Annotated in this window: 46 protein-coding genes (2 of these 46 cut by a window edge); 12 read left to right on the plus strand and 34 right to left on the minus strand. The window is 60.4% G+C overall.

Annotated features, from left to right (window positions below; translation table 11 throughout):
• The 7 genes from ISN74_RS01470 to folE all read right to left on the minus strand — a co-directional run.
• Positions 1–664 carry the start of an NAD(P)/FAD-dependent oxidoreductase gene (locus tag ISN74_RS01470; RefSeq protein ID WP_188799444.1) on the minus strand. Its footprint begins 989 nt before the window's first position, so only the first 664 of its 1653 coding nucleotides appear in the window; the start codon lies at positions 662–664; its stop codon lies beyond the left edge, outside the window.
• A gap of 221 nt (positions 665–885) precedes the next feature.
• Positions 886–1539 (minus strand): DsbA family oxidoreductase, encoded by a 654-nt coding sequence (locus ISN74_RS01475; RefSeq protein WP_188796685.1) that lies wholly within the window; start codon positions 1537–1539, stop codon positions 886–888.
• A 188-nt stretch (positions 1540–1727) separates the two neighbouring features.
• A complete protein-coding gene (locus tag ISN74_RS01480) occupies positions 1728–4760 on the minus strand; it encodes a TonB-dependent receptor (RefSeq protein WP_188796687.1) in 3033 nt (1010 codons plus the stop codon).
• Between the two features lie 341 nt (positions 4761–5101).
• Positions 5102–5608, minus strand: coding sequence for a DUF1993 domain-containing protein (locus ISN74_RS01485; RefSeq protein WP_188796689.1), 507 nt, complete (start codon positions 5606–5608; stop codon positions 5102–5104).
• On the minus strand, positions 5605–6960 hold the full coding sequence (locus ISN74_RS01490) for a TCR/Tet family MFS transporter (protein ID WP_188796691.1): 1356 nt from the start codon (positions 6958–6960) through the stop codon (positions 5605–5607). The genes ISN74_RS01485 and ISN74_RS01490 overlap by 4 nt, the downstream gene beginning before the upstream one ends.
• A 236-nt stretch (positions 6961–7196) precedes the next feature.
• The gene (locus ISN74_RS01495) at positions 7197–7523 is read right to left on the minus strand and encodes an EF-hand domain-containing protein (protein WP_188796693.1); all 327 of its coding nucleotides are present in this window, start codon (positions 7521–7523) and stop codon (positions 7197–7199) included.
• A complete protein-coding gene (gene folE / locus ISN74_RS01500; RefSeq protein ID WP_188796695.1) occupies positions 7523–8125 on the minus strand; it encodes a GTP cyclohydrolase I FolE in 603 nt (200 codons plus the stop codon). Before folE ends, ISN74_RS01495 begins: the two co-directional genes overlap by 1 nt.
• Before the next feature lie 197 nt (positions 8126–8322).
• Between folE and ISN74_RS01505 the strand changes: the two genes are divergently transcribed.
• Positions 8323–9138 carry a shikimate 5-dehydrogenase gene (locus ISN74_RS01505; RefSeq protein WP_188796701.1) on the plus strand — a complete coding sequence of 272 codons (816 nt, stop codon included), beginning with the start codon at positions 8323–8325 and terminating at the stop codon, positions 9136–9138.
• Positions 9139–9228: 90 nt separating this feature from the next.
• Here ISN74_RS01505 and ISN74_RS01510 read toward each other — a convergent pair whose 3' ends face one another.
• The gene (locus tag ISN74_RS01510) at positions 9229–10653 is read right to left on the minus strand and encodes a DNA recombination protein RmuC (protein ID WP_188796703.1); all 1425 of its coding nucleotides are present in this window, start codon (positions 10651–10653) and stop codon (positions 9229–9231) included.
• An 82-nt stretch (positions 10654–10735) separates the two neighbouring features.
• Between ISN74_RS01510 and ISN74_RS01515 the strand changes: the two genes are divergently transcribed.
• Positions 10736–11389 carry a Pr6Pr family membrane protein gene (locus ISN74_RS01515; RefSeq protein ID WP_188796705.1) on the plus strand — a complete coding sequence of 218 codons (654 nt, stop codon included), beginning with the start codon at positions 10736–10738 and terminating at the stop codon, positions 11387–11389.
• A gap of 47 nt (positions 11390–11436) precedes the next feature.
• On the opposite strand, the gene ISN74_RS01520 is transcribed toward ISN74_RS01515, so the two are convergent.
• The 4 genes from ISN74_RS01520 to ISN74_RS01535 all read right to left on the minus strand — a co-directional run bounded on the left by ISN74_RS01520 (position 11437) and on the right by ISN74_RS01535 (position 14790).
• Positions 11437–12609, minus strand: coding sequence for a class I SAM-dependent rRNA methyltransferase (locus tag ISN74_RS01520; RefSeq protein ID WP_188796707.1), 1173 nt, complete (start codon positions 12607–12609; stop codon positions 11437–11439).
• Positions 12610–12755: 146 nt separating this feature from the next.
• A complete protein-coding gene (locus tag ISN74_RS01525; protein ID WP_188796709.1) occupies positions 12756–13193 on the minus strand; it encodes a hypothetical protein in 438 nt (145 codons plus the stop codon).
• 22 nt (positions 13194–13215) lie between these two features.
• On the minus strand, positions 13216–14163 hold the full coding sequence (locus ISN74_RS01530) for a serine/threonine protein kinase (protein ID WP_188796711.1): 948 nt from the start codon (positions 14161–14163) through the stop codon (positions 13216–13218).
• 186 nt (positions 14164–14349) lie between these two features.
• Positions 14350–14790, minus strand: a complete 441-nt coding sequence (locus ISN74_RS01535; RefSeq protein WP_188796713.1) for a hotdog fold thioesterase — start codon at positions 14788–14790, stop codon at positions 14350–14352.
• A 355-nt stretch (positions 14791–15145) separates the two neighbouring features.
• Here ISN74_RS01535 and ISN74_RS01540 point away from each other — a divergent pair, with 355 nt between their 5' ends.
• Positions 15146–16198: a 2Fe-2S iron-sulfur cluster-binding protein gene (locus tag ISN74_RS01540; protein WP_188799445.1), complete on the plus strand. Its 1053-nt coding sequence runs from the start codon at positions 15146–15148 to the stop codon at positions 16196–16198.
• Positions 16199–16242: 44 nt separating this feature from the next.
• Here the strand turns inward: ISN74_RS01540 and ISN74_RS01545 are convergent, their stop codons facing one another.
• The 3 genes from ISN74_RS01545 to ISN74_RS01555 all read right to left on the minus strand — a co-directional run bounded on the left by ISN74_RS01545 (position 16243) and on the right by ISN74_RS01555 (position 17735).
• Positions 16243–16686, minus strand: coding sequence for a rhodanese-like domain-containing protein (locus ISN74_RS01545; protein WP_188796715.1), 444 nt, complete (start codon positions 16684–16686; stop codon positions 16243–16245).
• Positions 16687–16809: 123 nt separating this feature from the next.
• A complete protein-coding gene (locus tag ISN74_RS01550) occupies positions 16810–17232 on the minus strand; it encodes a hypothetical protein (RefSeq protein ID WP_308420738.1) in 423 nt (140 codons plus the stop codon).
• Between the two features lie 20 nt (positions 17233–17252).
• Positions 17253–17735, minus strand: a complete 483-nt coding sequence (locus ISN74_RS01555; RefSeq protein WP_188796717.1) for a YiiD C-terminal domain-containing protein — start codon at positions 17733–17735, stop codon at positions 17253–17255.
• A gap of 78 nt (positions 17736–17813) precedes the next feature.
• On the opposite strand from ISN74_RS01555, the gene ISN74_RS01560 reads away from it, so the two are divergent.
• From ISN74_RS01560 to ISN74_RS01570, 3 genes are read left to right on the plus strand one after another with little or no spacing between them, the layout of a single operon-like run.
• On the plus strand, positions 17814–18635 hold the full coding sequence (locus ISN74_RS01560) for a uroporphyrinogen-III synthase (protein WP_188796720.1): 822 nt from the start codon (positions 17814–17816) through the stop codon (positions 18633–18635).
• 9 nt (positions 18636–18644) lie between these two features.
• Positions 18645–19757: a uroporphyrinogen-III C-methyltransferase gene (locus tag ISN74_RS01565; RefSeq protein ID WP_188796722.1), complete on the plus strand. Its 1113-nt coding sequence runs from the start codon at positions 18645–18647 to the stop codon at positions 19755–19757.
• The gene (locus ISN74_RS01570; RefSeq protein WP_188796724.1) at positions 19754–21013 is read left to right on the plus strand and encodes a heme biosynthesis HemY N-terminal domain-containing protein; all 1260 of its coding nucleotides are present in this window, start codon (positions 19754–19756) and stop codon (positions 21011–21013) included. Before ISN74_RS01565 ends, ISN74_RS01570 begins: the two co-directional genes overlap by 4 nt.
• A 230-nt stretch (positions 21014–21243) precedes the next feature.
• Here ISN74_RS01570 and ISN74_RS01575 read toward each other — a convergent pair whose 3' ends face one another.
• From ISN74_RS01575 to ISN74_RS01620, 10 genes are all read right to left on the minus strand, one after another.
• On the minus strand, positions 21244–21942 hold the full coding sequence (locus tag ISN74_RS01575; RefSeq protein ID WP_188796727.1) for a response regulator: 699 nt from the start codon (positions 21940–21942) through the stop codon (positions 21244–21246).
• The gene (locus tag ISN74_RS01580; RefSeq protein ID WP_188796729.1) at positions 21939–24596 is read right to left on the minus strand and encodes a sensor histidine kinase; all 2658 of its coding nucleotides are present in this window, start codon (positions 24594–24596) and stop codon (positions 21939–21941) included. The genes ISN74_RS01575 and ISN74_RS01580 overlap by 4 nt, the downstream gene beginning before the upstream one ends.
• Before the next feature lie 95 nt (positions 24597–24691).
• Entirely contained in the window at positions 24692–25270 is a 579-nt protein-coding gene (kdpC, locus tag ISN74_RS01585) for a potassium-transporting ATPase subunit KdpC (protein WP_188796732.1), read from the minus strand.
• 10 nt (positions 25271–25280) lie between these two features.
• Positions 25281–26759: an outer membrane beta-barrel protein gene (locus tag ISN74_RS01590; RefSeq protein WP_188796734.1), complete on the minus strand. Its 1479-nt coding sequence runs from the start codon at positions 26757–26759 to the stop codon at positions 25281–25283.
• 64 nt (positions 26760–26823) lie between these two features.
• Complete coding sequence (locus tag ISN74_RS01595; protein ID WP_188796736.1) at positions 26824–27027, minus strand: hypothetical protein; 204 nt, start codon at positions 27025–27027, stop codon at positions 26824–26826.
• Between the two features lie 15 nt (positions 27028–27042).
• The gene (kdpB, locus tag ISN74_RS01600) at positions 27043–29115 is read right to left on the minus strand and encodes a potassium-transporting ATPase subunit KdpB (RefSeq protein ID WP_188796738.1); all 2073 of its coding nucleotides are present in this window, start codon (positions 29113–29115) and stop codon (positions 27043–27045) included.
• A gap of 36 nt (positions 29116–29151) precedes the next feature.
• Complete coding sequence (gene kdpA / locus ISN74_RS01605; RefSeq protein ID WP_188796740.1) at positions 29152–30957, minus strand: potassium-transporting ATPase subunit KdpA; 1806 nt, start codon at positions 30955–30957, stop codon at positions 29152–29154.
• A complete protein-coding gene (gene kdpF, locus ISN74_RS01610) occupies positions 30954–31046 on the minus strand; it encodes a K(+)-transporting ATPase subunit F (RefSeq protein ID WP_115496368.1) in 93 nt (30 codons plus the stop codon). The genes kdpA and kdpF overlap by 4 nt, the downstream gene beginning before the upstream one ends.
• A gap of 346 nt (positions 31047–31392) precedes the next feature.
• A complete protein-coding gene (locus tag ISN74_RS01615; protein WP_188796742.1) occupies positions 31393–31737 on the minus strand; it encodes a hypothetical protein in 345 nt (114 codons plus the stop codon).
• Positions 31738–31820: 83 nt separating this feature from the next.
• Positions 31821–32741, minus strand: a complete 921-nt coding sequence (locus ISN74_RS01620; RefSeq protein WP_188796744.1) for a LysR family transcriptional regulator — start codon at positions 32739–32741, stop codon at positions 31821–31823.
• Between the two features lie 136 nt (positions 32742–32877).
• Here ISN74_RS01620 and ISN74_RS01625 point away from each other — a divergent pair, with 136 nt between their 5' ends.
• On the plus strand, positions 32878–34419 hold the full coding sequence (locus ISN74_RS01625; RefSeq protein ID WP_188796746.1) for an MFS transporter: 1542 nt from the start codon (positions 32878–32880) through the stop codon (positions 34417–34419).
• A 38-nt stretch (positions 34420–34457) separates the two neighbouring features.
• Here ISN74_RS01625 and ISN74_RS01630 read toward each other — a convergent pair whose 3' ends face one another.
• The 9 genes from ISN74_RS01630 to ISN74_RS01670 all read right to left on the minus strand — a co-directional run bounded on the left by ISN74_RS01630 (position 34458) and on the right by ISN74_RS01670 (position 46795).
• The gene (locus tag ISN74_RS01630; RefSeq protein ID WP_188796748.1) at positions 34458–36350 is read right to left on the minus strand and encodes a 3'-5' exonuclease; all 1893 of its coding nucleotides are present in this window, start codon (positions 36348–36350) and stop codon (positions 34458–34460) included.
• Positions 36351–36469: 119 nt separating this feature from the next.
• Positions 36470–37057: an FUSC family protein gene (locus tag ISN74_RS01635; protein WP_188796750.1), complete on the minus strand. Its 588-nt coding sequence runs from the start codon at positions 37055–37057 to the stop codon at positions 36470–36472.
• Positions 37058–37070: 13 nt separating this feature from the next.
• Positions 37071–39374 carry a DNA helicase II gene (locus ISN74_RS01640; RefSeq protein ID WP_188796752.1) on the minus strand — a complete coding sequence of 768 codons (2304 nt, stop codon included), beginning with the start codon at positions 39372–39374 and terminating at the stop codon, positions 37071–37073.
• 177 nt (positions 39375–39551) lie between these two features.
• Positions 39552–39770, minus strand: coding sequence for a hypothetical protein (locus tag ISN74_RS01645; RefSeq protein WP_188796754.1), 219 nt, complete (start codon positions 39768–39770; stop codon positions 39552–39554).
• Positions 39771–39929: 159 nt separating this feature from the next.
• Entirely contained in the window at positions 39930–41501 is a 1572-nt protein-coding gene (locus ISN74_RS01650) for a porin (RefSeq protein ID WP_188796756.1), read from the minus strand.
• A gap of 65 nt (positions 41502–41566) precedes the next feature.
• Entirely contained in the window at positions 41567–42136 is a 570-nt protein-coding gene (locus ISN74_RS01655; protein WP_188796758.1) for a molybdopterin-dependent oxidoreductase, read from the minus strand.
• Between the two features lie 95 nt (positions 42137–42231).
• On the minus strand, positions 42232–43026 hold the full coding sequence (locus ISN74_RS01660) for a TOBE domain-containing protein (protein WP_188796760.1): 795 nt from the start codon (positions 43024–43026) through the stop codon (positions 42232–42234).
• A 244-nt stretch (positions 43027–43270) separates the two neighbouring features.
• On the minus strand, positions 43271–44776 hold the full coding sequence (locus ISN74_RS01665; RefSeq protein ID WP_203546683.1) for a hydroxymethylglutaryl-CoA synthase family protein: 1506 nt from the start codon (positions 44774–44776) through the stop codon (positions 43271–43273).
• Between the two features lie 387 nt (positions 44777–45163).
• The gene (locus ISN74_RS01670) at positions 45164–46795 is read right to left on the minus strand and encodes an alpha-glucosidase family protein (protein WP_188796764.1); all 1632 of its coding nucleotides are present in this window, start codon (positions 46793–46795) and stop codon (positions 45164–45166) included.
• Between the two features lie 460 nt (positions 46796–47255).
• Here ISN74_RS01670 and ISN74_RS01675 point away from each other — a divergent pair, with 460 nt between their 5' ends.
• The 5 genes from ISN74_RS01675 to ISN74_RS01695 form a co-directional block, all read left to right on the plus strand.
• Positions 47256–50153: a TonB-dependent receptor gene (locus ISN74_RS01675; RefSeq protein WP_188796766.1), complete on the plus strand. Its 2898-nt coding sequence runs from the start codon at positions 47256–47258 to the stop codon at positions 50151–50153.
• Between the two features lie 224 nt (positions 50154–50377).
• Positions 50378–51949 (plus strand): alpha-amylase family glycosyl hydrolase, encoded by a 1572-nt coding sequence (locus tag ISN74_RS01680; RefSeq protein WP_229678933.1) that lies wholly within the window; start codon positions 50378–50380, stop codon positions 51947–51949.
• Between the two features lie 144 nt (positions 51950–52093).
• Positions 52094–54469, plus strand: coding sequence for a TIM-barrel domain-containing protein (locus ISN74_RS01685; protein ID WP_188796767.1), 2376 nt, complete (start codon positions 52094–52096; stop codon positions 54467–54469).
• A 193-nt stretch (positions 54470–54662) separates the two neighbouring features.
• Positions 54663–56837, plus strand: a complete 2175-nt coding sequence (locus ISN74_RS01690) for an MGH1-like glycoside hydrolase domain-containing protein (RefSeq protein ID WP_188796769.1) — start codon at positions 54663–54665, stop codon at positions 56835–56837.
• Positions 56834–57671, plus strand: the 5' portion of a protein-coding gene (locus ISN74_RS01695; protein ID WP_188796771.1) for an MFS transporter. The gene runs 635 nt beyond the window's last position; only the first 838 of its 1473 coding nucleotides appear in the window; its start codon is at positions 56834–56836; its stop codon lies beyond the right edge, outside the window. Before ISN74_RS01690 ends, ISN74_RS01695 begins: the two co-directional genes overlap by 4 nt.

The raw sequence follows: 57671 nt of genomic DNA on the forward strand, positions 1-57671 counted from the left end.
GCGACTCGATGGTACTGCGCATGTTCTCCACCATCGTCACCAGGCGAAAGGTGCCGATGTGCGGCTTGCTCACGTAGATGATTTCCTCCGGTGCGCCCGCCTTCACGAATTCGGTGAGTACCTTGCGGCCGTAGTGATGCGGGTCTGAGATCTGACTATAGAGCTTGCCGTCGGAAAACGTACCCGCACCGCCTTCGCCGAACTGCACGTTCGATTCCGGATGCAGATTGCGCTTGCGCCACAGATCCCAGGTGTCCTTGGTACGCTCGCGCACTGCCTTGCCGCGCTCCAGGATGATCGGCCGAAAACCCATCTGCGCCAGCAGCAGGCCAGCGAACAGCCCACACGGACCCAAGCCGATCACCACCGGACGATGCGCCAGCTTTTCGGGTGCTTGCGTGACAAAACGATAGTTAGTGTCCGGTGTGGGGCGCACATGCGGATCGTCCGCAAAGCGCTGCAGTAACTTCGCTTCATCGGCGACATCAACGTCCAGCGTATAAATCAGCTGGATCGCGCCACGTTTACGGGCATCGTGGCCACGCCGGAATACGCTGTAGCTGCGAATCGCCTGCGCGCCAACATGCAGCTTGGCGCGGATGGCCGCAGGCAGCGCTTGTTCGGCGTGGTCCAGGGGCAGCTTGATATCGGTGAGTCGCAGCATCCGGGGCAGGGCGGGGGAACGGTGGGCCATTGTCTCAAAGCTGGCCCGAAACCGCTGCAGCGGATCATTGTGGCGCGATATTGCGCCCGTCGCCCCGGTGCAGGCCGGGACCCAGCGGCTTGGCTTGGCTCATCTAGGCCAGGTGACTGGAGGGCAACAGGCTCAAAGTCACTGGGTCCCGGCCTGCGCCGGGACGACGGGCATGGGGTGCGTCTGGAGGCTCAAGCCTCCGCCGCGACCTTGCGCAAAATCTGCTCGAACGCCTCCGGCGGCTGCCCGCCCTGGATCAGATACTGGCCGTTGATGATCACCGAAGGCACCGCACGGATGCCCTGCGACTGATAGAAATGCTCCTGTTGGCGCACTTCCTCCGCGAACCGATCACTCGCGAGCACCTTGGCCGCCTCCACGCCATCCAGTCCGACCTCGCTGGCAACACGCGCCAGCACATCATGCGAGCTGACATTCTCGCCCTTGCCGAAATAAGCCTGCAGCAACGCTTCCTTCAGCGCCTGCTGCTTGCCTTCCTGTTCAGCCCAGTGCAACAGGCGATGTGCATCGAAGGTGTTGTAGATGCGGCTGCGCTTGTCCATGTTGAAGGTAAAGCCCAGCACCGCGCCACGCTGCCGGATGCCTTCCTGATTCTGGGCAATTTGTTCCGGCGTGCTGCCGTACTTGTGCGCCAGATGCTCGCCGATGTCCTCGCCCTCCGGGATCATGTCCGGGTTCAGCTCAAACGGCTGGAAGTGCAGATCGGCTGCGATTTCGCCGTCCAGCTTCTGCAATGCCTGTTCCAGCGATTTCAGGCCTATTGCGCACCAAGGGCAGACGACGTCGGAGACGAAGTCGATTTTTAGATGTTTCGTGTCAGCCATATTTGACCTTGGGTAGCTGTGTGCCTGCTATATAAGGTTCAGTCCGTTCTATGGCAACCCTAAGGCTGCGAAATGCGCGCCGCAGCAACAAAAAAAGGGGCCGGCAATGCCGGCCCCCAGACTGGGTAAAACCACAATCTTTTGCGCCGTTTAGCGCTAAAACGGTGGCTATCAGCTCAGCGCATGGATCAGAAATCGTACGTAGCCGAGAGGCGAACGTAGCGCGGGGCTTCCTGATACAACGGCATCCCATAGGTGTTGGAAACCGTATACGGAGCGGTTTCGTAGGTTGCGTCGAGTACTGTGGGGTTGCGTTCGTTCAGCACATTGAAAATATCGAGACTGAAAGCGAGCTTCTTGTCCGCAAACGGTGGTCGGTATGTCACGCCCAGATTGACCTGTTTCGTCCATGGCAACCGTCCCAGGCTACCGATCGGCGTTGGATTGCCAGCGCAGTAATGGTACGCAGAACCGTAGAGGACGGGATCAGATTCGTCGGTGCCGTAATAGCCCATGCACACTTTGGGTGCGCCAGATGCGATTTGCAGAGAACCGGAAATCATCCATTCTGGCGAGATTTGGTATGCGCCTCTGGCTTTCAGCACATGGGTACGATCGTTAGACAGAACCCCGTTGCTGTTGTCCATGAGCTGCCAGAAGTCCCAGTCCTGCGTCTTGGATACATCATCCTGGCCGGTGGTCGAAAGCACCTGACCTTCCGTGTTGCCATAACTACGCGAGAAGGTGTAGTCGATGCGACCTTGCCACTTGCCATCGAACGGATGCTCCAGGAATAGATCAAGCGCATAGTACTTACGCTTCGCACCATCAGTGAAACCCCAATCCTGGTTATTCATGGTGACTTTGGAGTAGCCATTGCCATCAGCATTGGCCAACAAGAACGTGTTGGTCTTACCGGGATTGAAGATCAAGCAACTGTTCGGAAATACGACGCTATCCGGATTGATGCCCGAGGCAACGATCTTTCTTGCCACCGCATCATCATCGCAGACATCGTCAATAGCGGTTTCCAGTCTGCGCACAGTGACTTTGGCGCCATACATCCATTTGCTGCCAAGCATCTTGGTAAAACCTAAGATGGCTTCGTCCTGGTATTGCGAGCGAAGATCGGTCGCGGTGACTGTTTTGGGGTCCGGTGTTTGTCCATATTCGCCATTGGAAGAAATTGGACCTGGTCCGATAGGGGTCAAACCAGTCGGGGCACCAGTGGCCGCATTAATACCCGTGTAGGTGAAATACTCATTGGTATAGGTTGAAGGACCGGCAGCGCGTTCGGCCACGCTATTGGGCAGCGCAAGGTAATAACGTCCCAGGTTGCCGAATACCTTGAACGTGGAGTCGCCCAGTACATCCCAGCTGAATCCAAGGCGTGGTGCCCATTGATTCGTGTTGTGCACGAATGCTTGATGGAGGTTGTTGTAGTTGGAGAATTGGTCATTGCGAAGACCAATGCTCAGCAACCAGCGGTCATTCACCTGCCAGCGATCTTCCAGGTATTGCGCGGTCTGATCCACCGACATGCTGGTTGTTGTGGTGTAGATGTACTTGCGCACGTAATAGCCGTCGCCTCCTGGCGCACCAACGCCAAAAGCAGGATTCAGCGGGGTATTTGGCTTGCTGGCTTTACCATAGATCCATGCATAGCCAGGGCCGAATACTTGTTGACCTTCGTCTGTCGATGAAGTGGCTATGTTGTCGATACCGGCAGAAAGCGTGTGATCGCCCAATTTGTATTCAAGATCCAGGCGCAGGCCGTGGCTGCTGCTTCCGGCATTCGGCGACTTTACATAGGGGGTGGTGATGCCGTTGGTGATGGGGTTGCCTCCAGTAATGCTCGGATCCTGACTCAGCACGCCGCTGAGATAAGGCAGCGTTGGGTCGGCACCCGGAATCTGGCTGTAATCCATGACCTTGGTCTTGCCGTAGGTGGCCGAAAAGGTCAGGTCATCGGTGATGTAACTGGTGTACTTGCCGATGTAGATATCAGAACCCGTTTTGGTCGATGTGTCATAACCAAACAGCGGGCCTTGCGAGCGTGTGTCGTAATCGTACGCGTACAAACTGCCGCTGTAGGATTCTTTACTCGATATATTGGTGAATTCGAGAATATTGCTGTCATTGATGTTCCAGTCCAGCTTGAGGTAGTGCTTAGGAAGGCTGTAACTGTAATGGTCATTGTAGGGTTGAGATGAAGAAGATGAAGATGTCGACAAACCGTCTCTTTTCTCAGCTTCGGCCGATGCGAAAAGGAAAAGTTTGTCTTTGATCAGCGGGCCGCCGAGATAGAAGCTGTATACCGTGTGCGTGGCCGTGTTGTCTTTACGCGAACGGTACTGAGAGCCGGCAAGCTCGGGGTTCTGATAACCGTAGCCTGCGGGAAGTGCCGCATTGGGGTAGTAGACGTTCTTGGGGTTGGATGCGAGGAAGCTGGGCTCCCACAAGACTTGCGCGCCAAAATGCCACTGATTGGTGCCACGCTTGCCGACCTGGTTGATAACGCCGCCGTCCGAGCGACCGTATTTGGCGCTGTAGCCGCCGGTGAAAACTTCCTGTTGATCAATCGAGCCGTAGGGCAGGCTGATGCCGCCCATGCCGGAAAGCGGGTCTGTCGTGTTGAAGCCATTAATGTAATAGGCATTTTCAGTGACTGATGCGCCACCAAACGAAACAAGTGCATTGCCGGTCGGGCCGCTGAAGTAGCTGCTTCCGCCCACGACGCCCGGTGCAAGTAAGGCAATTGATTCTGCGGTGCGAGTGATCGGAAGCTGTGCAAGCTCTTTGGACGTGATAACTGTGCGCGAATCCACCGCTGTTACGTCAATGGGTGGGAGTGCGTTGGCAGAAACACTGACCACACCAAGCGACTTCGCATTCGAAGTAGAAGCGAATGACACATCCGTGTTCGCGTTCACAACGATATTTACGTTGTCGCGCTTATCAACGACAACCCCGTCTCGCTGAAGCGAGACGCTGTAGGCGCCAAGAGGTAGATTGGTGAAACTATAGCGCCCCGAGTTATCCGCGGTGGTTTTGCGAACCAAGCCGGTAGAGCTTGTTGCGGTGATTGTTACGCCTGGCTCCGCCTGACCGCCGATGCTGCCGGTTGTGGACTGCGCAAGCACTCCCGTGCTCCCTAATGCAGCAGCACATGCCAATGCCAGTAACTTGTAGCCGCGATGGCTATGGTTCCCTGTCTTCATACTGATTCTCTCTGGTCAATGTGATCTCGATGCGCATTACGTGGATGTTGGCAATGCAAATCCGCACGGACCGTTTATGCGGTCCGTGATAAGTGCGGATGGTGGCTCCACGCTCTGGCTACGACGTCGCGATTTATTCGCGCGCGTTCGTAGGGTTCACAATTAATACCTGTGAAGCGGGTGCGGCAATCAGATCAGCCTTAAAGTGACAAGGAGGCGTCTTACACAGTGCTTGGATGTATCGATAAGGTGCTATCGCATCGGACTATTACGAAGGATCGGTAGATAGAAAAACGGCGCGGACTGTGCCGCGCCGTTTGGAGTGAACAGGGTTCTGTTGCTCAGGATTTACCGATGAAATCCTGCTTGCCGATGTGCGCGCCCGACTCGCGCAGGATGTTGTACGCGGTGGTGCAGTGGAAGAATAGATTGGGGATGACGAAGTGCAGCAGGTACGCATGGCCTTCGAAACTCTGATCGCCATTGCGCGTTTTGATCGTTACCGTGCGGGTTTCGCTGCCGTCGATCTGTTCCGGCTTGAAGCTCTTGATGTAATCGATCGCGCGCTCGATACGGTTGTAGAGCTCGTCGAACGAGGTTTCGTTGTCCTCGAATTTCAGCGGATCGACGCCGGCGAGGCGCGCGGTGCCGTTTTTGGCCATATCGGTGGCGATCTGTACCTGCTTGACCAGCGGCAGCATGTCGGGGATCAGGCGGGTATGCAGCACGACCGAATCTTCCACGTTCTTGGCTTTGGCATGCGCTTCACCCAGCTTGAGCACGTGGTGCAGGTTCTGCAGCGCGCGCACGAATACGGGAATGGCGACTTGGTACATGGACATGCTCATCGGGGTGACTCCGGTTGATCATTGGTAACGGGTTCGTGGGCGATGATGTCGGCCACGGGGGAAAGTTCGCTGCCCAGCCTGGCGGCCGCGTTCTCCGCGGGTTGCGCAGCAGGCACGGCATGGAAGTGTTGTATGGCGTAATGGGCTAGTACGGTGGCGCCAGTCAGTAGTACTGCGGCCAGCACGAAGGCGATGCCAGGCAGGTGCATCGGAGCGTGATCGCTGATGAACAGCGCAAAGAGATTGGCGAACACCGCGGGGCCGAAAACACCTGCAAGGCTCGCCAGACTGGTCAGCGCGCCTTGCAGGCGGCCTTGCTCGTGCGGATCCACTTGCTGCGTCATCATCGCTTGCGCAGGCGGCCCTGCCAGTCCACCCAGGCACAGGAACGGAATGCCGAGCAGGAACACCCATGCAACCGATGACAGGCCAAAGAACAGATAACCGACCACGCACAACGGCAGCCCAACCATGATCATGCGCCGCTCGCCCAGCTTCGGCATCAGCTGGCGCACCAGGATCGCCTGCACCAGACCGCTGCAAAGGCCGACCAGGCCCAGCGTATAGCCGACGGTCTGCGGGCCCCACCCATAGCGGTAGTCGGTATAGAGCACGTAGGTGGAGTTGAGCGAGAACTGCGCCAGGTTGATCAGGAAAAACACCGCGGCCAGCGTGAACACCTGCGGATAACGGCGCAGCAGTACGAGCGCGCCGAACGGGTTGGCGTGACGCCAATCGAAGCGCTTGGTGCGGCGCTCCGGCGGCAGTGATTCCGGCAGCACGAAGAAGCCGTAGCAGAAGTTGATCAGCGACAGCACCGCCGCTACCCAGAACGGCAGGCGGATGCTGAAATGTCCAAGGAAGCCGCCCAGCGCGGGCCCGACGATGAAGCCCACGGCGAACGCAGCCCCCATCATGCCGAAGGCTGCGGCGCGCTTTTCCTTGGGCACGATGTCGGCGATATACGCGTTGGCCGTAGAAAAGCTGGCGGCGCAGATACCGGAAATCACGCGGCCGACAAACAGCAGCCACAGGGTTGGCGTCAACGCCATCACGATGAAATCCATGCCCAGGCCGAAGCTGGAAATCAGAATCACCGTCCGGCGTCCAAACCGGTCCGAGAGCGTGCCTTGCACCGGCGAAAAGACAAACTGCATCAGCATGTAGACCGTGCCGAACGCGCTGGTCCACACCGCAGCTTTCGCAATACTGCCTCCGATCAGGTCCACGATCAGGTGTGGCAATACCGGAATGATGATCCCGAATGCCAACATATCCAGCATGACCGTCACGAAGATGAAGGCGAACGCGGCTTTGTTGTGGGATGAAGCGGGGGGCAGGGCAGAATCCATGCAGTAGGCGCGAGGTGCGGACCGGAATGGGGGAAAGTGCAACGATAGCCGATGGCGGGCGGCTTGGCATGGGCGGCCGCAGCGCAAAAGGTCGCGCTATTTTTCCCGATGCGGAAACTTCAGCTTGGCTTTGTGAGTCGTGTCACTCAATCGTCATTGGCCCGCTTCAACGTTGTAAAGCGCCTTCGGCCTGCGTCAAGCTGACGAGCTATAGTGCATAGCACCAATACATTGCTTCATTGCGGCGGCTGCATCAATTCCTGTTCTGTCAGGTAACCGTGATGATGCCGATCCAGCTTGTGGAACTCCCTTCGCAGATTGTCCTGCCATTCCTGCAGCGTGATCGGTTTGCCATGCCCGCCGGGAAGTTCGTCCGGCTCCAGTACGCCGTCATGGTTGCGATCCAGGCGATAAAACCCCTGGCTCATGTACGTCACATATTCTGCTTCGCTCACACGTCCATCGCCATTGGTGTCCATGGCCTGGAACAATCCGGACGCCGTGCTCTGTGCAAGCACGGCGAAGGGAAGCCACAGCAGCATGGCGGCGAGGCGCATTCGCATCAGCGGCGGCCGCCGTGGATGCCGATGAAATCCAGAAATTCGGCGCGAGTGCGCGCATCGTCGCGGAATGCTCCCAGCATCTGGCTGGTGACCATGGATACGCCGCGCTTGTGCACGCCGCGCGTGGTCATGCACTCGTGGCTGGCGTCCACCACCACGGCGACACCGGCTGGATGCAGGTTTTCCTGGATGCAGCGGGCGATTTCCGCCGTCATCTTTTCCTGCACCTGAAAACGGCGTGCATACGCATCCACCACGCGGGCCAGCTTGCTGATGCCGACTACGCGATTGGTGGGCAGATAACCCACGTGAGCGCGGCCGATGATCGGCGCCATATGGTGTTCGCAATGACTCTCGAATTCGATATCACGCAGCACGACCATTTCGTCGTAGCCGGCGACTTCCTTGAACGTGCGGCGCAGATATTCGCCCGGATCGGTCTGGTAACCGCTGAACCAATCGCGATAGGCCTTCACCACGCGTCTCGGCGTATCGAGCAGGCCCTCGCGCTGCGGATCTTCGCCAGCCCAGCGCAACAAAATGCGCACGGCCTCTTCGGCTTGCTCGCTGGTGACGTCGGTGGGCTCGTGATGCTCGCTCATGCGGCTTCCTTGGTACGGTTTCAGACTGTTTATTGTAATGCTCGCGTCAAGCCTTTTACGGCTCAGGCCGTGCGGCGCGGCAGGTTTATCCCGTCCAGGCCGTTGCCCGGTGTCTTCAGCGTTCGAGGCACCGGGCCCGGCCGGCACCGGGGTGACGGTTATGATGGTGCCGTTCGATGCCCATACAAGCCTGCAAAATGACCCAATCCATCAATCGCGATACCCAGCTATGCATGTCTTTGTCCGGTCGCCCGGGCAATTTCGGCACGCGTTTTCAGAACTTTCTCTATGAAGCGCTGAACCTGAATTACGTCTACAAGGCGTTCACCACCAAGGATCTACCGGCGGCGATCGGCGGGATCCGAGCCTTGGGCATTCGCGGCTGCGCCATCTCGATGCCGTTCAAGGAGGCATGCATTCTGCTGGTCGACGCCATGGATAACTCCGCACAGGCCATCGCCTCGATCAATACCATCGTCAATGACGGCGGGCATCTGCGTGCCCATAACACGGATTACATCGCTATCCGCAAGTTGATCGAGCAGCATGGTTTGTCACCGGATATGCGGTTGGCGTTGCATGGCAGTGGCGGCATGGCGAAGGCGGTCGCTTGCGCATTTCGTGATGCGGGATTCCGACATGGACATGTCGTGGCGCGCAATGAAACGACAGGACGCAAGCTCGCCGAAGTCAGCGGTTTTGCCTGGGTTGCCGATATGTCCAGCGTGGATGCGGCGCTGCTGATCAACGTGACCCCGCTGGGCATGGAAGGGCCTGAGGCGGATCGCTTGGCCTTTGATCGCACTGACGTGGAGCGCGCGACGATCGTGTTTGATGTCGTGGCGCTGCCGCCGGAAACGCCGTTGATCAAGCTGGCGCGCACATTGGGCAAACCGGTGATTACGGGTGCGGAAGTGATCGTGTTGCAGGCGGTGGAGCAGTTTGTGCTCTACACCGGTGTGCGGCCGGATGATACGTTGATTGCGAAGGCGGCAGCGCACGCGCTGAGTTGAGTCTTGCGGTGATACGACTTATTGCCCCGACGTCGTCCCGGCGAAGGCCGGGACGACGTCGGGGTGGCGTTGGTGATGTTGTCAAACCCCTCACTCTTCTGGGGTTTCTTCCTCACTCGCTAAAGCATCGCCCAGCAACTGTTGCGTCTGTTCCCCGGGTAACGACTCGACATCGCGCAATTTGCGCTCGATCGCTCGCGTACGCACGGTGGTGGCATCGATATGCTTGCCGGCTTCGTCGAGCTTCTTGCGCACCATGCGCAGCACGTCGCCGAATTTGCCGAATTCGTTCTTCACCGCGCCAAGCAGTTGCCACACCTCGCTGCTACGTTGCTGGATGGCGAGCGTGCGAAAGCCCATTTGCAGGCTGTTGAGCAGGGCGGAGAGGGTTGTTGGGCCCGCGATGATCACGCGCTGCTCGCGCTGCAGGCTTTCAAACAGGCCGGGGCGGCGGATGATTTCGGCGTACAGCCCTTCGGTGGGCAGGAACAGGATCGCGAAATCGGTGGTGGCCGGCGGCGCGATGTATTTGGCGCGGATGGTCTTGGCTTCATCGCGGATATGGCGCTCAAGTGAAAGCGCTGCGCGTTCGACGGCTTCCATGTCGGCTTGCTGTTGCGCATCGAGCAGGCGTTCGTAGTCTTCGCTCGGGAATTTGGCGTCGATTGGCAGCCAGACGTGATGGTCGCGATCGCTGCCCGGCAGGCGGACGGCGAATTCCACGCGATCGTCGGAACCGGGCACGGTGGCCACATTGGAGGCGTATTGCTCGGGTGTCAGCATCTGTTCCAGCAATGCAGCCAGCTGCATTTCGCCGAGAATGCCGCGCGTCTTTACGTTGCTCAGCACACGCTTGAGGTCGCCGACACCGCTGGCCAACGATTGCATTTCACCCAGTCCGCGCTGCACCGCTTCCAGTCGCTCCGAAACCAGCTTGAAGGAGTGGCCCAGCCGCGTTTCCAAAGTGGATTGGAGTTTCTCGTCCACGGTGGCGCGCATCTGTTCCAGCTTCGCGGCGTTGTCCTGCTGCATCGCGCCGAGTCTGGTTTCCAGTGTGGCGCGCACTTCACCGAGCCGCTTTTCGTTGTCGGCAGTCAGCTCGGCCAGCCGTTGCTGCTGCTGTTCGCCGAATCGTGTCAGCGTTGCGGCGAGTTCCTCGCGGCCGCGACGGGCATCCTCGGTCAGACGTTGGGCGAGCGCCTGCATGCCGTTGTCGGTGCGCTCGGTCAACAGATCCAGGCGCTGGCCAAACAGGCTGATACGCTCCTGCTGCTGCGTCGCCACGGTGTCGAGTTGCTCCTGCACCAGGCTGCGAAATTGCTGCAGGGCCTGGCTCAATTCGCCGCGTCCGGCACGCTGCTCCTGGGCCAGGGCTTCACGCAGGTGGCGGTTGTCGTCTTTGAGCGCGTCGAGCCGTGTGTGCAAGCCGGCATCGCCGCGCCCGCGCAGCAGGGTGAGTACCTGGAGCGCCAGCAGAATGACGGTCAGGGCCAGCAGGATATCGAGCAGGGGCATGGTTTGTTCCGAAGGTATACGGGTACAGTTTACGCGCTGATGTATCAGTCCTTGAGATCGGCGTGCTCACGAGGCCCCGGACGTGACTTCTGCGAACACGATAAACGGCAAGCTCAGGCCCCTGGCGATCCTGATCGCGGTGACCGGCTGGGCGGCAGTGCTGCTGCAACTCTACCTCTCGATGCACACGGCGCTGGCTGGCGGTGGGACGCTGGGGTGGGGGCTGGTGATGTATTCGGGCTACTTCACCGTGCTTACCAATTGGCTGGTTTGCCTCGTTGTGACGTGGCCGTTGCTGGCCCCGACGTCTGCTGGGGGCCGGTTCTTCGTGCGCCCTATGGTCATTGGCTGGGTCACGGTGAGCATCGTCTTTGTCGGCATCGCTTACCACTTGCTGCTTCGTCAGATATGGCAACCGCAGGGCTTGTATTGGGTGGCTAATGCACTGTTGCACTATGCGACGCCTATCCTGTTCACGATCTACAGCCTGATCGTGTTGCGTGGCGTCAGGTTGCGTTGGACCGCGCCATGGTGGTGGAGCGTCTATCTGGTGTTCTATTTCGTGTATGCGTTGATACGCGGCGCCTTGATCGGCAGCTATCCGTATGGATTTATCGATGTGTCGATGCTTGGTTATGCTGCGACGGTGCGCAACGGCTGCTTTCTGCTGGTGGCATTCCTGCTGTTGGGCTATTTATTGATGCTTGTATGGCGCGTGGGAAGCAGGCGCGAGTAGCCGCGCAGGTTGTGCCCGGCTTGATCCTGGGGCTATAGCTACCGACGTTAATCGATGCGACAGAAAACAGCTTTCAGGTAGCGGCTTTCCGGCACATCCGTGCGCACCGGATGATCGGCTCCGGCACCGCGCACATCCAGCACCTGGATTTCGCGTCCGGCATTCAGCGCCACGCGACGCAGCATTTCCAGGAAATCCGCTTCGCTAACCAGGCCAGTGCAGGAGCAGGTCAACAAAAGGCCGCCGGGTGGAATCACATCCAGCGCCAGACGGTTCATGGCGAAATATTTCTTCAGTGCATCGAGCACCTTGGTGCGATCGCGGGTGAGTTTGGCCGGATCGAGAATCACCGCGTCGTAGTGTTCGCCGCGTGCGACAGTCTGGCGCAGCCATTCGAAAATGTCGGCTTGTTCGAAGCGGGCGGCCACGTTGTTCGCTTCCGCGTTGGTACGTGCGATCTCCAGGATGCCGGCATCCATATCGACGCCGATAGCTTCGCGTGCGCCACCGGCCATCGCGTGCACGGCGAAGCCGCCGGCGTTGCAGCACAGGTCCAGCACGCGGCGGCCGCGTGCGAGTTCGGCGAAGCGGCGGCGGTTTTCACGTTGGTCGGCGAAGAAACCCGTTTTGTGGCCATAGCCCGGTGCAGCGTGGAAACGCAGGCCGTGTTCGTGCACTTCCACCGGCGTGGGCGCTTCCATCGCGCGGCAGTCGAAGGATTCCTGTTTCTGCACATGGCTTTCGGCAAACCAGTACAGACGCGCGCCAGGGAAGTGGCGTAGCAAGGCGGCGTGGATCGCGTCGCGGAATTTCCACATGCCGGCGGCAAAGTATTCGATCACCAGGATGTCGGCGTAGCGATCGACGATCAGGCCGGAAAGGCCGTCACCTTCGCTGTGCACCACGCGCCATGCGTCGGTGATGGTATCCAGTTCCAGCCATTCACGTCGTAATGCCACGGCGCGGTCGATGCGTGCGCCGATCCAATGGGCATCGATCACTTCATTAGCGTTTGCAGCAAGCAGACGCAGCGCTATGCGCGCATGCCCGTTCCAGAAGCCGCGTCCGACGAAGCGCTGTTTGGCATCGATCACATCGACCACGCTGCCCGGAGGGATGCGAGATTCGGGCTTGTGCACCTGCGCCGACCAGACCCAGGGATGGCCGGGGGTTCGGTCGGATTTGAGGCGGATAACAGGTAGTTCGGCGGGGGTATTCATCCGCTAATGATAACCGGGGTGGGGCAGTTTCTTCGCCAAGGCCGCTTTTTGCCCGATTTTCGTGACGTCAGTTAATAACTCAGCGTCATTCCGGCGTTCACCGGAATGACGTTGAGGTAAGGCTGGGCTCTAAGGCGAAGCGGCAATCAGCGCAGCTTCAACACCAGCCACGACAACAGCGCCAGCAGATTTATGCCCAGGTGCGACACTCCCGGTCCCCCGAATGCCAGCATGAATCCCTGACTGCCAAAGCGCCAGGTCAGGTCTGGATGTACCGGCACGTGCAGGGTGATGAAGAGATTGATAAAGGCCCCGCAGTGAAGTGCATAGCTGAAGATCGACGTAGCAATCAGCGGCAGTTGCAGCAATTGAGCGATGCTGGAGAGGCGAATGCCACGCTCGCTGTTTTCCATCAGCAGCACGCCGGCGACCAAGACAAAGGCGTAAAGCGCAAAAGCGATCAGCCCGATGGCGGCCGTACGCAGTGGTCCGATTGCAAGCAGGCGCGGCAACAACGTTGCCATGCCGTAGAAGCCACCGGCAACTTCCAGGATAGCGATCAGCCGAAACAGGATCAGACGCATTCAACACCCCATCGAAACATAGTCATTCAAGTTCATCCGCCTGCTCATGCAGGTCCGTTATATGTTGTTCCCACCAGCGCGACTCCGCGGCGAACGGAAACGCGGCTGGAAACGCCGGATCATGCCAGCGTGCCGCAATCCAGCCTGCATAATGCACCTGCCGCATGGCGCGCAGGGCCGGAATGAGGGCCAGTTCGGCGTGATCGAAATCACGCATCGAAGCATAGCCTTCCAGCAGGACCTCCATCGCGCGCTCGTCATGAGCGAGCATCCATAAATCCTGCACGGCAGGACCCGTGCGCGCATCGTCGAGGTCGACGAAGTGCGGGCCGGTATCGGTCCACAGTACATTGCCGGGATGACAGTCGCCGTGCAGACGTAGCGTGCGCACCGGGCCGATGGCTTCGAAACGCGCGGCAACCAGGCGGTCAACGCGTTCGACGGCGTGGCGATAGCGATCGCGCGATACCGCGGGTAACAAGCTGGAAGCAAGCACCGCGTGCATCGGATGCGCGATCAAGGTGTCGCGATCGATTCGGCCGCGATGTGCGAATGCAGAGCGTGCACCCACCATGTGTATACGTGCGATCAGACGCCCTAGCCATTTCAGCTGATCGGCCGATTCCAGCGAAGGTGCGCGTCCACCATGACGCGGTGACAGCGCGTAGCGATAGCCATCGTGATGCAGCAGCGTTCGCCCGGCGAAGGTGCGTGGCGCCACGACCGGCAACTCCGCGTCAGCCAATTCCTGCGCAAAGGTGTGCTCTTCCAGGATCGCGGCATCGCTCCATCGGCCCGGACGATAGAACTTCGCTATCACCGGCGATGCATCCTCCAGCCCGACCTGCCAGACGCGGTTTTCGTAGCTGTTCAAGGCCAGCAGGCGGCCATCCGGCCAAAGGCCGCAGGCGGTGACGGCGTCGAGCACGAGGTCGGGGGTGAGGCGTGCGTAAGGGGTTTCGTCAGACATGTGGCATTTGCTCCCTCTCCCCCTTGGGGAGAGGGCTGGGGTGAGGGGACAATCTTGCGTAATCTGGCTCTTGCAAAGGCAAACATTGCTGGAAGCAACTCAAAGAGAAGTTTTCCGGCAAGTGCAGCCCCTCACCCCAACCCTCTCCCCGAGGGGGAGAGGGAGCTGTCTGCGCGAGGTAGTGCATCAACGCGAACCCACTGCCGTCGCCGGCACCACCGCCATGGTCAGGCGCGAGATGCATACCAGCTTGCCGGCCTCGTCCTCGATACGGATTTCCCATACTTGCGTGGAGCGTCCCAGATGCAGTGGACGCGCGGTGCCGGTCACGGTGCCGCTGAGCACGCCGCGCACGTGATTGGCATTGATATCCAGCCCCACTGCGCGTTCTTTTTCCGGATCGAGCGTGAGCATGGCGGCGCTGCTGCCCAGCGTTTCGGCCAGCGCCACCGAAGCGCCGCCGTGCAGCAGGCCATACGGCTGGTGCGTGCGGCGATCCACCGGCATGGTGCCCTGTAGCCAGTCGTCGCCGACGGCGGTCATGCGGATGCCCAGCGCCTCCATCAGCGTGTTTTGGCTCCAGCTGTTCAGGCGGGCGAGGTCGGTATCCTGCTTCCAGATGCGCATGCGGTTGATACTCGTGCGGGAAGCCCGCATTGTCCGCCGACCACCCCAGCGGCGACAATGCAGGAGGTGCCCGGAGCGATCCTGCGCAGGTGGCATGATGTCCAGAAGGCTCGCAGGGTGTGTTGCACGGCACAGGGAAGGCCGGGCGCCTTTTCAAGCCGTGCGGCACAGCCTGCGAGCCTTCTGGACATCACCCCATCGTTTAACATGAATATGTAGGGGCCGTTGCTGTCTGTCCACAGCTCTTCGGCACGCCGGCTCGACAGACGTCCAGTCTGCCTTCGCCGACGTGCCTGTGATCTGCGAACAGACAGCAACGGTGACACCTGCGCAGGATCGTTCCGAGCACCTCATTGTGTTTACCGTAACTCTCAAGACTTCCGGCCGCCGTTTCGACGTGATGCCCGGCGAAACCGTGCTGGAAGCCGCGCAGCGGGCCGGCATCGCGTTGCCGTACTCGTGCCGTGCCGGCGTATGCGGAAGCTGCAAGGCGGTGCTGGTCGAAGGCCGTTGCGAGTATCCGCGCAATCCGCCTACGGCCCTGGACGTGCACGATCGCGTGCACCACGCCGTGTTGCTATGCCAGGCGGTGCCGGTCAGCGATCTGCTGCTGGAGGCGCGCGAAGTCACCTCGGTGGAAGATGTGACGCGCCGTCAACTCACGGTGCAGGTCAGCCGCAAGTGGCAGCTCGCTCCCGACGTGATTGGTCTGCATCTGCAGCCAGTGCAGGGTGAGCTGCGTTTGAATTGGCTGCCGGGGCAATATCTGGATGTACTGCTGGATGAAGGTCGCCGCCGCCCGTTTTCGATCGCCAACGTGCCGCAAGCCGATGGTGTGATCGAACTGCATGTTCGCCATGTTGCGGGTGGTGGATTTACCTCATGGGTGAGCGATGCGCTGAAAGAAGGCGACACGCTGCGCATCGAAGGGCCGCTGGGTACGTTCGTGCCGCGCGAGGATTCGGAACGGCCGATGGTGTTCATGGCGGGCGGCACCGGTTTCGCGCCGGTGAAAGCCATCCTGGAGCATTTTCTGGCCTTGGGCACGCGCCGCGCGATCGATGTGTACTGGGGCGCGCGCAACCCGGCGGATCTTTATCTGCATGGATTGGCAGAAGGATGGGCCGTCAAGGCGCCTCATCTGCGCTTTCAAGCCGTGCTATCCGATCCGGAACAGGCGCAAGCGGCTGGCATGCGTGCTGGCCTGGTGCACGAGGCCGTGCTGGAAGACCAGCCGGACCTGTCCGGCCACGATGTCTACATGAGTGGGCCGCCGGCGATGATCGATGCCGGGCGCAAGCTGTTCATCGATGCAGGCTTGCCGGAAGATCGGCTCTACTACGATTCGTTCGACTACGCGCCGGATGTATTGGCGCAAATTCTGGCGGCACGCGCGGGGATCGCTTAAGGCATGGAACACCTGGCAAGGTGTTCCAAGCGTCTTCGCTTTCTTCAGTTCTTGCCTTTCGCCACTGGCAACTGGGCCTGCTGCCAGGCCAGCACGCCGCCACCCAGGGTGTAGACGCTGGTAAAACCGGCTTTCACCAGGCGTTGCGCAGCGCCGTCGCTGTTGCGGCCGTCCTTGTCCATCACGACCACCGGCAGCTCGCGGGCCTTGGCCAGATCCTTGTTCTCTGGATCGAACTGGCTCATCGCCACGTGCTTTGCACCCGGCACGTGCATCTTCTCGAAATCGGCAATGGCCGACAGGTCGATCATCAGTGGGCTGTCGCGGTTGATCAGCTGGGTCAGTCCGGCGGGCGTCAGTTCCTTGTACTTACGCAGCAGCACCATGATCTGAGTGACGATCAGCGCGATCACCAAGGCAACGAACCCCAGGGCAAGCGCGAGATGGTTGCCCAGGAACTCGGGCAGCTTGTGCAGGAAATCATTCATGAAAAGGCCGGGCTGGTTGCAGGCAAACAACCATTATAGGGGAGTTTGCCCAGGAAGCTGGGTAGGAAGCTGGGGTGGAATGGATCGGGCTAGGAAGGCCTCAGGTTAGGCCTTCCCGGTCCATCAATTCTGCTGTGTGATGTCGGGTATGCCGCTTTCCAGCCACCAGTGGTTCTTCACCGGGTCGTAGCGCCAAAGCTGGTGGTCGACGATGGTGCGCACAGCCTGGGTATGTACATTGGTCAGGCTGATTTGCACGATCTGGCGCACTTCGTTCTCGCCAGCTGGGATCGGGCCGTTGCCGTCGTCGTAGTCACTCACCTGCACCTGCTTGTAGCGCTCGCGGTCCAGATCAGTGATCGGGTGGGCGTCGCGCACCTTGGGATCGACGAACTGCTGGGCAGCCTCGAAGCCATCCCAGCGCACGGCGTTGGCGTAGGCGATCATGGTGTGGGTGAGCGCATCGCCGCGCTTGTCGGTAGCACAACCCGACAGCAACAGCATGGCCGAAAGCAAGACCGGACCGGCGATACGACGCATACGCATGAACTCCCTCCCAGATTCGCTCATTCTGCCGCAGCAGAGCGGCGCTTCGCTACGAACTGCGCCGCAAGCGTGGCAGCCGGTTTGCCGTTTTCGCCAGGAACCTCCGCCATCACCGCGATGCGTGCCCGGCCCCGGGTGGCCAGCGTGGCAAAGAAGGCATCCCAGCTGGCGTCCTCGGCGCGCTGCGCCCGGGCCCGGAAATCACCCCATACCGGACTGAGGTAGCGCACGGTGGATTCCCCGACATACACGTCGCAATCCTCGCCACGCTGGCGCAAGGCAAGTTCGACCACGCCCCAGCCAGTCAGGGTCATCAGACTCACCAGGCTGCCGCCGAAGGCGCAGCCCTTGTCGTTGACGTTGGGCGCCAAGGGGCTGGCGAGGGTCAGGCTTTCGCCGTCATAGGTATCCAGCTCCAGCGCCATGGCGCGGGCCAGTGGAATGCCATCGTGAATAAAGGCCACCAGTGCCTGGGCAGCGGCCTGCGGATCGAGCTTGTCCATCGAGGATTGTGGTTCGGGAGGGGAGCGCACAGTGTAGACGCTAGACTCCTTGTCCAGCCTTCATGGATTCCTGTTCCGATGGCATCTCGCGCGCCCCCGACACGGTCAGTTCGTGCGTCCGCCCCGCTGGCAGGCCGGACCATCGTCATCACGCGTCCCGCCGGTACGGGCAGTCCGCTGGCGCGACGTGTCCGGGCGCTTGGCGGGACACCGCTGCTGCTGCCGGGACTCTCCCTGCGTGCCGAGCCCGATCCGGAACAGGCCCGCGCGCAGTGGCTGAATGCCCAGCTCGACGACGTGCTGATCTTCACCAGCCCCGCCGCTGTGCGCTATGCCTTGGCGCTTGCGCCGTGCGAAACGCATGCGGCTGTCATGGCGGTGGGTCGCAGCACGGCGCGCGCGCTGCTGCGCCATGGCATTGAGGCACAGACGCCCGCGACGCAACAAAACAGCGAAGGCGTATTGCAGCTGCCATCCATGCAGCAGCTAAAGGGGCGGCGGGTTGCGCTCATCACCGCGCCAAGCGGGCGGGGTTTGTTGCAGGAACAGATTGTGGCGCGCGGCGGATTGCTGCGCGAGGTACACGTGTATGGGCGCGGCGCGCCGCATTTAAATCGGCGCCATGTCGAGGCCATCCTGCAATTGCCTGCGGACGCCTGTGTGTTGCTGTCCAGCGGCGAAGCCATCCAACATCTTATGGCAGCGCTGCCGGCGCAGGCACAGCAACGCTTATGCAGTGCCACCGCCGTCGTCAGCAGCCCGCGGATTGCCGAGCAGGCGCAGGTGGCAGGGTTCGAGCACTTGCATATGGCAGCCTCGGCAACACAGGGCGATTTGCTGGCCGCGGCGGTGGACATTTGTTCACGCCCGCGCCACGAAGCCAGCCGCGCAGGCTGTTAGCATGCGCGCATGAGCCAGGACGATCTCACCCCCGAACGAAACACCGCGCCAGACGGCGTGCCCTCCGACACCGTGCGCGCCACCCGGCCACCGGCTCCCGCCCGATCCAATGGCGGCACCCTGGCGCTGGCCTTGCTGCTGGCGCTGATCGCCGTGGTTGGCACCGGTTACGTCGCCTGGCGGCAATGGCAGCTGATGCACATCGATGCCAGAACCTTGCGCACTACCGCCAGCCTGGAAGAGCGGGTCAATACGCTCGAGCACAGCGTGTCCGGCGCCACCGGCCAGAACAACCTGCTGATGCAGCGCTTGAACGATGCGGATCAGGTCAACCGTACGTTGCGCGACGAATTGCTATCGCAAGACCAGCGCGTGCGTGATCTGGAAGAAGCTGTGGGCCGCCTGTCCGAAAAGACGCTTTCCGGCCAGGATGCGATGCGCTTGGACGAAACCGAAGCGCTGCTGCGCATGGGCACCGAGCGCTACACGCTGTTCCATGACGCGCAAGGCGCCGCACAGGCCTATGCGCTGGCCGAACAGACGCTCGCTGCGGTTAACGACAATGCCTTCAATGGTGTGCGCCAGAGCATCGATGCAGAGCACGATGCGTTGCTCAAAAGCCAACCATCGGATCGCGAGCCATTGCTCGATACCGTGGTGCAATTGCGCAACGATCTGCCCAACCTTCCGCTCAAGCCGCTGGACGAACCCGCCACGACCGAAAGCAACGGTATGTGGGCGCGCATTCGCCATGCACTGTTCAGCGTGATCCAAATTCAGCGCGACAACGGCGCGCCGATCGATATCGCCGACGCACGCATTGCACGCGACATGGTGGCGCTGGATCTCGCGCAGGCACAGGCAGCGTTGATCGCTTGGGATAACGATGCCTGCAGTGCAGCGCTCAAGCGTGCGGATGCCGGCCTCGCGGCGCAATTCGACCTGCAATCGCCCGCCGTACAGCAGGCTCGTGAACGCATCGCCAAACTGGGTGATCAGCTCAAGCCGGCCATTCCGGTCACGCTGGGCGCTGCGTTGAGCGAACTGCGCAACCTGCGTGCAGTGCATGCGCTCAAACCCAGCGCGGATACCTCCGCACCCGCTGGCGAGACCAAGCCATGAAGATCTGGCGCTGGATACTGTTGCTGGTGATCATTGCCGCGGTGGCGGCATTCGGCTGGCATTGGGTGGCCGAGGATCCTGGCTATGTACTGGTGCGCTTCCGTGGCGTCACGGCACAAACCAGTCTGCTGGCAGCCGTGGTTTTGCTGCTGCTGGCATGGGCGATCATCGGCCTGCTTTGGCGTCTCGCGCGCTGGCCCTTCGGTGCGTTTTCGCGTCGTCATCGTCGCCTCAGTCAGCAACGCCTGGCCGATGGTCTGGTTGCATTGATGGAAGGACGGCACAGCGAGGCGGAGCGCGATCTCAGCCGCGCCTCGCGGCTGGATACGTTGCGCGGACCGGCGCTGCTTGCAGCGGCTGAAGCCTCGTCGCGTCGTGGCGAGCACGGTCGCGCATTGGAATCGCTGGACGAAGCGGCGCAAGTCGCGCCACGTGCGGCACGTGTGCTGCGTGCTCGCGTCCTGCGTCGCGACGGTAAGCCTGCGGAAGCGCTGACTTTGCTCACGCCCGAGGCGGACGGCGGCAATTTGAGTCCCGGCGGCTGGCGCGAATACGCGCTGGCAGCGCTGGCGAGCGGTGATACACGCCGCGCGCGCGAAGCGTTGGACCCATTGCAGAAAAGCGGTGTGCTCGGTGTCCGCGCTTACAACGCCCTGGAAACCCAGGTGCTGGTTGCCAGCCTCAACGCGGCATCGGATGGCGCCGTGCTCAATACGCTTTGGTCACAGTTGCCAAAGGCGCAGCGTCGCGCTCCGGCCGTCATCGATGCGTATGCGCGCAAAGCCGTCCGCTTCGGCCTGGTGTTGCCGGCGATGGACGAAGTGGAGTCCGCGTTGCGGCGCGAGTGGTCGTCGCAACTCGTCGAAACCTACGGCACCCTGCCGGGCGGCGATCTGGAAGCGCGGTTGCGTCGCGCGGAAGGCTGGCAGGATGGTCATCCCAATGATCCCAGTCTGCTGCTCGCCCTTGGACGCATGTGTGTGCGTCTGACTCAATGGGGCAAAGCGCGCCAGTATCTGGAACGAGCGCTGGCCCTGGCACCCACAGCGAGTGCGTGGGAGGCGTTGGGCGACACATACACAGGTCTTGGCGATGCTGCGCTGGCGCAGCGTTGCTATCGGAACGCCATTGCTATCGGGCGTGGTGATAATCCGGAGTCGTTGCCGGCCAGCAACGTTGTCGGTGGCAGGCTCGATACGCGGCCGATCGCGATTGAAGAGCGTGATGAACACGGGGTGCCGCGCTTGCGGCCTTGATGGTGCGCACCTAACACGCGCTTCATCCCGTTGCGTCGCCGCGCGCACGTTTCTTATTGGCGTTCGGGCGAGCACTGATTTTCAGTTACGTCCGATATTGGCAACCCTGTAAGCCCTGTAGATTCAACTCACCACTCCTGTTAGGCGATACGAGTGGTAAGTGGAGATACAGGGAGCGCTTCGGACAGGGACGTCACTTTCGCCGTAAATTTTGCAAGCCCCGCACCGGCTCAACCATTCCCCGGCAAGAAGCGGTAGCCCACCCCTGGCTCGGTTTTCAGCCAGCGTGGCGTGGTGGGATCATCGCCCAGCTTCTGCCGTAATTTGCCCAGCACGATGCGCAGGTAATGCGTGTCCTGCACATGCGTACCACCCCAGATCTCGCGCAACAACTGCTGTTGGCTGACGACACGCCCGGCGTGGCGCACCAGCATGGCAAGTACAGCGTATTCCTTGCGCGTGAGTGAAAGAGGCTCGCCATTGAGCGTGACTTCGCGCAGGCCCAGATCGATATGCAGACGGTCATCTTCGTAGCGCGGTGGCGCTTCGGTGCCGATCACGCGATTGCGCAGCAGGGCACGCAGGCGCGCCATCAATTCCTGGATGCCGAATGGCTTGGTCATGTAGTCATTGGCACCGGCGTCGAGCGCTTTGACTTTTTCGAGCTCGGTGTCGCGCACCGACAGCATCAGCACCGGCACCTGCGTCCATTGACGCAATTCCGCCAATACTTCGTGGCCTTCACGATCGGGCAGGCCGATATCCAGAACCACTACGTCCGGGTCGCGCGTGGCGGCCAACGCCAAGCCATCCTCGGCGTTGGCAGCAAGCAGCACGTCGTAGCCCTCGGCGCGCAGACCGATATCGAGAAACTTGCGGATCTGCGTCTCGTCATCGATGACCAGGACGCAAGGATTGGAGGCGGTCATGGTGTGGGCGGATTGGGCAACGGTAGGCTTATACGAATGGTGGTACCAACGCCTTCGCCGGGCAAGGCTTCCACGCTGCCGCCGTGAGCGCCGATCATGCCGCGGCAGATCGCCAGGCCCAGGCCGGTGCCCTGCGGCGCGCGGTCGCCGCGTGCGACGGAGTAGAACATGTCGAAGATGCGCGCGCGTTCTTCCTCGGGAATACCGGGGCCGCGGTCGACGACATCGATAAACAAACGGTCGCCTGCTACGCGCATGATCACACGTACGGCTTCACCCGGCGGCGAGAAGCGCGCGGCGTTCTCGAGGATGTTGAATAGCGCTTGCTCAATGAGCGCGGGATGCACGAACAGCAGCACGGTTTCATTCGGCAGGATCGTGTCCACGCGCAGTTCGGGAAACAGCTTGCGCAGGCGCGTGATGGCGGAGGCCACGATTTCCGCCGCATCGGTCCAGTCGCGATTGAGTTTGAGCGTGCCGTGTCCCAACCGGGTCATATCCAGCAAGTTCTGGATATAGCGATCCAGCCGCTGGCCTTCACCCAGAATTGCGCCGAGCAGCTCCGTACGTTCCTCGGCAGGCAATTGCTCCCAATAGCTCGACAGCGTGCCCGCCGAACCAATCATCGAGGCCAGTGGTGAGCGAAGATCGTGCGAAACGGAAGAGAGCAGGGCGTTGCGCAAGCGTTCGGTTTCACCTTGCACGCGCGCACCTTCCAGTTCGGAAGCCAATCGCGCGCGTTCCAGTGCCTGACCGATATCCTGCACCATCGCCAGCGCGAGGCTGCGCCGTTCGATATCGGGCGAGCTGCCGTTTTCAAAGTGCAGCGCTGCCACGCCCAGACGTCGGTCATCCGTGCCTAGCGGCAGCATCCAGCAACGTGCGGCGTTCAATGTGTCGGTGAAACGTCCCGCGGGTTCGGCATGTTGCTCGCACCATTCGGCCGCAGCCATATCTTGTGTCGTCAACGTCAGCGTGCGCGAGCTGTTGCTGGCCACTTGCAGATGGTGTTCCACATCGCGGGAAAGAACCGCTGCCTCGCAGCGCAAGCCATGCGCGAGCGCTGCGGCACCGACTTCGCGTACCGCATCCGCATCGGGACTTGCCGCCAGACGCTGGCCAAGCGTGAGCAGCGTATGCGAGTAATCGTGCGCGGCACGCAGCGATTCCACCTGGCTGGCCAGTCGCGTAGCCAGGCGGCTACAGATCAGCGCCACCAGCAGAAACAGTGTCACGGCCAGCACGTCATCCGAATTGGAAATGGCCAGCGTGTAACGCGGAGGGGCGAAGAAAAAGTTGTAGCCGATAAAACACAATATTGCGGTGTAAACCGCCACCGACATGCGTGTGCGCACCGCCACCGTCATCACGGCGGTGAGGAAGATCAGCGCCAGATTGGCTACCGACAGATAGCGATCGGCGACAAATGCCAGCCCAATCGCTACGGCCGTTACGATCGTAGCGAAAATGTATTCGTCGCGTCGGCCGCGAGCGGGCATCAAACGAAGCCGCTTGCGTGCACGCACACGTTCTGTTGGCGTGGCGATAATGGTCAATTCAAGATGCGCGCCACGCCGCAGCAATTGCTGCGTCAGCGAGCGCCCGAGCATGCGAGCCAGTACGCGTTCGCGCGTACGGCCCAGAATGATCTGGCCCACACCTTCGCGATCGGCATGCACCAACAATTCATCGGCAATCGCATGACCGCGCAGCACGGTGGCGTCGCCGCCGAGACGCCGAGCCAGGCGCATCGCGGTGTCGATGCGTTCGCGCCGTGCATTGTCTAAAGGGGCGCCGGTATCGACGAACACCACGCTCCACGGTGAGCCGCGCCGCTCTGCAATACGGCGCACAATGCGGACCAGGTATTCGCTTTGCCCGTGACCGTCGATAGCAGCCATTACCCGGCGGCGTACCGGCATCGCACTGCCGCGTGCCAGCATGTGCTCGCGCAGATCGCTGTCGACGTGGCCGGCAACGGTGTCTACCGCCAGCTCACGCAGCGCGCCCAGGTTGGTCGGCGAGAAAAACGCATCGAGCGCTGCCGCGGCCGTTTCCGGCACATAGACCTTGCCCTGGCGCAGCCGTCCGATCAGTTCGCGCGGTGGCAGGTCGACCAGCACAATATCGCGTGCACGATCAAGGAACGCATCCGGCACGGTTTCGCGCACGGTGATCCCGGTAATGCGGCGTACCTGGTCATTGAGACTTTCCAGATGCTGGACATTGAGCGCGGTATAAACCTCGATGCCGGCATCGAGCAGTTCGGCAATGTCCTGCCAGCGGCGCTCGTGGCGACTGCCGGGAATATTGCGATGGGCCAGTTCATCCACTAACAAGATGTCTGGCTTGCGCGCGATCGCGGCGTCGACATCGAATTCGGTGAAGTCGCGGCCTTGGTAGTGCAGGGTTTTGCGCGGAAGCACTTCAAGGCCTTCCAGCAACGCAGCGGTTTCCACGCGACCATGGGTTTCCACCAGGCCAACCACGACGTCCACGCCCTGACGCTTGAGTTCCCGGGCAGCGGAAAGCATGGCGTAGGTCTTGCCCACGCCGGGCGCGGCACCGAGGAAAATTTTCAGGCGACGATTGCTTTCTTCCTGCACGACATCGAGCAGGGCATTGGCGCGTGCGTCACGGGAGGCTTCGGTCATGCTCACATCTTAGCTCCCTCTCCCCTCCGGGGAGAGGAAATGAAAAGGGCTCTTCGCGTTTGCTCCTTCTCTCCGAAAGGGAGAAGGAGCGCACATCACCGCGCCTGCAGCTGATCCAGCGCCAGATTCAACTGCAGCACATTCACCCGCGGCTCGCCCAGCAGACCAAGCTGACGGCCCTGCGTGTTCTGCGCCACCAACTGCTGCACCTGGTCGACGCTCAGCTTACGCACGCGTGCCACGCGGGCAATTTGGTACTGCGCTGCAGCCGGGCTGATCTCCGGATCAAGGCCGCTGCCCGAAGCGGTTACCAGGTCCGCCGGCACCAACGCGTTATTGCCGGGATCCGCCGCATGCAGCGCATCGATGCGCTGCTTCACGGCATCGTGTAGTGCGGGGTTGGTCGGACCCTGGTTGGAACCGTTGGAAGCGGTGCCGTTATACGGCTGTGGCGCGGTGGCCGAAGGACGACCCCAGAAATACTTGGGGTCGTCGAAGCTCTGGCCGATCAGCTCCGAGCCGATCGGTTTGCCGTCACGCATGATCAGGCTGCCATTGGCCTGGTGCGGAAACAGCACCTGCGCCAAGCCGGTGGCAACCAGCGGGTAGACCAGCCCGGTGATGACGGTCATCACCAGCAGCATGGATATGGCATTGCGAATCAACCGGCTCATGGCGGTTACCTCAGTAGTGAATGATCGCGTCGAGCAGGGCGACGAACTGGTAGTCGCGGTTGCCGCCGTTGTACGCGTTTGCGTCATACGAATGCTCATAACGAATTTCTGGCTGGATCTCCAGATCCTGCGTCACATAGTGCGTAATGCCGAGCGTGTGGCTGCTATAACGCGTGGCGTAACCAGTGCGTTGGCCTTTTTCGTCGTTGTAGAACTCGTTGCGGAACGACAGCATGTTGTTGCTGTTCAACTCAAAGTTCAGGTAGTTCACAACGCCGAATTCGCCCGCGGTGCCGGCAAACTCTGATGAACCCGCGACGCCGGGCGTGCCACCCGGTCCATACCCCGGGATATTGCGACCATACATCCGATAGGCCTCGGTCAGCATATGGAAGCGCTTGCTGAACTTGTGGCCCCAGGTGGCCACGTACATCTGCACGTTGTTGTAGTTGTAGTCAGACTTGTTCCAGTTGTTCACGCAGGGGTAAAGCATGTCGTTGTTGTCAGCCGACACCCAGCGCACGCACGTTTGCAATGACGGACGTGCGGCCGAATTCCAGGGCGCCGTGTCATTGCTGGCGTTAACGCCAATCTGGAAGGTCCATTGGCTGCTCAACTTGGTGGTGGTCATGATGCCCGTCTGGGTATACGGATCTTCCGTATAGAGGATCGAGTGGGTCACCAAATAATTCTGTGGCGAGAACTGCGCTTCGATATCCGGCAGTGACAGCCAGCGGCCGATGCGGATAACCATGCCTTCGGCCACCCAAGGAATATAGATGTCGCCGTAGAACAGCATGGGGTCATCGCCGTAGACCTTGCCGTTCTGCGGCTGGCTGGTCGTGGGATTGTTCAGCAGCTGATTGCTGAAAACACCCTTCGTCACGGTGTAGTGATAGTCATAGCCATACAGATTGGAGATGTCGAAACCCCAATCGATATGGTCAGTTTGCACCGTGTCTTCGACACGCGTGATGGTGGTGATGAACTGGTCGAACTCCACGCGGTTGGCGCGCGTATTGTAAGAGAGCGGCGCGTTGGTCCAGTTGGATGTGCTCAGGTTCGCTGATGGCGTGGCCCAGCCGAAGATCTCGATGCGGTTACGCTGCATCCAGTTGCCGAACTTGGTACAGGCCAGCGCTTTCTCCAGCGGATAGGTGCTGTTTCCATCGGGCACGCCGATCGGGTTGGGCACGCCGCCAAGCTGCCATTCGGCGCTGGGAAACGGCGGGGAGTCCAGCGGAGCGTCCATCGCGCGGCGCGCCGGCGTGGGCGCATTCGGATCGGCCGGCTGAGCGTCTTCGCGGTAAGCGGCGGCAAAGCGCGAGAAGAAACCTTTGCTGCAATCGCCGCTTTCGGCTGCGACCGGCGAGGCCGGCAAGCTGCTGGCGGGTTGGTTGCTGACGTTGGTCGATTGCGCCAACACCTGCTGCGACAGCGGCGCGGCAGCCAGCAGGATCGATGTGACAAGAGCCTTCTTGTAAAACATACCTTCCTCTCGAACGGGGCGTTACTGGGCGGCATCGCCCAGTTAGCGACGCCGATTTTGTTGGTTAGATGCCGGCGTATCCGCCGAGCTCGTATTCCTCTTCCGCCGTCATCGGCGTATTGGGCGTCTTGGTCACGCCCCCCTGGGTCTGGCCGCGTACCGGTAGTTCTATCACCACATCGCAATCGGAGTCGTTAGACGACACACGCAGTTCCATTTGCGGGTGAGTAGCATCGGGTAACGAGACGGACAATTTCAGGGTTTGCATAACGGCTTTGCCTCCTCAGGCGGCGCCAAACAGGACGAGCAGCATGTCGATGATCTTGATGCCGATGAACGGCACGACGATGCCGCCCAGGCCATAAACCAGCAGATTCCGGCGCAGCAGCGCTCCGGCACCCAGTGCGCGGTATTTCACGCCCTTCAATGCCAACGGAATGAGAAAAATGATGATCAGCGCGTTGAAGATCACCGCCGACAGAATGGCGCTCTGCGGGGTGGCCAGCTTCATCACGTTCAGTGCGTTGAGCGCCGGATAAGTGGTGGCAAACGCAGCGGGAATGATCGCGAAATACTTGGCCACGTCATTGGCGATCGAGAACGTCGTCAACGAGCCGCGCGTGATCAGCATCTGCTTGCCGATTTCCACCACCTCGATCAGCTTGGTCGGGTTGGAATCCAGGTCGACCATGTTGCCGGCTTCTTTCGCTGCCTGCGTGCCGGTGTTCATGGCCACCGCCACGTCGGCCTGGGCCAGCGCCGGCGCGTCGTTGGTGCCGTCGCCGCACATGGCGACCAGACGGCTTTGCGACTGCATCTGGCGGATCAGCTTGAGCTTGGCTTCCGGTGTGGCTTCGGCGAGGAAATCGTCGACGCCTGCTTCGGCGGCAATCGCAGCGGCGGTGAGCGGGTTATCGCCCGTCACCATCACCGTCTTGATGCCCATGCGGCGCAGTTCAGCGAAACGCTCTTTGATGCCGCCCTTCACGATGTCCTTCAGTTCGATCACGCCCAGCGCGCGGTCGCCTTCGGTCACGATCAGCGGGGTGGCACCGCGGCGGGCGATGTCCTCGGCCATGCGTTTGACCGCGGGCGGAAGATGGCTGCCCTGGCCATCCAGATAGCGTTCCACCGCATCCAACGCACCCTTGCGGATACGGCGCTCGCCCATGTCCACGCCGCTCATGCGAGTCTGTGCGGTGAACGGCACAAATTCAGCATGCAACGATTCCAGCTCGCGTTCGCGCAGGCCGAACTTCTCCTTGGCGAGTACCACGACGCTGCGACCTTCCGGCGTCTCGTCGGCGAGCGAGGCAAGCTGTGCGGTGTCGGCGAGCGTGCGTTCTTCAATGCCTGGTGCTGGATGGAAAGCAACAGCCTGGCGGTTGCCGAGCGTGATGGTGCCGGTCTTGTCCAGCAGCAGCACATCCACGTCGCCGGCAGCTTCCACCGCACGGCCGGAGGTGGCGATGACGTTAGCGCGGATCATGCGATCCATGCCGGCGATACCGATCGCTGAAAGCAGCGCGCCGATGGTGGTGGGAATCAGGCATACCAGTAGCGCAATCAACACGGTCAGCGTGATCGGGTTGCCTTTGCCGGCCACCTGTACGCTGTAGATGGAGTACGGCAGCAGCGTGGCGCAAGCCAGCAGAAAGATCAGCGTGAACTTGGCTAAAAGAATGGTCAGCGCGATCTCGTTCGGCGTCTTGCGGCGTGCAGCGCCTTCCACCATCGCGATCATGCGATCGAGGAAGCTTTCGCCCGGGTTCTTGGTGATCTTCACCACCAGCCAATCCGACAGCACGCGCGTGCCGCCGGTCACCGCGCTGCGATCACCACCGGCTTCGCGAATCACCGGTGCAGATTCACCGGTGATCGCGCTTTCGTCGACGCTGGCAGCACCGACGAGCACTTCGCCGTCGCCCGGAACCTGCTCGTTCGCTTCCACCAATACGTAGTGGCCGGCGCGCAGTTCATTGGACGGCGTGAACACGATCGAAGCATCACGCTTGGGTTCGGCCAGTTTCTTGGCGATAACATCTTTGCGCGAGCTACGCAGCGCAGCGGCCTGTGCCTTGCCGCGGCCTTCGGCGAGCGCCTCAGCAAAGTTGGCGAATAGCAAGGTGAACCACAACCAGATGCTCACCCACAAGATGAAACCGGTGGGCGCTTCACCGTGGCCGGTCAGCGCCTGTACCCACAGCAAGGTGGTAAGTACGCTGCAGACAAACACCACGAACATCACCGGATTGCGGAACTGCAAGCGCGGATGAAGTTTGCGGAACGCGTCTGCGACGGCCTTCCAGATCAGTGCGCGATCAAATGAGCTGACGGCGTGTGTATGCGAAGTCATGGAATCTAAATTCCTAATTGGGGCAGCCCAAAAAAATCAATGCGCCGACATCAGGTACTCGGCGATGGGGCCGAGCGCCAGAGCAGGCAAAAAGGTAAGTGCGCCGACGATGATCACCACGCTGGCCAACAGCGTTACGAACAGCGGCGTGTGCGTGGGAAGCGTGCCTGACGATTCGGGAACATGCTTCTTCGCGGCCACCGAACCGGCCAGCGCCAGCATGGCGATAGCCAGGGTGTAGCGCGCCCAGAACATGCACACGCTCAACATCACGTTCCAGAACGGAATGTTCGCGGATAGGCCACCGAAGGAACTGCCGTTGTTGTTGGTGGCAGACGTCACCGTGTACAGAATCTCGCTGAAGCCGTGCGCACCCGGGTTGCCCACGGTGGCGGTTGCGGTCGGCGTGAGTACGGCAATGGCCGTGCAGATGACAACCAGCGCACAGGGAATCAGCACGGCAAGGCTCGCCATCTTCATCTCGTACGCTTCGATCTTCTTGCCCAGGTACTCCGGTGTGCGGCCCACCATGAGGCCGGCGATAAACACTGCGACCACCGCGAAGGCGAGCATGCCGTAAAGACCCGAACCGACGCCGCCGAAGATAACTTCGCCAAGCTGCATCAGCCACATTGGCACCAGGCCACCCAGCGGGGTCAGCGAATCGTGCATGTTGTTCACCGCACCGCACGATGCTGCCGTGGTGATGGCGGTGAACAGGCTGCTGGCTGCGATGCCGAAGCGCGTTTCCTTGCCTTCCATATTGCCGCCCGGCTGCAGCGCTGAAGCGTGCTGATCGACGGCCGACAGGGTGTGGATGATCGGGTTGCCGGCCTGTTCGGCAGCGGTCACGCCGATGGTGAGCGGAATGAAGATCACCAGCATCGCGGCCAGGATCGCCCAGCCTTGGCGGCGGTCGCCGACCATTTCACCGAAGGTGATACACAGGCCGCCAGGAATCAGGAAGATCGCCAGCATCTCCAGGAAGTTGGAGAACGGGGTCGGGTTTTCGTACGGATGTGCCGAGTTCGCACCGAAGAAGCCACCACCGTTGGTACCCAGCATCTTGATCGCGATCTGCGACGCAGCCGGACCCATCGGCAGGGTTTCTGTCGTGAGCTGCGCGGGCTTGGTCACGGGGTTGCCTTGGGCATCCTTGACAGGGTTGCCGGCCACATCGGTCACCGGGTTGGCGTACGTGGTGGTCTGCACCACCGGCACATCCACGAACGGCTTGAAGTTCTGGATCACGCCCTGTGACACCAGCAGCATCGCCAGCACGAACGAAATCGGCATCAGCACATACAGGGTTGTGCGAGTCAGATCGACCCAGAAATTGCCGATGCCCTTGGCTGTCTTGCGGGCAAAGCCGCGCACCACCGCAATCAGCACCGCAATGCCGGTGGCTGCGGACATGAAGTTCTGCACCGCCAGCGCAGCCATCTGGGTGAGATAGCTCATCGCCGACTCGCCTGAATAAGCCTGCCAGTTGGTGTTGGTGATGAAGCTGATCGCCGTGTTGATCGACAGATCCGGACTGAGCGCCGGGAAGTGCTGAGGGTTCAGTGGCAGCCACTGCTGCAGGCGTTGGAACGCATACACAAACACCATGCCACACACGTTGAACAGCAGCATGGCGATGGCATAGCGCTTCCAGCCCATGTCTTCATCGGCTTTGACGCCGCAAAAACGATAGATAAACCGCTCAACGCCGCCACCCAGGCGGGTGATGCGGTTGGGTTGGTCGGCATATACGTGTGCCATGTAGCGGCCCATCGGCTTGATGAGCAGCAACAGGACAACCAGATAGATGCCGATCTGGATGAAGTCGTTGAGAGTCATTCGAACCACTCCGGTTTCAACAGCGCCACACACAAATAAACCGTCAAAGCCACCGCGATGACGGCAGCCAGTCCGTAGAAGAAGTTCATGGGATTTGCTCCGTTAGAGAGTCGGGGCAGGGCCGCCGATGGTCAGCTGCGCGGCCCCAGGCGGTCGCAAAGCAGCAGAAAGCCGAGCGTGGCGGCAGCCAACACGAAGCCAAACAGTAGGTAGATAACATCCATGGGAATCACTCAATGCCTCACAGCTGCGCACTGTAGGCATCGGCGCATAAGAAGCGGGTAGCGAAAGAGCGGCCCCGCGTATAGAACGCGTAAAATTTTTACGGGCAAGGGAACTTGCGCTGCGTCCTAGTGGGGGCGCCGAGCCCCAGTTTGGCCCAAACCGCCCGCCGAGCCGGGGCTCGGCGTTGCAGGGTGCTGAATGCGATCCGTGCTAGTGGAGCGAAGAAACGGCCCAGGTGATGAACGCTGCATTCACCGCCGTCAAGGTCAGCGACCCCAGAAACAGGACATCAGCGATCCGTTCCAGCCGGTGATTGCGCCCCAGGTTACGGGTGCGTAGCGCCCAGTAGGACATCAGGCAGGCGGCCAGGTAAGCCATCGCGTTGAGCGCCAACAGGTCATCGCCCAGCACGTCGGTGTGCCGCAACGACACCACCATTCGAATGATGCCGATAACGGTGAGGCATACGCCGACCATGGCGGCCGAAGCGGTGAAGATATGTACGCAGATATCGTGATCGAGTCGTTCGTCCGGCGTGTCCAGGGTGTTGTTCATGACTTATCGATACGCAAGGGTGTCGACAATAACGGACCGGGGTATACCCGATGGGTTTCAAAGCAAGAGTCTGCGTTTATGTTTCATATGGGTACGGGTGCAATTTCGCATTTTTCTTCGCGGAAAAGATGTTCGCAGATGAAATCGACAAACACGCGCAGCTTCGGCGATATTTGGCGGTTGGATGGCCATAGCACCCAAAATGGTCCTTGTTGCAGCATGTAACTTTCCAATACCGGCAGCAGGCTGCCTTCTGCGACCGCCTCGCGCGTAAGAAAGGTTGGCATATAGCCGATGCCCAGGCCGTTGGTGCAGGCCATCAGCATTGCCTCGATGTTGTTGCAGACCAAACTGACCGGCAGGTTCGGCTCGTTTTCGCCGGGATCATTGCGCATCACCCATTTCTGCAGTTTTCCTTTGCTTGGATAGCGGAACTGCAGGCAGCTATGCCGCTCCAGTTCACGCGGATGTTGCGGCGTGCCATGCCGCTGAAGATAAGCGGGCGATGCGTAAAGCATGATGCGGTATGAGCCGATGCGTCGCGCCATCAGGCGCGAATCGGGCAGCTCGCCGCTGCGGATAACGGCATCCAGTTCATTGTCGATTACATCGACGATGCGATCATCAAAATCCAGATCCAGCTCGATGTCGGGATAGCGTTGCATGAACTCACCCAGCACCGGCATCAGGAAGCGATAGCCGATGGTGATGACGCTTATCCGCAAGCGTCCACGCGGCACTTCGCTGGCATGCGACAGCAGGGCCTCGGCCTCGTCGATGTCATGGAGAATGTGCCGGCAACGCTCAAAAAACTGTGCGCCCTCTGCCGTGAGGCGTACACGCCGCGTACTGCGCTGAAAAAGGCGCACGCCAAGGCGCTCTTCCAGCCGCGCCACGCTTTTGCCCACCGCCGAGGCGGAAATACCCAGCAGGCGTCCGGCTGCAACGAAGCTCTGGGTTTCGGCTGTACGTACGAAGGCGGTCAATCCGGTGAGCTTGTCCATGCCTTGGTTCCGGGGTGATGAAGGGGGGAGATTAGAGCGTATTTATCCGTTTAGAACGGAATGAAGCCCGATTTTTCAACTATTGCCAGCCTTTTAGGATGTAGTTCTCCTCCCTTTACACATCAGGAACCCCCGGATGTCTACAACAACCAGCTCCGGCGCCCGCGCCGGACGGTGGCTCATTCTCGGCGCGGTGTGCCTGGCCGCGCTGATTCCGCCACTCGGCTTTACCGGGGGTGCCGTGGCGATGCCGGCCATCGGGCGCGAACTGGGTGGTAGCCCGTTTGCGCTCAACTGGATCGTCAACGGTTACATGCTCGCGTTCGGGAGCACGCTGATGGCGGCAGGCGCCTTGTCCGATCAATACGGACGCAAGAAGGTCTTCAGCACTGGCGTCGGTTTGTTCGTGCTCGCTTCACTGTTGCTGGCAGGTGTTTCCCAGTTGCCGTGGCTCAACTTGCTGCGTGGTGCACAGGGCCTTGCGGGCGCGATGATCCTGGCGGGCGGCACGGCAGCCCTGGCGCAGGAATTTGATGGGCCAGCGCGGACGCGGGCGTTTGCCATGCTCGGCACCACCTTTGGGATTGGTCTGGCGTTCGGGCCGGTACTGACCGGTTGGTTGATACAAGATTTCGGTTGGCGTGCGAGCTTTCTCACCGGCGCTGCGGCAGGCGTGTTGGCCTTGCTGCTGGGTGTGCCCAAAATGCACGAGTCGCGTGATCCTGGCGCGACCGGTCTCGATTGGCCGGGCAGCATCAGCTTCACTGCTGCGCTGGGCGCGCTCACGCTTGGCATCATGCAGGCGCCGTTGCATGGCTGGTTAAGTGCGCAGGTGACAGGTCTTTTATCTGCCGCTTTCGCGCTGATGGTGCTGTTTGTGTGGATCGAGCGTCGTGTGCGCCGTCCGATGCTGGATCTTTCATTGTTTCGTTATACGCGTTTCATCGGCGTGCAAGCGCTGCCGCTGGCAACCTGTTATTGCTATGTGGTGTTGCTGATCATGCTGCCCATTCGTTTTATCGGTATCGAAGGTCACAGCGAACTTGATGCGGGTTGGATGCTGATGACGTTGTCGCTGCCGATGCTGGTGGTGCCCGCGATGGCGGCGTCGCTCGCGCATCGCATTCCGGCGGGTGTGCTTTGCGGCGCTGGCTTGCTGCTTGCGGCGGTCGGCTTGCTCTACATGTCTCGCATCGCCCCGGGCCAGTCGGTATGGGACTGGGCTGTGCCGATGCTGCTGGTTGGTGTTGGCAGCGGCATGCCGTGGGGGTTAATGGATGGTCTTTCCGTCAGCGTGGTGCCGCGCGAACGCGCTGGCATGGCTACCGGAATTTTCAGTACCACCCGTGTGGCAGGTGAATGCATCGGCCTGGCCTTGATGAGCGCCGTGCTGGTTGGCTTATTGCAATGGCGTTTGCATGTGGCAATGCCGAGCGTAGAGATCGATGTCGTGAATGCGACTGCGCGGCAGTTGGCGGCTGGAAACCGTTTGCTCGCGATGGCGCCATGGCCGGATGCGGCACATGCTGCCTTGATTACCGCTTATAGCGAGGCGTTTCGTTGGGTCATGTACGTGCTCGCAGCTATTACGACGGTATCCGCACTCGTGGTGTTTGGTTTTCTAGGCAAGGCCGGAGCCGCGCCGGAGGCCGATGCCAATAGCTGTGCGGTCCTGTAGGTTGGATTATCCCAGGATCAAGTTCGGGGTAATCCAACCTACGAAATGCTGCTGGCCAATTGCGCTGTTGGCGCAAGTTGCACCTGGACATCGTTGATCGATGCGCGAATGCGTGCGGTGAATACCGATTCCTCGTGATGAACCAGCAGCAACTGCTCGGTGGCACGCGTCATGGCGACATACAGCAACCGCGCTTCCAGCGCTTCGTCCTGGCCGAATCTCGGCATCGCGCCAAGGTGGGGAATGATCACTACGGGAAATTCCAGGCCCTTGCTGGAGTGCATGCTGACCAGCTTTACGCTGTCTTCGTTGGAAAACAGCGAACTTTTGCCGACGCTGTCGGCAATACGGCTGGCGATGCCAGCCTGTTGCAGCGCCTGATGAATGTTTTCGCCTTCCCAGTGATTGCGGAAAATCACCGCCATGTCCGATAGCGGTCTTCCACGTGTGTGCTCCTGGCGGAGGCGATCTAAAACAGTGTGAAGTTCAGCCTTGGCGTTCTCGGTGCGGATCAGTTCCGGCACTGCACCGCGACGTCCTGCGCTCTCCGGTGCGATCAGCGGTACGCCGTCTTCATCGCCTTGGCGTTCGTCGAGCAGTTCATGGGCAAAACGGCGGGCGACAGAAAGAATTTCCAGCGTGTTGCGATAATTGATACGAAGAATGGTGGTGCGGCCCTGCGCTTGCACTCCGACACTTTTCCAACTGAACTTCGGGCGATCGGCTTTGCCGTAGATGTTCTGTGCGTCGTCATACAGCACCAGCAGTGCGTTGGTGTCCGGATCGACCATCTGCACGATCAAGCGATACCACTCCGGCTTGAAATCGTGGCCTTCGTCGATCAGTACCGCGCCGTACTGGAAGCGTGGAATGCGGCCATGTTCCACGCCGCTCATCACGCCTTCCACCATCGCTTCGAAGAAACCATCTCCCTGCGGCGGCAGTGGTTCGTGGTAGGCCTCCAACATCTTCCGGCACCACTTGTGGAAGTTGTAGACCTGCACCTTATCGCTGAGACCGCGCTCACCCATCAACTGATCGAGATGCGCCGCGAGCGTTTTGTTGTAGCAGAGAATAAGGACCGGCTTGGCCATGGTGCGCGCCAGATGGATCGCGCGATAGCCGAGGATCATCGTTTTGCCGGAGCCCGCTACTCCGTGAATGATGCGATGTTCGTCACCCAGTGAGCGTGCTAGCTGTTCCTGTTGCGTGTCCATCACGCGGATCAGATCCGGAATGGCGATCGGCGTGGTGGCTTCCGGCTCGCTGTCGTAGGGTAGGCCGAATTGGCCTTCGCCCCATTCCACACGCAGCTCCGGGAACATGTGCCAGCGGATGCGATCGATCTGCGGCAAGGTAAGCGCACAGGGAAACGATTGCTGGAACATGGCCCACAACTGTTCCTGAAGGGCTTCTGCATCGACGGTTTCATACATCTCGTCGCGGCAGATCACCATGTGGGCCGGAATCACTTCATCCAGATGGCCGTCGACGAATTGCTTGCGGCTGATACTGCTGAGCACCACTCCGTATGCCCAGGGCATGATCAGATGCCCTTCATGCCGATGCCCGGGCAGGTGGCGCAGCGCTGGATCACGCTCCAGCATCACCTTGATTTCCAGTGCGTAAGCGCGTGCTTGCAGTAGCGGATTATGCGTCTTGACGGCACCTTGGCCAGTGATCAGCGTGAACTGGGTCTTGTCGGCGCCGGTGATGGTTTCCGGTTTCCAGTCTTTGACTTCCAGTACCAACAAGCCGCGGCGTGGATGAAAGACGACGAAATCGGGCCGGCTTTGCCGCGGGCCGATCGGTACGTCGTACCACAGTAGGTAATCGTCTTCGAGCTTCTGCTCCAACCGTTCGGAAAGGCGCTTCTCACCAGCCTGCATGCGCGCCAGGCAGCTATTGCGGGTAGGGATCAGTTTCGCCATCGATTGCGGTCCCTGCCTTGGTTGGGGGCGCCCGTTACGCCATCATCATATGGGAATATCGCGAAACTTCAGCCTGTCGCTCCCGGCGGGCCGGATCAGGCTTGCTCCGGGTGAGGAGGTCAACCGTCGGTATGCGGGGCAGGGTCGCGCTCCAGCCAGCGGCGTTCCAGCCAATGCGCGGCGCCCGTCACAATCAGTGCACAGGCAATACCGAGGGTGACTTCGCCCAGGCGCGTCAGCGCCACCGTCCAGAACGAACCTTCATGCGGCACCAGCATCACGATAGTGGCTGTGGTGGCGCTCAGCTTGCCGGCGTTGCCGACGTTGAAGCACCAACACAGCACGATCACAGCGACCATCGTGCCGGCGTAGCACAGATAGTTGTCGCCGATCAGATAGGTGGCGGCAATCGCAACGGCCGCGCCTATCGCCGCGCCGATGACCTGGTCGCGCGATGAATTGCGTGTGTCGATATACGTTTGTTGCGTGACGGAGATTGCCGTGAGCGCGGCCCAGAACGCTTGTTGCGTATGCAGCAGCAAGCCCAGCTCGTAACCCAGGCTGGCGCTGGCTAAAGCCTGCAGGCCCATCGACAGGCCTTTGAGTAAGCGATGCCCCCAGGGCATGCGCTTGTAAATCTGCGCCAACTGCTGCTGGACGCTGCTGAGTTGGCGGGCACTATCGCGAATCGGATGTCGTTCGCTCATCGTGTTTTTTCGCCTATAGCGGAGTGAGATTGGCGTAGGCGGCGACCAGCCATTTGCTACCAGCGCTTTCGAAATTGACCTGCAGACGCGTATGCGCGCCACTGCCTTCGGCACTGATCACCACGCCTTCGCCAAAGGTAGGGTGGTTCACGCGCTGGCCAAGTTTCACCGGTAGATCTTCCTTGAGCGATGGTGCAGGTTCGGCGAAGCGGCCCGCATACAACGGACGGCTGACCTGCACGCGCGGACGCACTTCATCGATCAGCGAGGGAGGAATTTCACCCAGAAAACGTGAAGGGCGGGCGAGCATTTCAGTGCCGTGCATGCGGCGCGATTCGGCATGCGTGATCACCAGCCGCTCGCGTGCGCGGGTGATGCCGACGTAGGCGAGGCGTCGTTCTTCTTCCAGGCGGCCTTCGTCTTCCACTGAACGCTGGCTGGGAAACAAGCCTTCTTCCACGCCAACCAGGAACACCAGTGGAAACTCCAGGCCCTTGGCGGAGTGCAGTGTCATCAATTGCACGCAGTTGTCCCAGGATTCGCCCTGGCCTTCACCGGCTTCCAGCGCGGCGTGCGACAGGAAGGCGGGGAGTTCGCTCAAGCCCGCTTCGATATCGTCGGGCGTCATTTCGAAGCGGCTGGCCACGTTGACCAACTCGTCCAGGTTTTCCACGCGCGATTCGGCGTTGCCGCGACTGTCTTTTTCGTAGAACTCGCGCAAGCCGGATTGCACGATGGCGTGGTCGATTTGTTCGGCGAGGGGGAGTGCGTCGCTCCCCTCACCCTTCGGGAGAGGGGCCGGGGGTGAGGGTTCGGGCGGAGCGAGCAAAGGCTGACTCGCGACATCCGGCAAGTTCGCACCCTCACCCCAACCCCTCTCCCGGGAGGAGAGGGCCTGAAACGTGCGCGCCATATCTTCAATCATGGCCAGAAAACTCTTCACCGCGTTCTTTGCACGCCCAGCCAGTTCGGTGCCGGTGCCAAGCTCGTTCAACGCGGCCTCCCACATCGATATGCCTTCACTGCGTGCACGCCGCCGCAACACATCCAGTGTGCGATCACCGATGCCACGTGGCGGCGTATTCACCGCGCGCTCGAACGCGGCATCGTCATGGGGATTGGCAGTGAGACGCAGGTAGGACAGCGCATCCTTGATTTCCGCACGCTCGAAGAAGCGCAAGCCGCCGTAGACCCGATAGGGCACATCGTGCTGAATCAATTGCTCTTCGAAGTTGCGTGATTGTGCGTTGGAGCGATAAAGAATGGCGCAATCCTTCGCATCGCCATGCTCGGCGATGTATTCACGGATGCGTTCGATGACGAAGCGTGCTTCGTCCTGTTCGTTGTAGGCGGCGTATACGGCAATGTGTTCGCCCTCGTCGCCGGCCGTCCATAGCTGCTTGCCAAGGCGGTTGCCGTTGCGTTCGATCACGCTGTTGGCGGCTTTCAGGATGTTCGAGGTGGAGCGATAGTTTTGCTCCAGCTTGATCGTGCGTGCGCCCGGGAAATCGCGTAGAAACTGCTGCACATTTTCCACTTTTGCGCCGCGCCAGCCGTAGATGGACTGGTCGTCGTCGCCCACCACGAAAACCTTGCCGGTTTGACCGGCGAGTACGCGAATCCATGCGTATTGCAACGCGTTGGTATCCTGGAATTCATCCACGAGCAGATGACGCCAGCGTTGCTGGTAATGCTCCAGGATCGCCGGCTGCTTCAGCCACAGCTCGTGCGCGCGCAGCAGCAGCTCGGCAAAATCGACCAGGCCGGCGCGGCGGCAGGCGTCCTCGTAAGCCTGGTAGATCTGCACCAGCGTGTGCGTGACGGGATGGTGCCCGTGTTCGATATTTTCCGGGCGCTTGCCTTCGTCTTTCCAGCTATTGATCTGCCACGTGGCTTGACGCGGAGGAAAGCGCGCTTCATCCAGGCCCAGGCCCGCGACCACTCGCTTGATCAGGCGTTGCTGATCGTCGGCATCGAGAATCTGGAAACTTTCCGGCAAGCCGGCTTCACGCCAGTGACGACGCAGCAAGCGATGCGCGATGCCGTGGAAGGTGCCGACGGTAAGACCTTGCGTGCCACCTGGAATCAGGTTGTCCAGACGCGCACGCATCTCGCCTGCGGCCTTATTGGTAAAGGTGACGGCGAGAATCGCCCACGGTGGCACATGGTCGACCTGGCTGAGCCAGCCAATGCGATGCGTGAGCACGCGCGTCTTGCCGGAACCGGCGCCGGCGAGGACCAGATAGTGGCCGGGTGGCGCACAGACAGCTTCGCGTTGTGCGTCGTTGAGCGAATCGATCAGGTAGGAGACATCCATTTATGGGATTGTAGCCGCTGTGGGCCGGATGATCCCCGTTACCGTGACTTCCTATGAACCCTCATGGGCGTCATTCCCGCGAAAGCGGGAATCCATCTTGCACTTACGCACCGAAAAATGGATTCCCGCTTTCGCGGGAATGACGCCCATGCAAGATTGGGTTGCGCGAGGATGGTTTCAGCGCTTGGAGAACATGCCGCCCAGCGCGAGCAAGGCGCCTACCACAATGCCTGCAATACCCATCCACTCGGGAAAGGCTTTTTGGTGGGTTGCAGTGAGCTTGGCCGAACCGAGCTGGAAGACGGTATCGGTTTCCGTATAGCCACCGTGGCCGAAGATGACCCACAGGCCACCGACCAGCAGTGCGACACCGACAATGAACAGGATGGCGCGCATGAATTGCTCCGTGTAAAGGAATAGGCCCGATCATAGGTGGCGCGCCAGGCGGAAGGAAGGCCGTGCAGGCGGCCTTCCTCAGCGTTGTTTCATGATCGCCTGGAATGTGTCGCCGATCATCGTTTCTGCGCTGAACGATGTAGCCAAGACATAAAACAATCAGAAGACAAAGCGGGCGCCGATGGTCGGAGCAAGGTTGTTGTCGTGGTAATAGGGCACGCCGGGGCCGTGAGGAATGGCGATGGCCAGACCGCCGGTCACATCGGAATACGCGACACCCGCATAAGCGTCGAAACGCTTGGTAAAGTGATGATCCACGTACAGCGACACCTCGTTGAGGGTGCCTCCGCAGGAACTGCGGTATCCGGCAGTTGGTGAGCAGGTCGACGGAATACGGAAGTTATTTTGCAGCTCGTGGTAGTAGGACAGCGTGATATCGGTTTGGCTGTCGAAGGCGTATTTCACGCCTGTCCACCAGACCTGCACGACTTTGGGAGAATCGAGATTGTTGTCTTCGACGCCGCTCAGAACATAATCGCCCTGCGCCGTGGCGCCCACGCCTAGGGGATTCGTGGGATTCATCTGCCGGATGTGCTCGTAGCCGACAAAGAATTTGAACGGGTCCAAAATATATTTGGCAGCACCCATGATGGCGCTGTTGTTGGTGACGATGCCGTACTCGGTGTTAGCCATCCCGATCAGATTGGCGCCGGTGATGGGATTTGTGTTGATGCTGTTGAGGGTCGACTGATAAGGCTGCGTCGGACTATCAGGCCCCAGTAGCGGATTGAGTACGCTGATCGCCTGGTCGACATGCTGGTAGACGATATCACCGGAGAACTTGTCGTAGGTTCCGCCAACATCGAATCCATAGGCGGTGTTATGCGGGTTTTCCGGCGTGCAGGTGGCGGCAGTCCACGTGGAGGCGGCGGAGTAACAGCCGCCCTGACCATCGGTGAATTTATACATCGCGCCGAAATGAATCGGTCCATAGGTGAGGCGATATTTCAGGGCGTTGTCCCAACGCGTGTCCTGAGTGTCGCCACCACCGGCCATCAGGCCGTTATAGCCAATGAACGAAAAGGAATACGCGCCGCCGGCAGGATCGTATAGGAGCATCGCATCGGTGCCGAGCGCGCGTTGACGGCCGAACGTGAGCGTGCCGAAATCCACTGACGATATGCCACCATAGATTTCGTCGTTGAACACTTGGCCTGCGCGCGCACCGTCTCCGGCAAACGAATAGGTGTCCCTGGCGCGGCCTGCGTTGATGGTGTTCGTGGCAGCTAAGTTGGCAAGGTGGAAAGACTGCGGATTAAAGCCAGTCGACGCGTTGAACACGACGGACCAGCCGTCTACCACCTGCTCCTTGGCCCTGATGCCTAGACTCGTTTGTGACAGGTTGTTCGGCGCAACGAGGAATCGAGACTTATTGCCGTTGCGGTTGACCAGCGATTCGCCTTCATAGTTAAAGCCGTTCTCCGGTAAGCCATGGCTTACCCAACCCACACCGATGTCATAGGCGCCATACAAGGTGATGCCGTGCCACGTCAGCGGGCAATCGGTGGCGAAGAATTCCTGGGTGCTCGTGCAGGCTGCGGGGGTGGGTGCAGCAGCCGGAGCCGGTTCGGTGGCTGGCGCATCGGCAGCGCTCGACCCATCAGCCTGTGCGGTGATGCTGGTGGTCATCAACGCAACAACCATACTGGCAACTATCCATCTCTTCAGCATGCGGAAGTCTCCCCGTGAGTGCGTGGCGAAACGCAATCACCGTCTGCGTGGTTATGGAAAATGGATCAAGGTGACGGCGTGGTGCTGTTGATCACCTCAATCGTTGTGACGTTGCGTATCCAACGTGCGGGCCGTTTGTCGCCAGGCACGACGATGCGATAAGGCCCATCCTTGGCAATGGGATGACCATCTTGCGTGTCAGCCAACATCACCTGTTCGTTGCCGAGCATGGGATCCAGTTCGGCAAGGCTGAAAACCACCTGATAATGATCCGTGGCGGTAATGCGCACGATCGTGGTCATGCCGTGTCCGCGCAGTTGTTCGCCGCTGGGCGCGCCGGCGTGTTGCAAGATGTCTTCGAGGGACACGCCTTGCCAGTGGGTGGCAGGTTCGTGATGAATGGCTGGCGTGTCGGCACGGGTGAGCGGCATCGCGGTCAAGGTGTTGTGATCGAGTACGACCGGAGGTTTGCCGTCGACCAGTACACGCAGGGTTGGTGAGGTCGGTGTCGCTGTTTGCGCCGTGACGCTGAAAACGGGCAGTGCAAGACAGCCGGTCAGCAGCGCTGTCACCTTGATCAGCCTGAATGCGCGGCGCCATCGCCGGATGGAGGTGCATCCGCTTCCGAAGAGCATCTGACTTCATCCCCGCGCCCGTTCAGGGCGTTATGAGGTCGAGTATATGACGAACCACGGGGATGTCGGTGGACGGATTGTGACGGGGTTTGGCGTTACCGGCTCGTGCCCAGAATCACGCTGGATGCCTTCACGATTGCCACCACCGCGGTACCTTCCTGCAGGCCCAGCGCCGTGGCGCTTTCGGAGGTGATGACCGCGCCCATCACGTTTCCGCCGCTCAGCCGGATGCGTATGTCGGCATTCACGGGTCCCAGCGTGACATGGGTGACGGTGCCAGGAAATTGATTGCGCGCCGACAGATGCAAATCCTGATCGGCCAATGCGACCAACACGGATGATGCCTTGATCAGCGCGATGGCTTCGCTGCCGACTTCCAGTCCGAGGTCTTGCGTGCTTTCACTGGTGAGCGTGGCGACGACATGCTCACCGCCGGGAAGTGCCAGTTCGACGGTGTCGTTGACCACGCCTTTGTGAATCGTGACGACGCGGCCGGCCAATTGATTGCGTGCGCTGGTGCGGAACATAAGGCTCCTTATCAGCTGGATGTCGGCGGCCGGGGCGTCGGCCAGCGTTTCGAATTGCTCAAGGAAACGGCGGTGAATGTCTTCGAGTGCGGCGAAGGCTTCGATCAGGCGTAATCCACGCTCCGTCAGCTGTGTGCCGCCGCCGCCCTTGCCACCGGCCATGCGTGTGACCAGCGGTTCGTCCGCCAGATTGTTCATGGCATCGATCACGTCCCAGGCGCCCTTGTAGCTCATGCCAACGGCGCGGGCGGCGGCGGTGATCGATCCGGTTTCGCCGATTTTTGCCAGCAAGGTGATGCGATCGGCACCACCTAGCATTTGATCACCGGCTTGCAGCGAAAGCATGCCTTTGAGCTTGAACATGGTCCACCCGGCTCGTCATGGCGTGGGGCGAGTCTAGCTAAAGGTGGGTGTGAGCGGCAGGTGATCGAGGTCACCTGCTCAGATGCTCAAGTTGCCGTTGCACTCGATTCTTCCTCGCCGTCATTCCGGCGAAGGCCGGAATCCATGCTTCGAACTGGCGATGGATTCCGGCCTTCGCCGGAATGACGGTGAGGAGATCGTCGGCTTATCCGCGAGATTTACCGTTTACCTTTTTTGCAAAAAATCAGGGCACAAACTCGTAGTAATCCACACCCAGATCCTGGAACGTCGCTTCATAAGTGCTGCCAGTGCGCGCGATCTTGAACTGATCGCTCGGCGGGCAATCCAGCTCGGCGTGCTTGCCGTCATGCAGCGCTTCGTACTGCTGCTGCGAGAGGTCGGTGGCTGCAGCCAGTGATTTGCGGAAATCGATCTTGCCCGCTGCTTCACGCCACTGCGGTACGACCTTCAGCGGGATGGCTTCGGAGGCATCGCCGCTGCCGTAGCCGATGGCGTACAGCTTGGCATGGGCCAGTTCCACGTTGTTTTCCAGCGCTTGCTCAAAGCCCGCGGCAATCCATGCCGGCAGGGCGGCGGTGTACAGGTTGCCCAGCTCCATCGCCCAATCGGTGCCGAGGTTGACGCGTTCGGCCAACAGTTTCTGGAACGCAGGGCTCTTGCGCACCACACCGGAAAGCTTGGTGGTGAGCGGATGCGGCTCCTGCGCAGCATCCGCGCCCGCGCCCAGGCGCACAAATTCACCGAACAGATCCGGCTGATTGCGGCATTCGGCGACCACGCCTTCTGCCGAGACGCCAGCTTGTTCGCACAGCGCCTGGAATTCCGCGTTCGGTTGCGGCGCACGCGCCAGTGCGCGTGCGTAGATAAAGGCCAGCGCCTGCAGCGGCATCATGTGATACGGACGATGGAAGAACAGACCGTCCGCGCCGTTGATGAAGTCGAGATCGGAAATGCCCAGGCGTTCCAGCATCGCGTCCACGGCCTGGCCGGTTTCGTCAAGGTAGGCAAAGGTGGAGTACTTGCCGCTGAAAACCGGGAAATCGTGCGCACGCTTGCTGCGCTGGCCATAGTCCTGATCGAAATGGCGGGCGAACGGCTTGCGGAAATCCGGGCCGCGGTAGTCGGAGGCACTGCCGGAATGAGCCAGATCCACTTCGAACAGTTTCGGATCGGCTTCCACCAGCATCGCCACCGCGCCGGCGCCCTGCGTCTGCTCACCGCTGGAACCGCGTTCGTATTCGGCAATGTCGCTGCACACCACGATCGCCTGCTTGCCCTTGGCGTCGAACGCGACGTAGCGCAGCGCGCTCTTCAGCGCATACACGCCGCCGAGGCAGGCGTGCTTGAACTCAGGCACTTCAAGCTGGCGGGAAAGTCGCGGCAGGCCCAGGCGCTGCAGTTCGCGATCGACCATGCCGCGCACGATCACGGCGCCCGCGGAGTTGTCCTTGCTGCTCTCCGTGCCCAGGGCGAGTTGGCCGACGTTGCGCGGATCGACGTTGTACTGGCGAATCAGGCGCAGCACTGCAGTGGCTGCCATGGTGTAGGCATCTTCGTACGGAGCCGGTCGACGGAAGCTGCGACCCACGACGGCTTGCACCTTATCCCAAGAGTTGCCGGTCCATTCGCACCAAGCCTGCAGGGGAACGCGGGGCTGGGGGACATACAGGCTCATGCCGCTCACGCCAGGGTTACGCTGCTGTGCTGCCGTATCGTTCGCTGTGTTCAAAACCTGTGTTCCTCGGTGATTTGCGGGGGCAAAGCCGGCGCCACGATAGCCGCAGCCTGCACGCGTGAGCATGCAAGGCACATGGCCATGGGTGAGCGCGTCGTATGCGGCTTTCAGGGCCTGCTTGTGGTCACTGAAAAGCCGTCCGAACGGGGATCCATGCGGTGCGCCCTGCCGGAACTACGGGATTTTAACCCTTCTTCCCGGTGGGGGCGACTGGTCCATCTGTCACACCGAGGTGCTTGCTTTGGCAATATTTGCAGGTAGTTACGCGTGTAACTGTCAACGCGCAGAGATGCGCCAATCACCCGGCTCCATCAAGCAAAAGGCCGTCCTCGCAGGTGGCGAGAACGGCCGCTTTAGCGCTTCAACGGGCTTGGCTGGCGTTCAGTCTTGGGCGTCGATCAGTCGCGCGAACAGCACAGCATGGCCAGGCAACTGCAACGCGCCATCGACGAGGGTTCCCTGCTGCAGTCCGTGACCGGTGAGAAGCTCCGCAGTGCCGACCTCCGGCAGGTTCAGTGTCTGCGGTTGCTTACCAAGATTGAAAACCGACAGCACCTGCTCGCCCGCATGGTTGCGCACGAAAGCGAGCACTGGCTCGGGCGTCTCCAGGAAGCGGATGTCGCCAAGGCGCAAGGCAGACTGCGTGGCGCGCCATTGCATGAACCGGCGGAAACCGTTCAGTACCGAGTCCGGATGGGCTTCCTGATAGGCGACCGCGAGCGTCTTGTGTGCCTTGTCGATCGGCAGCCAGGGCGTGACCTTGCTGAAGCCCGCAAAGGCGCTGTCGTCCCACGGCATCGGGGTGCGGCAGCCATCGCGGCCCTTGAAGTTCGGCCAGAAAGTGATGCCGTAGGGATCGCGCAGCGATTCGTAGGGCACCTCGGCTTCGGTGAGACCCAGCTCTTCGCCCTGATAGATGCAGACCGAACCGCGCAACGAGCACAGCATCGCGGTGAGCACATTCGCCAGGCGTGGCGTGGCGTTGCCGTTGCCCCAACGCGTGAGCACGCGTTCCACGTCGTGATTGGAAATGGCCCAGCACGGCCAGCCTTCATCCATCTGCGCTTCGAGTTGCTCCACCGTCTGGCGGATGTACGCAGCACTGAATTCACTGCTGAGCAGTTCGAAGCTGTAGCCCATGTGCAGGCGATGGCCGCGCGTGTATTCGGCCATGGTAGCCAGCGAATCTTCGGAGGAAATTTCGCCGAGCGTCACTGCGGTCGGATAGCGATCAAGCAGTACACGCAGATCTTCCAGAAAGGCCAGATTTTCCGGCTGCGTGTTGTTGTAGTAGTGATACTGGAACGCGTATGGATTGTCCGGGCTGAAACCGCGACCGACGCGTTTTTCTTTCGGTTTGGGCGGATTGTCGCGCAGCTGGCGATCGTGGAAGCAGAAATTGATCGCATCCAGGCGCAGGCCATCGACGCCCTTGTCCAGCCAGAAGCGCACATTGTCGAGCACGGCTGCGCGCACATCCGGATGGTGGAAGTTGAGATCGGGTTGCGAGGCGAGAAAGTTGTGCAAGTAGTACTGACCGCGCCGCGGCTCCCATTGCCACGCCGAGCCGCCGAACAGCGACAGCCAGTTGTTCGGTGCGCTGCCATCCGGCTTGGCATCGGCCCACACATACCAATCGGCCTTGGGATTGTCGCGGCCTTCGCGGCTTTCCTTGAACCATGCGTGTTGATCAGAGGTGTGGCTGAGCACCTGGTCGATCATCACCTTTACGCCCAGCGCATGCGCCTTGGCGAGCAGGCGGTCGAAATCGTCGACCGTGCCGAACAGCGGATCCACATCGCGATAATCGGCAATGTCGTAGCCGAAATCCGCCATCGGCGAACGGAAAAAGGGTGCGATCCAGATTGCGTCAACACCCAGGCTCGCCACGTAATCCAGGCGCTGGATGATGCCAGGCAGATCACCCACACCATCGCCGTTGGTGTCGAGAAAACTGCGTGGATAGATCTGATAGATGACGGCGCCGCGCCACCAGAATGTTGCATCGACCATTGAAAACCCCGCCTGTGAGCGCGGGATTCCATGGCCCTGCGCTGCGAACGGTGTGCAGCTTAGCCGTTGGCCCGGCCCGGATCGCAGGGGTTTGCATACGTATTCATTCGTGCTGCGGTTGCGTCATCTGTACCAGCGAGCGAAGACACCACGGAGCATCGATCACCTCGCGGTGCATCGCCAAAGATGCGAGAATTACGCGTTTTCGTGGTTGTTTTTCGGCCTCGGGAAGGATTCCCTCTTCCGTCATGCTGCATTGCGATGCACCCCGCAAGGGGGGTGTTATGAATACGTATGCATGATGTGTTTGCTCCGAAATGCGCGCCCTACCATCCGCTCACGCCGCCGACATGATCTGTCTGCGTGCAAGTGGCCGGTGCTCGTGTTGCGCGAAACAACAGCTGGCCACCAGCGATGAAAAAACCAGGTGACTAAAAATTTATTTGGGGGAGGGGAAAGCATGACAATCAAGCGGAATTTGCTTGCTGCGGCATTGGCATCGACAGGCCTGTGTATGGCCTTTGGCGTGTCTGCCCAGTCGGCGCCGGCAACGGCGACGCAGCAGACCGGTGCAACCAGTACAAGTACATCGACCACCACCACCAGCAACGACAACAGCGCCACCACCAGCAACCAGAAGAGCCAGCAGCAGCTTGCCAAGAATCTGGCCACGGTGACGGTGAGCGGCTTTGCTGGCAGCGTCGAGAAGTCGATTGATTACCAGCGCTATGCCGACACCATCCAGAACGTGGTGACGGCTGCGGATATCGGCGGTCTGCCGGACCAGTCCATCGCCGACGCACTGACCCGACTGCCGGGCGTCTCGGCCGAACGCGTCTCTGGCTCGGCATCACAGATCAACTGCCGGGGCATGTCGGGCAACTTCATCGAGACTACGCTGGATGGTCGCGAGCAGCCCTCCACCAGCGGCAGCAACTACATCCAGTTCGACCAGTACCCATCTGAGCTGATCAGTCAGGCAACGGTGTACAAAACCTCGGAAGCGTCACTGATCGAGGGCGGCGTGGGTTGCACCATCGCCCTGCAGACGGCCAATCCGCTGGATAACGCCAAAGACCAATCGCTCAACGTCGATGCACGCGGCAGCTACGACGGCCAGGCGCACGATGTGATCGGTGCAGACCCGGAGGGTTACCGCCTGAGCGTGGCCTACCAGGGCAAGTTCCTCGACAACACGCTGGGCGTGGGCCTGGGTTTTGCGCAGCTGTACCAGCCGTACGTCGCTGAGCAATACGATGGCTTGGGAGGGCAGGTCACCTCCGTCAATGGTAAGCAGGCCTATGTCCCTGAAGGTACGGAAGTGATCCAGGAGGGCGGTGAAGAACGCCGCACGGGATATCTGTCGACCATCGTATGGCGCCCCAACGATCACTGGCAGATCACGGACGATACGTACTACTCCAAGTTCGACAACACCAAATATCAATACGGTTATGTTTCGCAGGCGTATGACAATGGCGGTGTCGCCATCACCAACCCGGGCTTTGATGCGTACAACGGGGTGACCAGTGGCACGATAACCAGTGCGGCGCTCCCGGCTAATGCGCAATTCTCCAACGCCACCCTGTCGGGAAACGACACCACCGACTCGAACGTATTTTCCACGGGGCTGAACGCGAAATGGAACGATGGCCCGTGGCATCTGGATATGGATGCGTCGCTGTCGCATTCGTCGAGCAATGACTACAACTTGTGGGCCGAGGCCGAACCGTTCAACGGTCTCAGCAACCCCTCCACCGCGACGCTGATGAACCAGTCCGCGACATTCGTCAACAACGGCGAGCGCATTGGTCAATTCTCGGTCGGCAATCCGGGTATTTATACCAACCCGAACGATATGGCGGTGACGTCAATAAACGTGTCCCCCTACATCTACCGCGAGAACTACAAGGGGTTCCGTACCAGCCTGCAGTATGACTTCGACAATGACGCGATCTTCTCGGATCTGCAGGCAGGTGTGTATATCAACAATCAGAACTACACCGCCGATCGCACGTCGTGGGTGTATGGCAATAACAACTACACAACGGGCGATGCCTCGGGCGGCCAGCCGCCCTTGCCGCTCAGCAGCGGCGATACGTCGCGAGTGTGCTGGCAAGGCTCGTTTGGCGGCATGCCCTGTTTCCTGAAGATCAATACGCCGCTGGTGCTGTCGGCTTATGGCCTGAAGGCAGACCCGCAGCTTGACCTGAATCCGAATGGTCAGGCCTGGACAGGCGTGCAGAGCGGCACCGTGAACGAAAAGGTGCGCGACATGTTCCTGCAGGCAGACATTGATACCACGCTATGGGGGCATGAACTGACCGGCAACATGGGTGTACGCGTGGCGTATACCCAGCAATCCAGCTCGGGCCTGGAAGAGGTGCCGACAGGTACCGGCGTGCCGATCACGGATGGGTTCGGCTACACATCCACCAGCTACGTGCCGCTCAATCTGGGCATGAGCTATACCAAGTGGTTGCCGTCGACGAACCTGATCTACCACTGGACCGACAACGACCAGACCCGCTTCTCGATATCCAAGGACTTGTCGCGCCCGACACTCAACTACATGCTGGCGGGTGCGGGTTCCTACGAATCGGGTAGTGGCCCGAGTGCTACGTTCAATGTCTGGGGTGGCTACAGCCCGTTGCTGCGTCCGATGACGGCGATGTCGTATGACTTGAATTACGAACACTACTTCGAGGATTCCTCCGGCTTGTTTACCGCCGGGGTGTTCGTCAAGCATCTCAATACGTATATCCAAGAGGTCTCGTATAACCAATTCAACTTCGCCGCGGCGGGCATCACTGTGCCGACCAATCCGGCGACGGGGCAGCCCTACCTCAATGGTTCGTACGCCTCGGCTTATAACGCGCCGGGCACGATGTTGCGTGGTTTTGAAACATCGTTCCAGAAGACCCACTTCCTGCCGGGCTTCTGGTCGAACTTCGGCTTTGGTGCGAACTATGCGTTCACCCAGAGTCCGTTCGGTACCAGCAACCCCGATGGCAGTACCACGGTGTTGTCGGCTTTCCCGGGTCTGTCGCGTAACGTGGCCAGTGCGCAGATCTTCTACGACGACGGCAGGTTCTCCGGCAACATTACCGACACCTACCGCTCGAAGTGGGTCTCCGACTCGCAGCTCGCGGTGAATGCAGAGTTCGTGTACTACGACTCGGAAAACGAGATCGATCTGCAAACGGCCTACAAGCTGTCGAAGAATGTGAGCGTGCTGTTCCAGATCCTGAACTTGAACAACATGCCGTCGCGGACGTATTTCGGCGTCCCGTCGAACACGGGCACGATCCAGTACTTCGGCCGCACGTTCTACGCTGGCGTCAACCTGAGTCTGTAAACCTAGCGCCTGGCATCGCCTTCTTGATGCCAGGCTTACCCCTCCCCGACCTCGCGGACGTTTGCAGGGTCGGGTTCTTTTATCCGGATAGGCGTCGTTGCTAAGTTGCGCGATGCCGGTTGGTGGTAAGCCGCAGGCGCACCCCAACGTTGCTATCTGCATGGATTGCACTCAGGCAGCTTGGCGCAGCGCGCATACATACCCTCCATCCCCAGGAGATCACCGTGCCAAGATTCCCTGCCTTTTCCCGTGCCGCGGCGATGGCCGTGGCAGCGCTGCTGCTATCTCTTCCCGTTCATGCCCGACAAGATGCATCGACCGCGCAGCCTGCCGCGCAAGCCTCCTCCGGGGTCTACTACGAAATCTTCGTCCGTGCTTTCTACGACAGCAAGGGCAATGGTGTCGGCGACTTCAACGGCATCACCGCCAAGCTCGATTACATCAAGTCGCTGGGCGTCAGCGGCATCTGGCTGATGCCGATCAATCCCTCGCCGAGCTACCACGGTTACGACATCACCGATTACGAAGGCATCAATCCGCAATACGGCACGATGCAGGATTTCAAGCATCTGCTGGATGAAGCGCACAAGCGCGGCATCAAAGTGGTGATGGACATGGTGATCAATCACACCAGTGATCAGCATCCCTGGTTCAAGGCGGCCTTGAATCCGAACGACCCGCACCATGACTGGTATGTATGGGCCAAGCCGGGCAGCGATCTGAAAGCGATCAGCGCCACCGGCGGCCCCGCCTGGCATCGCGCGCGGAATGGCGAGTACTACGTGGGCGTATTTACTAGCGCGATGCCGGATCTGAATTACGACAACCCGGCCGTACGCAAGGAAATGATCGACGTCGGCAAGTTCTGGCTGCGCCAGGGTGTGGATGGTTTCCGCCTGGATGCCGCACAACACATTTACGACGACCTGCGTACCGACATGGACAGTCCGGTTGCGCTGGAGAAAAACATCGCCTGGTGGACGGAATATCACCGTGGCCTGGAAGCCATCGATCCGAACGTGTGGCTGGTCGGTGAAGTGGCGCGGCACAATCCCGATGATCTCACGCCCTACATGGGACCGTTGAACACGGTGTTCAATTTTCCCGTGGCGACGCAGTTGATCGAGAGCGTGAAACAGGAACGCAATCTTGGCATCGGCAGGGGACTGGCATACACGTATGCGGCTTATCGTGCCCATGCAGGTGGTCAGTTTGATGATGCCCCCTTCCTGTCCAACCACGATCAGGATCGCGTGATGAGTCAGCTGGAGGGCAACATGGCCCACATGCGCCTTGCTGCCGCGTTATTGCTGACTTTGCCAGGGCATCCCTTCATTTATTACGGCGAAGAATTGGGCATGCAGGGCAGCAAGCCCGATGAGGACATCCGCGAACCGATGCGCTGGTATCGCCATGGCGATGGCCCGGGGCTTGCGCGCTGGAAGGGCTGGAGCACCAGCGATGGTCCGGATGTTTCCGTGGAAGCGGAGCAGGCCGATCCCGATTCCTTGCTCAATCTGTATCGCAAGCTGATCGGCTGGCGCGAACAGGTAAGTGCGTTGCGTGATGGCGCGTTGCACAACATGCCGGCTGACGATCCGCATGTGCTGGCGTACACGCTGCAGGATGCGCAATCCCGCGTGCTTGTCGTGCATAACCTGTCGCGCGAGACACGCGTGGTTCCTCTTGGCGCCGATGCGCATGTCGCTACGATTCTGCTGCAGAGCAAGTCGGGTGTCGCGCTGGCTTCGGGTCAGGTCAGCTTGCCCCCTTACGCTACGGCCATCCTGCAATAAGCGTGCGACGTGCACGGGTTCTGGCCGTCCATTCTCCCCAGCATCCAACAACTGCGGTTATAGTCGGGCGACCCCGCGGCCAAGCCATTGGCCGCGATCACACGTCGACGCAGTAAAGTTCCTGTATTGAAGAAGGACGTTTGGATGAGAACACGGCGTAATCTGGCAATAGGCGGTCTGTTTTTAGTCGCCACCTTATCCATCCAGGCAGGATCTCCCGACACCGGCGGCACCGGATTCCAGCTCGAACATGTCGATGAGCACGGCATGGTGCTGGTCCATGGCAAGGACCGCATCATGCTGCGCTTCCTGGCGCCTGATACCTTGCAGGTCCACGGTATGCCCGATGGCATCAACACGCCGGCAAGCCTTGTGATGGATCCGCACGCCAGCCATCAGGCGCTTTCGAATCTACACGTCAGTTCCACTGCGGATGCGGCCACCCTCGGCACCGATGCGCTGACGGTCACCTGGGACAAACACACAGCACGCCTCAACATCGAGGACGGACAGGGGCATGCGCTGCTGCAGACCGACCCGGCCACGCTGATGGACGGCCATATCGACCTGCAGCATGACGCCGCCGACACGCTCTACGGCATTGGCGGCTACGACGCTTTCGAGCCTGCAAAGGACGGGGTGATACGCAGCGGGGTGCAAGTCGCCAAGGCGGGTGAGCAGGGTTATCCCGGTGCGCCTTTCGTATGGAGTACCCGCGGCTATGGTGTGCTGGTAGACACCATCGGTGCGAAATTCGACCTCGACGGCGGGGCTATTCGGGTCAGCGGTATCAGCCACCCGGATATCAGCTTCGACGTGATCGCAGGCGCGCCGCCGCAGATCTTCAAAGCATTGTCTACGCTCAGCGGCACGCCGCCGCTGTTTCCGAAATGGGCGATGGGCTTTACCAACAGCCAGTGGGGCAGCGACCAGCAGGAGTTGCTGGCTATCGTGCACGGTTATCGCGCTCGGCATATCCCGATCGACAACTTCACCTTTGACTTCGACTGGAAGGCCTGGGGTGACGATAACTACGGGGAGTTCCGCTGGAATGCTACGAAGTTTCCGGATGGTCCCAGTGGCAAGCTGAAACAGACGATGGACGAACTCGGCATGCATATGACCGGCATCATGAAGCCGCGTATCCATGTCGACACGGTAGAAGGCCGTTACGCCGAAGCACACGGCTACTGGGCGGCGGGACGTCCGCAGACCACCGATTATTTCTCGCTGAAACCCGTGCGCGAAGTGGATTTCGATCAGGCAGCGGTACGTACCTGGTTCTTCAATGCGGACCTCAGGCACTCGTTCGAGACCGGCATCGTCGGCTGGTGGAATGATGAGGCCGACGATACCAATAGCGACACCCAGTTCCTCAACATGCAGCGCGCGTTGTACGACGGGCAGCGTGCCTTCACGCCTATTCGCGTGTGGTCGATCAACCGTGATTTCTACCTCGGCTCGCAGCGCTACGCCTATGGCCTATGGTCTGGCGATATCGACACCGGCTTCGACAGCATGGCTGCGCAGCGGCAGCGCATGCTTAGCGCGATCGATGTCGGTGAGATGAAGTGGGGCATGGATACCGGTGGCTTCAAAGGCCATCCCGATAACGAGAACTATGCGCGCTGGATGCAGTTTGCCGCGTTCGTGCCGATCTTCCGCGTGCATGGCACCCTGGGCGAAAAACGGCAGCCGTGGATGTACGGACCGGTGGCGGAAAAGGTTGCGACGGACGCAATCCGGCTGCGCTATGCGCTGATCCCGTACATCTACAGCTATGACCGGGCGGCCACGACGGAGGGCGTGGGCGTGGTACGGCCGCTGTTCTTCGATTATCCGGATGATCCGCAAGTGCGCGACGATGTGGATGCCTGGATGTTCGGCGACGGGCTCCTGGTGGCGCCGGTGGTTGCCAAGGGACAGACGCAGAAAGACATCTATCTGCCGGAAGGGCAGTGGATCGATTATTTCAAAGGCACGCTATACCAGGGTGGCCAAACGATTCACTACGCGGTGGACAGCAAGAACTGGAGCGATATCCCGCTGTTCATTCGCGAAGGTGCGATCATTCCCATGCAGCCGGTCATGGACTATGTCGGCGAGCATCCGGTGACCGAGTTGTCGGTGGATGCATTTCCCACGGACCACGCCACCTATTTCGATTATTACGACGATGATGGCGCTACGTACGCCTACGAACATGGCGCATTCTTTTCGCAGCGTCTTGGTTTGCAGCGCACGGCAGAGGGTGTGATTTTCAACACGGACGCGGCCAAGGGCAGTTTCAAGCCCGCGTTGCGGACCTACCTGGTGAAGATTCACGGCACTGCCGCGCAGCACGTCAACGCAAACGGTCACGCGGTACGTCCATTCCCGAGCCTGGATGCGCTGAACGCAGCATCCGGCGATGAAGGCTGGGCCAGTGGCCAGGATCGCTACGGTCCGGTGACATGGGTGAGGCTTGCCGCGGGATCGGCAGCCAAGCTGGTGCTGGATACCGGAAGCACTCAGCACTGACAGGCGCACACCGTGGCGGCGGACCATGCATGAATACGTATGCATGACGCTGCCACGGAAGGGCGACTTGCCTACCATGCATCACCACCCGCGCGGGTCGGGCTTGGGCATGCTGCGGCTGCAGCGTGTGTGTTGCCCGACGTCGTGACATAACCCAGAGGGTTGGGTGGGTGTATCCAAAGGTGGAGTGCGCATGCTGAGTGTGGTGATGATGGCAGCCCTGGCCGCCGGGGCAGACACCTGGTCGAACCAGATTCCCTGGCGCAACGAACAAGCGCGCATGACGGCGCAGGCGAACGGACATTTCACGCTGACCGGTCCCTTCGGTACGCGGGATATCGGTGCGCAACGCATGCAGGCAGACACCGCCAGTCCGATGTTCGATGGATTGTTTGCCCTGGCGCAGGATGAACTCACGCAGGATTCGGTGACAACCATCCGCGACGGTGCGTTCGATCATGGCCAGCCCATTCCCTGCACCTGCTTTCAGACCGGCGCCAAGTGGCCGTACGTGTGGACGCGTGATCTGTCTTATTCGATCGACCTGGGGTTGTGGAAATTCGATCCGCTGCGTGCCCGCAATGGTCTGAATTTCAAATTGTCCGGCGTGCGCGATTCTTCGTTGCCTCCTGGCTTGTATGTGATGCAGGACACCGGATCAGGCGGAAGCTGGCCGATCAGTACCGATCGCATCGTGTGGTTTCTTGGTGCCCAGCATCTGCTGGACGACAAAGCATTTGCCGAAGACGTCTATCGCGCGCTCAACGACACGCTGGCGCAGGATCGCGAATACGTATTTGATCCTGATTTTGGTTTGTATCGCGGAGAGACTTCGTTTCTGGATTGGCGTCAGCAAACCTATCCGGCGTGGACGACGGACAATGTTGTTTTCATTGCGCAGTCGTACGCACTATCGACCAATGTGCTGCATTACCAGGCCTTGCAGCTCGCCTCGCGGCTGGCTGGTGAACACGGTGACGCGGCAAGGTCAAAAGGTTATGCGGAGCAGGCGGCGTCGCTAAAGGCAGCGGTCAATGCGCGTTTCTGGCGTGCGGATCGCGGCATGTACATGAGCTACATCGGCGGCGATGGCACGCCTTATGACACCTACGACCTGCTCGGTACGGCACTGGCCATTACCAGCGGTGTGGCCGACGGCGATCGCGCGCGCGAAGCGCTGGCGCACTATCCGACCTGGACGACTGGCAGTCCGGTGATCTGGCCCGAACGCGCTGATCAGCCGATCTATCACAACCGTGCCATCTGGCCGTTCGTCAGCGCGTATGCCTTGCGCGCAGCGCGAGAAGTCAACGATCCCAATCGCATTGCGCACGAATTGCGCTCGGTGATGCGCGGCGCAGCCTTGTCCGGCTCCAACATGGAGAACTATGAGCTGCTCACGCAATCCACGCATGTCGACGACGGCAAGCTCAGCGGCCCGGTGGTGGATTCGCCTCGTCAGTTGTGGTCGGTAGCGGCGTATCTGGATGTGGTGAGCGAAGGCGTGTTCGGCCTCACCGATGATGGCCGGGTGGAGCCCAAGCTTCCGGTGTCCCTGGTACCCATGCTGTTCGGTGACCAAGACAGCATCAGCCTGCAGATGCCGGATCGCCGTATTACCTTGCTGCGCCCCCGCAAACTGACGGGCAACTTGCTTGTCGCCGAGAAGACCAGCCAGCGCAATGCAGAAACCGTAGTGACATTGAAGGCCATCAATGCGCCTGCCATGCCATTGCCCGTCGATGCGCCGCTCTACGCGCCTGCTGCACCTGCTGCGCCGACCGTGACCGCTGACAGTCGCGGCTGGCGGGTGCAAGTCGATGGCAAAGTGGTGCTTTATGCCGACGGCCAGCGTATCGGCGATGTCGATGGCAGTACCTATATCGCGCAAGGGGGCATGCCGCCCTGTGTCAGCGCCACGCGCAAAGGTAAGCAGGGGATCGAATCGCTGCATAGCGCCGTTGTGTGCGCGGGGGATCCGACGGCTATCGGGGATGATTGGCCGCGCCCATGGACGGTGCCGTCGACAGGGCGTTATCGCGTTGCGCTTCGGTACGAGAACAACCACGGACCGATCGAGACGGGCGTTACCGCTGCCGTCAAGATGCTGGTGATGGACTGCGACGACAACACGTCGCAACGCGTACCGATCGTGATGCCGCATAGCCTCGGCGATCAGTTGTCGACCTACGGCATCGTGACCGTGAAGGCTGGAGCAAAGTGCCGCTTTACGCTGCAGCAAGGCTTCAATATGAGCGACCTGAGCCACTTTGCGCATTACACCGGCGGCAAAGGCGGCGTCGATGGACCGCTCAATGACGCCCGTGTCGGCGACCTGCTGATCGCGCCGACAACGAGGACGCCATGACACGCAAGCCTGCGCTTTCGTTCTGGCAGATCTGGAATATGTGCTTTGGCTTCCTGGGTATCCAGTTCGCCTTTGCTTTGCAGAACGCCAATGTCAGCCGCATCTTCCAGACGCTTGGCGCTGCCGTCGGCGACATCCCTGTATTGTGGATCGCGGCACCGCTGACGGGGCTGATCGTGCAACCGCTGATCGGTTACGCGTCGGACCGCACCTGGGGCAGGTTGGGGCGCCGCCGTCCGTATTTTCTGGCTGGCGCGTTGCTGACCACGTTGGCGCTGTTGTGGATGCCAAACTCGCAAGCGTTATGGGTTGCTGCAACGTTGCTGTGGATGATGGATGCGTCCATCAACGTATCGATGGAACCTTTCCGCGCCTTTGTCGGCGATCAATTGCCGACGACACAGCGGCCGCTCGGCTACGCCATGCAGAGCTTTTTCATCGGTGTGGGCGCGGTCGTCGCTTCGTTGCTTCCTTATCTGCTCGCGCATTTTGGTGTAAGCAACGTCGCAGGTCCCGGCGGCATTCCCGATACGGTGCGCGATGCGTTTTATATCGGTGGCGCAGTACTGCTTGGCTCCGTGCTTTGGACGGTATGCTCGACGCGCGAATACCCACCGGACCAGCTGCGCACATTCGATGATGCCGTGGTTCACACCGATGCAGCAGTGAATCGTTCGGGCGCGCTGAAGCACGGCGTGCTATGGCTGCTGGTCGGCCTCATCGGTGTTTTTCTGGTGTATGGCTACCATCTTGAGCACGAGCTCTATCTGCTGGCAGGCGGTGTGATGGCTTTTGGCCTATCGCAACTTTGGCTCGGCGTAACCCGGCAAAAGG

This window comes from Dyella caseinilytica, assembly GCF_016865235.1.
GTDB classification, from domain to species: domain Bacteria; phylum Pseudomonadota; class Gammaproteobacteria; order Xanthomonadales; family Rhodanobacteraceae; genus Dyella_B; species Dyella_B caseinilytica.

Excerpts from the sequence above, each read along its gene's own strand:
- ISN74_RS01530 (WP_188796711.1), bottom strand. The coding sequence starts at position 14,163 with ATGTCTGACGAAACCCCTTACGCACGCCTCACCCCCGACCTCGTGCTC.
- folE (WP_188796695.1), bottom strand. The coding sequence starts at position 8,125 with ATGAGCGAGCATCACGAGCCCACCGACGTCACCAGCGAGCAAGCCGAA.
- ISN74_RS01645 (WP_188796754.1), bottom strand. The coding sequence starts at position 39,770 with ATGCGCGCCATCCTGTTCATTGTCGGTGTCGCACTGCTGGTCGGTGGC.
- ISN74_RS01560 (WP_188796720.1), top strand. The coding sequence starts at position 17,814 with ATGGCATCTCGCGCGCCCCCGACACGGTCAGTTCGTGCGTCCGCCCCG.
- ISN74_RS01690 (WP_188796769.1), top strand. The coding sequence starts at position 54,663 with ATGCTGAGTGTGGTGATGATGGCAGCCCTGGCCGCCGGGGCAGACACC.
- ISN74_RS01565 (WP_188796722.1), top strand. The coding sequence starts at position 18,645 with ATGAGCCAGGACGATCTCACCCCCGAACGAAACACCGCGCCAGACGGC.
- ISN74_RS01495 (WP_188796693.1), bottom strand. The coding sequence starts at position 7,523 with ATGCGAATGCGCCTCGCCGCCATGCTGCTGTGGCTTCCCTTCGCCGTG.
- ISN74_RS01650 (WP_188796756.1), bottom strand. The coding sequence starts at position 41,501 with ATGCTGAAGAGATGGATAGTTGCCAGTATGGTTGTTGCGTTGATGACC.
- ISN74_RS01630 (WP_188796748.1), bottom strand. The coding sequence starts at position 36,350 with ATGGCGAAACTGATCCCTACCCGCAATAGCTGCCTGGCGCGCATGCAG.
- ISN74_RS01590 (WP_188796734.1), bottom strand. The coding sequence starts at position 26,759 with ATGTTTTACAAGAAGGCTCTTGTCACATCGATCCTGCTGGCTGCCGCG.
- ISN74_RS01580 (WP_188796729.1), bottom strand. The coding sequence starts at position 24,596 with ATGACCGAAGCCTCCCGTGACGCACGCGCCAATGCCCTGCTCGATGTC.
- ISN74_RS01525 (WP_188796709.1), bottom strand. The coding sequence starts at position 13,193 with ATGCGTCTGATCCTGTTTCGGCTGATCGCTATCCTGGAAGTTGCCGGT.
- ISN74_RS01510 (WP_188796703.1), bottom strand. The coding sequence starts at position 10,653 with ATGCCCCTGCTCGATATCCTGCTGGCCCTGACCGTCATTCTGCTGGCG.
- kdpF (WP_115496368.1), bottom strand. The coding sequence starts at position 31,046 with ATGAACTTCTTCTACGGACTGGCTGCCGTCATCGCGGTGGCTTTGACG.
- ISN74_RS01670 (WP_188796764.1), bottom strand. The coding sequence starts at position 46,795 with ATGGTCGATGCAACATTCTGGTGGCGCGGCGCCGTCATCTATCAGATC.
- ISN74_RS01475 (WP_188796685.1), bottom strand. The coding sequence starts at position 1,539 with ATGGCTGACACGAAACATCTAAAAATCGACTTCGTCTCCGACGTCGTC.
- ISN74_RS01570 (WP_188796724.1), top strand. The coding sequence starts at position 19,754 with ATGAAGATCTGGCGCTGGATACTGTTGCTGGTGATCATTGCCGCGGTG.
- ISN74_RS01620 (WP_188796744.1), bottom strand. The coding sequence starts at position 32,741 with ATGGACAAGCTCACCGGATTGACCGCCTTCGTACGTACAGCCGAAACC.
- ISN74_RS01505 (WP_188796701.1), top strand. The coding sequence starts at position 8,323 with ATGACCCAATCCATCAATCGCGATACCCAGCTATGCATGTCTTTGTCC.
- ISN74_RS01625 (WP_188796746.1), top strand. The coding sequence starts at position 32,878 with ATGTCTACAACAACCAGCTCCGGCGCCCGCGCCGGACGGTGGCTCATT.
- ISN74_RS01675 (WP_188796766.1), top strand. The coding sequence starts at position 47,256 with ATGACAATCAAGCGGAATTTGCTTGCTGCGGCATTGGCATCGACAGGC.
- ISN74_RS01615 (WP_188796742.1), bottom strand. The coding sequence starts at position 31,737 with ATGAACAACACCCTGGACACGCCGGACGAACGACTCGATCACGATATC.
- ISN74_RS01660 (WP_188796760.1), bottom strand. The coding sequence starts at position 43,026 with ATGTTCAAGCTCAAAGGCATGCTTTCGCTGCAAGCCGGTGATCAAATG.
- ISN74_RS01480 (WP_188796687.1), bottom strand. The coding sequence starts at position 4,760 with ATGAAGACAGGGAACCATAGCCATCGCGGCTACAAGTTACTGGCATTG.
- kdpC (WP_188796732.1), bottom strand. The coding sequence starts at position 25,270 with ATGAGCCGGTTGATTCGCAATGCCATATCCATGCTGCTGGTGATGACC.
- ISN74_RS01485 (WP_188796689.1), bottom strand. The coding sequence starts at position 5,608 with ATGAGCATGTCCATGTACCAAGTCGCCATTCCCGTATTCGTGCGCGCG.
- ISN74_RS01520 (WP_188796707.1), bottom strand. The coding sequence starts at position 12,609 with ATGAATACCCCCGCCGAACTACCTGTTATCCGCCTCAAATCCGACCGA.
- ISN74_RS01685 (WP_188796767.1), top strand. The coding sequence starts at position 52,094 with ATGAGAACACGGCGTAATCTGGCAATAGGCGGTCTGTTTTTAGTCGCC.
- ISN74_RS01555 (WP_188796717.1), bottom strand. The coding sequence starts at position 17,735 with ATGGACAAGCTCGATCCGCAGGCCGCTGCCCAGGCACTGGTGGCCTTT.
- ISN74_RS01640 (WP_188796752.1), bottom strand. The coding sequence starts at position 39,374 with ATGGATGTCTCCTACCTGATCGATTCGCTCAACGACGCACAACGCGAA.
- ISN74_RS01490 (WP_188796691.1), bottom strand. The coding sequence starts at position 6,960 with ATGGATTCTGCCCTGCCCCCCGCTTCATCCCACAACAAAGCCGCGTTC.
- ISN74_RS01575 (WP_188796727.1), bottom strand. The coding sequence starts at position 21,942 with ATGACCGCCTCCAATCCTTGCGTCCTGGTCATCGATGACGAGACGCAG.
- kdpB (WP_188796738.1), bottom strand. The coding sequence starts at position 29,115 with ATGACTTCGCATACACACGCCGTCAGCTCATTTGATCGCGCACTGATC.
- ISN74_RS01545 (WP_188796715.1), bottom strand. The coding sequence starts at position 16,686 with ATGAATGATTTCCTGCACAAGCTGCCCGAGTTCCTGGGCAACCATCTC.
- ISN74_RS01535 (WP_188796713.1), bottom strand. The coding sequence starts at position 14,790 with ATGCGCATCTGGAAGCAGGATACCGACCTCGCCCGCCTGAACAGCTGG.
- ISN74_RS01550 (WP_308420738.1), bottom strand. The coding sequence starts at position 17,232 with ATGCGTATGCGTCGTATCGCCGGTCCGGTCTTGCTTTCGGCCATGCTG.
- ISN74_RS01595 (WP_188796736.1), bottom strand. The coding sequence starts at position 27,027 with ATGCAAACCCTGAAATTGTCCGTCTCGTTACCCGATGCTACTCACCCG.
- ISN74_RS01655 (WP_188796758.1), bottom strand. The coding sequence starts at position 42,136 with ATGCTCTTCGGAAGCGGATGCACCTCCATCCGGCGATGGCGCCGCGCA.
- ISN74_RS01635 (WP_188796750.1), bottom strand. The coding sequence starts at position 37,057 with ATGAGCGAACGACATCCGATTCGCGATAGTGCCCGCCAACTCAGCAGC.
- kdpA (WP_188796740.1), bottom strand. The coding sequence starts at position 30,957 with ATGACTCTCAACGACTTCATCCAGATCGGCATCTATCTGGTTGTCCTG.